49 protein-coding genes (1 of these 49 running past the window's edge) are annotated in these 57671 nt (G+C 70.6%); 25 read left to right on the plus strand and 24 right to left on the minus strand.

The annotated features are described in order from the left end of the window. The 4 genes from O7632_RS11540 to O7632_RS11555 form a co-directional block, all read right to left on the minus strand. A protein-coding gene (locus O7632_RS11540; protein ID WP_278113892.1) for an ABC transporter permease crosses the window boundary here: on the minus strand, positions 1-166 show its start. 701 nt of this gene lie to the left of the window's left edge; only the first 166 of its 867 coding nucleotides appear in the window; the start codon lies at positions 164-166; its stop codon lies off the left edge, out of view. A gap of 630 nt (positions 167-796) precedes the next feature. Then, entirely contained in the window at positions 797-1303 is a 507-nt protein-coding gene (locus tag O7632_RS11545; RefSeq protein WP_347403627.1) for a winged helix-turn-helix domain-containing protein, read from the minus strand. Positions 1304-1528: 225 nt separating this feature from the next. Further along, positions 1529-1942, minus strand: coding sequence for a rhodanese-like domain-containing protein (locus tag O7632_RS11550; protein WP_278113893.1), 414 nt, complete (start codon positions 1940-1942; stop codon positions 1529-1531). After that, the gene (locus O7632_RS11555; RefSeq protein WP_278113895.1) at positions 1939-2418 is read right to left on the minus strand and encodes a cysteine dioxygenase family protein; all 480 of its coding nucleotides are present in this window, start codon (positions 2416-2418) and stop codon (positions 1939-1941) included. Before O7632_RS11555 ends, O7632_RS11550 begins: the two co-directional genes overlap by 4 nt. A 538-nt stretch (positions 2419-2956) precedes the next feature. Between O7632_RS11555 and O7632_RS11560 the strand changes: the two genes are divergently transcribed. Beyond that, a complete protein-coding gene (locus O7632_RS11560; protein ID WP_278113897.1) occupies positions 2957-4225 on the plus strand; it encodes an SfnB family sulfur acquisition oxidoreductase in 1269 nt (422 codons plus the stop codon). A 16-nt stretch (positions 4226-4241) separates the two neighbouring features. Further along, positions 4242-4802, plus strand: a complete 561-nt coding sequence (gene ssuE, locus O7632_RS11565; protein ID WP_278113899.1) for an NADPH-dependent FMN reductase — start codon at positions 4242-4244, stop codon at positions 4800-4802. Positions 4803-4822: 20 nt separating this feature from the next. Here the strand turns inward: ssuE and O7632_RS11570 are convergent, their stop codons facing one another. The 12 genes from O7632_RS11570 to O7632_RS11625 all read right to left on the minus strand — a co-directional run bounded on the left by O7632_RS11570 (position 4823) and on the right by O7632_RS11625 (position 22915). Further along, the gene (locus O7632_RS11570; protein WP_278113901.1) at positions 4823-5626 is read right to left on the minus strand and encodes a sulfite exporter TauE/SafE family protein; all 804 of its coding nucleotides are present in this window, start codon (positions 5624-5626) and stop codon (positions 4823-4825) included. A 36-nt stretch (positions 5627-5662) separates the two neighbouring features. Beyond that, on the minus strand, positions 5663-6571 hold the full coding sequence (locus tag O7632_RS11575) for an ABC transporter permease (protein ID WP_278113903.1): 909 nt from the start codon (positions 6569-6571) through the stop codon (positions 5663-5665). Then, positions 6561-7355, minus strand: coding sequence for an ABC transporter ATP-binding protein (locus O7632_RS11580; protein ID WP_278113920.1), 795 nt, complete (start codon positions 7353-7355; stop codon positions 6561-6563). Before O7632_RS11580 ends, O7632_RS11575 begins: the two co-directional genes overlap by 11 nt. Beyond that, positions 7355-8425 (minus strand): ABC transporter substrate-binding protein, encoded by a 1071-nt coding sequence (locus tag O7632_RS11585; protein ID WP_278113922.1) that lies wholly within the window; start codon positions 8423-8425, stop codon positions 7355-7357. The genes O7632_RS11580 and O7632_RS11585 overlap by 1 nt, the downstream gene beginning before the upstream one ends. After that, positions 8422-8892, minus strand: a complete 471-nt coding sequence (locus tag O7632_RS11590; protein WP_278113924.1) for an Rrf2 family transcriptional regulator — start codon at positions 8890-8892, stop codon at positions 8422-8424. Before O7632_RS11590 ends, O7632_RS11585 begins: the two co-directional genes overlap by 4 nt. A 149-nt stretch (positions 8893-9041) precedes the next feature. Beyond that, positions 9042-20543, minus strand: a complete 11502-nt coding sequence (locus O7632_RS11595) for a non-ribosomal peptide synthetase (protein ID WP_278113926.1) — start codon at positions 20541-20543, stop codon at positions 9042-9044. Between the two features lie 95 nt (positions 20544-20638). Next, positions 20639-21112: a hypothetical protein gene (locus tag O7632_RS11600; protein ID WP_278113928.1), complete on the minus strand. Its 474-nt coding sequence runs from the start codon at positions 21110-21112 to the stop codon at positions 20639-20641. A 75-nt stretch (positions 21113-21187) separates the two neighbouring features. Continuing rightward, positions 21188-21310 (minus strand): hypothetical protein, encoded by a 123-nt coding sequence (locus tag O7632_RS11605; RefSeq protein WP_278113930.1) that lies wholly within the window; start codon positions 21308-21310, stop codon positions 21188-21190. Between the two features lie 82 nt (positions 21311-21392). Next, positions 21393-21917 (minus strand): DUF6036 family nucleotidyltransferase, encoded by a 525-nt coding sequence (locus O7632_RS11610; RefSeq protein WP_278113932.1) that lies wholly within the window; start codon positions 21915-21917, stop codon positions 21393-21395. Then, positions 21914-22318: a hypothetical protein gene (locus O7632_RS11615; protein WP_278113934.1), complete on the minus strand. Its 405-nt coding sequence runs from the start codon at positions 22316-22318 to the stop codon at positions 21914-21916. Before O7632_RS11615 ends, O7632_RS11610 begins: the two co-directional genes overlap by 4 nt. Before the next feature lie 34 nt (positions 22319-22352). Beyond that, complete coding sequence (locus tag O7632_RS11620) at positions 22353-22691, minus strand: hypothetical protein (RefSeq protein WP_278119985.1); 339 nt, start codon at positions 22689-22691, stop codon at positions 22353-22355. A 77-nt stretch (positions 22692-22768) separates the two neighbouring features. Then, entirely contained in the window at positions 22769-22915 is a 147-nt protein-coding gene (locus O7632_RS11625; protein WP_278113935.1) for a hypothetical protein, read from the minus strand. A gap of 103 nt (positions 22916-23018) precedes the next feature. Between O7632_RS11625 and O7632_RS11630 the strand changes: the two genes are divergently transcribed. The 6 genes from O7632_RS11630 (at position 23019) to O7632_RS11655 (ending at position 32782) form a co-directional block, all read left to right on the plus strand. Beyond that, positions 23019-23657: a hypothetical protein gene (locus tag O7632_RS11630; protein ID WP_278113937.1), complete on the plus strand. Its 639-nt coding sequence runs from the start codon at positions 23019-23021 to the stop codon at positions 23655-23657. Beyond that, positions 23654-24340 (plus strand): hypothetical protein, encoded by a 687-nt coding sequence (locus O7632_RS11635; protein WP_278113939.1) that lies wholly within the window; start codon positions 23654-23656, stop codon positions 24338-24340. Before O7632_RS11630 ends, O7632_RS11635 begins: the two co-directional genes overlap by 4 nt. A gap of 138 nt (positions 24341-24478) precedes the next feature. Continuing rightward, positions 24479-26053 carry a class I SAM-dependent DNA methyltransferase gene (locus tag O7632_RS11640; RefSeq protein WP_278113941.1) on the plus strand — a complete coding sequence of 525 codons (1575 nt, stop codon included), beginning with the start codon at positions 24479-24481 and terminating at the stop codon, positions 26051-26053. Next, positions 26050-27246 (plus strand): restriction endonuclease subunit S, encoded by a 1197-nt coding sequence (locus O7632_RS11645; RefSeq protein WP_278113943.1) that lies wholly within the window; start codon positions 26050-26052, stop codon positions 27244-27246. The genes O7632_RS11640 and O7632_RS11645 overlap by 4 nt, the downstream gene beginning before the upstream one ends. Continuing rightward, positions 27243-30674 carry a DEAD/DEAH box helicase family protein gene (locus O7632_RS11650; protein WP_278113945.1) on the plus strand — a complete coding sequence of 1144 codons (3432 nt, stop codon included), beginning with the start codon at positions 27243-27245 and terminating at the stop codon, positions 30672-30674. The genes O7632_RS11645 and O7632_RS11650 overlap by 4 nt, the downstream gene beginning before the upstream one ends. 161 nt (positions 30675-30835) lie before the next feature. After that, a complete protein-coding gene (locus O7632_RS11655) occupies positions 30836-32782 on the plus strand; it encodes an ATP-binding protein (protein WP_278113947.1) in 1947 nt (648 codons plus the stop codon). A 22-nt stretch (positions 32783-32804) separates the two neighbouring features. Here O7632_RS11655 and O7632_RS11660 read toward each other — a convergent pair whose 3' ends face one another. The 3 genes from O7632_RS11660 to O7632_RS11670 form a co-directional block, all read right to left on the minus strand. Beyond that, positions 32805-33347, minus strand: a complete 543-nt coding sequence (locus O7632_RS11660; RefSeq protein ID WP_278113949.1) for a GNAT family protein — start codon at positions 33345-33347, stop codon at positions 32805-32807. 123 nt (positions 33348-33470) lie between these two features. Beyond that, positions 33471-33719 carry a winged helix-turn-helix domain-containing protein gene (locus O7632_RS11665; protein WP_278113951.1) on the minus strand — a complete coding sequence of 83 codons (249 nt, stop codon included), beginning with the start codon at positions 33717-33719 and terminating at the stop codon, positions 33471-33473. Positions 33720-33740: 21 nt separating this feature from the next. Next, entirely contained in the window at positions 33741-34004 is a 264-nt protein-coding gene (locus tag O7632_RS11670) for a winged helix-turn-helix domain-containing protein (RefSeq protein ID WP_278113953.1), read from the minus strand. 239 nt (positions 34005-34243) lie between these two features. Here O7632_RS11670 and O7632_RS11675 point away from each other — a divergent pair, with 239 nt between their 5' ends. The 4 genes from O7632_RS11675 (at position 34244) to O7632_RS11690 (ending at position 36616) form a co-directional block, all read left to right on the plus strand. After that, entirely contained in the window at positions 34244-34489 is a 246-nt protein-coding gene (locus O7632_RS11675) for a hypothetical protein (RefSeq protein ID WP_278113955.1), read from the plus strand. After that, positions 34486-35214 carry a hypothetical protein gene (locus O7632_RS11680; RefSeq protein ID WP_278113957.1) on the plus strand — a complete coding sequence of 243 codons (729 nt, stop codon included), beginning with the start codon at positions 34486-34488 and terminating at the stop codon, positions 35212-35214. The genes O7632_RS11675 and O7632_RS11680 overlap by 4 nt, the downstream gene beginning before the upstream one ends. After that, positions 35211-35645 (plus strand): hypothetical protein, encoded by a 435-nt coding sequence (locus tag O7632_RS11685; protein ID WP_278113958.1) that lies wholly within the window; start codon positions 35211-35213, stop codon positions 35643-35645. Before O7632_RS11680 ends, O7632_RS11685 begins: the two co-directional genes overlap by 4 nt. A gap of 74 nt (positions 35646-35719) precedes the next feature. After that, positions 35720-36616 carry a maleylpyruvate isomerase family mycothiol-dependent enzyme gene (locus O7632_RS11690; RefSeq protein ID WP_278113960.1) on the plus strand — a complete coding sequence of 299 codons (897 nt, stop codon included), beginning with the start codon at positions 35720-35722 and terminating at the stop codon, positions 36614-36616. Between the two features lie 18 nt (positions 36617-36634). Here the strand turns inward: O7632_RS11690 and O7632_RS11695 are convergent, their stop codons facing one another. From O7632_RS11695 to O7632_RS11715, 5 genes are read right to left on the minus strand one after another with little or no spacing between them, the layout of a single operon-like run. After that, positions 36635-37615, minus strand: coding sequence for a zinc-binding dehydrogenase (locus O7632_RS11695; RefSeq protein WP_278113961.1), 981 nt, complete (start codon positions 37613-37615; stop codon positions 36635-36637). Next, positions 37615-37977 (minus strand): hypothetical protein, encoded by a 363-nt coding sequence (locus tag O7632_RS11700; RefSeq protein ID WP_278113962.1) that lies wholly within the window; start codon positions 37975-37977, stop codon positions 37615-37617. The genes O7632_RS11695 and O7632_RS11700 overlap by 1 nt, the downstream gene beginning before the upstream one ends. After that, positions 37974-38837 (minus strand): extradiol ring-cleavage dioxygenase, encoded by an 864-nt coding sequence (locus tag O7632_RS11705; RefSeq protein ID WP_278113964.1) that lies wholly within the window; start codon positions 38835-38837, stop codon positions 37974-37976. Before O7632_RS11705 ends, O7632_RS11700 begins: the two co-directional genes overlap by 4 nt. Before the next feature lie 24 nt (positions 38838-38861). Next, the gene (locus O7632_RS11710; RefSeq protein ID WP_278113966.1) at positions 38862-39677 is read right to left on the minus strand and encodes a citryl-CoA lyase; all 816 of its coding nucleotides are present in this window, start codon (positions 39675-39677) and stop codon (positions 38862-38864) included. Continuing rightward, positions 39662-40843, minus strand: coding sequence for a CaiB/BaiF CoA-transferase family protein (locus tag O7632_RS11715; RefSeq protein ID WP_278113968.1), 1182 nt, complete (start codon positions 40841-40843; stop codon positions 39662-39664). The genes O7632_RS11710 and O7632_RS11715 overlap by 16 nt, the downstream gene beginning before the upstream one ends. Positions 40844-41119: 276 nt before the next feature. On the opposite strand from O7632_RS11715, the gene O7632_RS11720 reads away from it, so the two are divergent. The 13 genes from O7632_RS11720 to O7632_RS11780 all read left to right on the plus strand — a co-directional run bounded on the left by O7632_RS11720 (position 41120) and on the right by O7632_RS11780 (position 57667). Continuing rightward, entirely contained in the window at positions 41120-42574 is a 1455-nt protein-coding gene (locus O7632_RS11720) for an amidohydrolase family protein (RefSeq protein ID WP_278113970.1), read from the plus strand. Positions 42575-42664: 90 nt separating this feature from the next. Continuing rightward, positions 42665-43582, plus strand: a complete 918-nt coding sequence (locus O7632_RS11725; RefSeq protein WP_278113973.1) for an IclR family transcriptional regulator C-terminal domain-containing protein — start codon at positions 42665-42667, stop codon at positions 43580-43582. A gap of 140 nt (positions 43583-43722) precedes the next feature. Further along, entirely contained in the window at positions 43723-45903 is a 2181-nt protein-coding gene (locus O7632_RS11730) for an acyltransferase family protein (protein ID WP_278113974.1), read from the plus strand. Between the two features lie 140 nt (positions 45904-46043). Next, entirely contained in the window at positions 46044-47543 is a 1500-nt protein-coding gene (locus O7632_RS11735; protein ID WP_278113976.1) for a hypothetical protein, read from the plus strand. A gap of 49 nt (positions 47544-47592) precedes the next feature. Further along, positions 47593-48321: a sugar phosphate nucleotidyltransferase gene (locus O7632_RS11740; protein ID WP_278119987.1), complete on the plus strand. Its 729-nt coding sequence runs from the start codon at positions 47593-47595 to the stop codon at positions 48319-48321. A 125-nt stretch (positions 48322-48446) separates the two neighbouring features. Continuing rightward, positions 48447-49748 (plus strand): nucleotide sugar dehydrogenase, encoded by a 1302-nt coding sequence (locus tag O7632_RS11745; RefSeq protein WP_278113978.1) that lies wholly within the window; start codon positions 48447-48449, stop codon positions 49746-49748. Continuing rightward, a complete protein-coding gene (locus O7632_RS11750) occupies positions 49748-50746 on the plus strand; it encodes an NAD-dependent epimerase/dehydratase family protein (RefSeq protein ID WP_278113979.1) in 999 nt (332 codons plus the stop codon). The genes O7632_RS11745 and O7632_RS11750 overlap by 1 nt, the downstream gene beginning before the upstream one ends. A gap of 72 nt (positions 50747-50818) precedes the next feature. Beyond that, complete coding sequence (locus O7632_RS11755) at positions 50819-51652, plus strand: FkbM family methyltransferase (protein WP_278113981.1); 834 nt, start codon at positions 50819-50821, stop codon at positions 51650-51652. Continuing rightward, on the plus strand, positions 51652-52671 hold the full coding sequence (locus tag O7632_RS11760) for a sulfotransferase (RefSeq protein WP_278113982.1): 1020 nt from the start codon (positions 51652-51654) through the stop codon (positions 52669-52671). Before O7632_RS11755 ends, O7632_RS11760 begins: the two co-directional genes overlap by 1 nt. Positions 52672-52720: 49 nt before the next feature. Further along, positions 52721-53983 (plus strand): glycosyltransferase, encoded by a 1263-nt coding sequence (locus tag O7632_RS11765; RefSeq protein ID WP_278113983.1) that lies wholly within the window; start codon positions 52721-52723, stop codon positions 53981-53983. Continuing rightward, the gene (locus O7632_RS11770; protein WP_278113985.1) at positions 53980-55176 is read left to right on the plus strand and encodes a glycosyltransferase family 4 protein; all 1197 of its coding nucleotides are present in this window, start codon (positions 53980-53982) and stop codon (positions 55174-55176) included. The genes O7632_RS11765 and O7632_RS11770 overlap by 4 nt, the downstream gene beginning before the upstream one ends. Further along, a complete protein-coding gene (locus O7632_RS11775) occupies positions 55173-56513 on the plus strand; it encodes an oligosaccharide flippase family protein (protein ID WP_278113987.1) in 1341 nt (446 codons plus the stop codon). The genes O7632_RS11770 and O7632_RS11775 overlap by 4 nt, the downstream gene beginning before the upstream one ends. 29 nt (positions 56514-56542) lie before the next feature. Further along, positions 56543-57667, plus strand: a complete 1125-nt coding sequence (locus O7632_RS11780) for an aminotransferase class V-fold PLP-dependent enzyme (RefSeq protein WP_278119989.1) — start codon at positions 56543-56545, stop codon at positions 57665-57667. Positions 57668-57671: the final 4 nt, after the last annotated feature.

Consider the following 57671-nt stretch of genomic DNA (forward strand, 5'->3'; position numbering starts at 1 on the left):
GCCAGAACGCCAGTACGGCGACCAGCCCGGTCAGCCGTCGTGCCGGGGTGAGGGTCCGCGCGGCCCGCCGCCACCGCGACGGTGCCGGTGGCGGCGATGGCGGTGCGGCGGAAGGGGACCGGGTGAACAGGGATGCTGGTCGTTGGTCGAGGACTCCAGCGGACATGGCGTCTCCTTCGCGGGCGGCGTCGGGGTAGGTGACGGCACCGCGCGGTGGGCTGCGGCGGGGGCGGTCGGCCGGCGGTCGGGCTGCGGGATCGGTGCCGAGAGCGCGCCGGGTGGTGCCGACAGGTCGACGGCCGCGGCTTGAGTGGTGCGTGGCACGCCGGTCGTCGTCGACCGGGCGTGTGCGGTGGTGGTGAGCGGTGCGCGGTGGCGTACGCGGCGCTGGGTCAGCGCGGCGCGGGGTGGTCAGCGGCAGTGGCCGCGCGCGCCGGTCCAGCCCCGGGCGCAACCCCGCGAGACCGCCAGCGCGGTCGCGTCGAGTCGGCTCTCCGTGCTGCTCATGCACCGAGCCTCAACCAAGCAAACCTATCTGTCAAGTAGGATATTGCTGGTCGGGACGCAGGTCACTGGACGTGCCGCGACGGAGGATGAGGTCTGTGTTCGACGAACTACCGACGTCAGGGCTGCCCGACGGGGGCGAACCGCTGACCGTGGGCTGCGGCGGAATGTTCGGCCCGTGCCTGCGTGACGGCGGATTGTTCGGCCCGTGCCTGCGTGACGGGCGAATGTTCGGCCCTGCCGACAGCGGGCCGGGTGCGGACCGTGCCGCACCCGGCCAACAGCCGAGCGGCTAGCCCCGGTCGATGTCGATGTTCACCCCGTCGGTGAGCCGGTAGCCTATTCCGTACACGGTCGTCACGAGCGCGACGTCGTCGCCGAACTTGGCCCGCAGCCGTCGGACGTGGACGTCGACCGTACGCAGCCCTGCGTGGGTGTGTCCCCACACGTGGTCGAGCAGTTGCAATCGGGTGAACACCCGCGCGGGATGCTCGGCCAGGAACAGCAACAGCTCGTACTCGAGGCGGCTGAGGTCCAGCGGCATACCGTCGAACGTGACCACCCGTGGCGCCGTTCGGATGCCGATCCGGCCCTGACCCGCAGCCGGAGCTGTCGCTGCCAGCTGGCGGCCGTTGGATTCCACCGTCGATGTCCAGGTGGTGGTGTCGGGCCAGCTGATCGACGTTTCGATGCCGGTGCCGGCGGCGAGATCCTGCAGCGCCCGCAGTAACCGGTCCTGCGCCTGACCACCGGCCAGCCGAAGCGAGATGGTGACCTGGACGTCGCTGCCTGCGTCCAGCGGGCCGGAGGGCACCGGTGGCGTCCGGCGGAGGATCCGGCCCCGCTTGTATGTCGGGCTGTTGGCGTGGGCAGCGGGGATGCGGGTCGGGGAAATGTGGGTGATGGATGCTGGCCCGGTGGTGCTGACGGCGGACATGATTCTCCTGCCTGTGCCGAGGTGGCGGTGGTGTGCCACACGGGATGTGGTTGATCGGGCGTCGATCCGGCCACGTTGCCGGGCCTGTCAGCGGTGCGGGTTGACCACCGGCAGCCCGGCGGCCTGCCAGGCGGCGAAACCGCCGGCCAGGTCGGTGGCCCTGGGCAGGCCGATGCCCTGAAGCGAGGCGGCTGCTAACGAGGAGGCGTACCCTTCCTGGCAGACGATGATCGGCCACAGTCGCGGGTCGTCGGCGATTGCGATCCGGGCAGCGCTGCGGGGGTCGAGCCGCCATTCCAGGACGTTGCGTTCGATCACGTACGCGTCTGGTATCTCGCCGAACTCCGCGCGCTGGGCGATCGGCCGGATGTCGACCAGGATGGCCTGCCCGTCGCGCTGGGCGTGGTGGGCGGTGACCGGGTCGACCCGGTCCAGCCGGTCACGGACCTGGTCGAGCAACCGGTCGATGCCGGGGCCGGGCTGCTCCGGCTGTCGGGTCACCACTGGGCACCGGCCCGGTCGACGGCGAGCACCTGCAGCCCGGCGTCGGTCAACTCGTACCGGGTCATCGTGCGTAGCGCCGGCCCGTAGACGTGGATGCTGATGGCCGGCTGCCCGGTGCGGTTGGTGACCCGGTGGATGTGGCGTGGCCCGAACCGGTGCCCGGAGCCGGCGGCGACGTCGCGGGTGGTGACCACCGGACCGGGGTGGTTCAGCGTCCGTCTGGTGACCACCTCCTCGGTCAGGCGTCCGGAGAGGACATAGAGCGCTCCGGCGGAGCCGCCGTGATCGTGCAGCTCGGTTGCCTGGCCGGGCAGCCAGGTCAGCAGCCACGCCTCGCTGTCGGGCTCGGCGACGATCCGGTGGTACCACCGGGCGGTGAGGCTGAAGCGGGGCGCGACCGGCCAACTTTCCGGGTCGGCGGCTATCCGGGCGGCGGTCGCCAGGTGGTCGGTGCGGGTCTCGGTGGTGATCAAAGCTGCTCCTGGTAGTCGGCGCCGCCTGCTTGTCGTAGCGGCGAAGTCAAACCCTCTACTCCTATCTACACAATAGGAATTTGTACCCGGTGTCGGGCAGTAACGGGTTGATTCGCACGCGCTGGATCGGCGAGAGGGCGGGGCAATCGTGTCGTGGGTGCTCAACTGGCTGCGCTCGGCGCGAAACGGCCGAAGATCGATGTGACTACAGCTCAGCGAGGACAGCGCGCACTGGCGCAACGGACAAGATCGATCACCGGGCGGGAGGTCAGCGTGATGCCCTGGTGTGCCATGCCCTCATGCTGGCGCAGCGGACGCTGTCCATCCAAGCCCGTACCGAAATGTGGGAATCTGCGAGAGTTGGTCGTCCTGCGGTCTTGATTTCTCTATCGGAAGGTTAGGAACGTGCGGGCGCTTCCATCGATGCCCGGTCGCGGTGGGGCGGCGCTGATTGTGGCCGGCGCCACAACCTATATTGCCTACCGGCGTTATAGGTATAGTGGCGACACGCTGCTGAGCTGCCCGATCAGGAGATTCCATGTCCCGCATCACCAACGACGCACCACGAAGCAGCGAACTCCCCGCCGCTCGATCAGCGCCTGCCCACATCGGTCCGTCCGCCCTTCCCGACACCGCGCTCATCGGCGACGACGCCGAGGCGGTGTCGGTGGCCCGCGAACTCGCCGCCGAGTTCTCCGTCGGCGCGGCGCAGCGTGACGCGCAGCGCCGGCCACCGGTCGCCGAGCTCACCCGCCTCTCCGCCAGCGGTCTGCTCGGCATCACCGTCCCGGCGGCGTACGGGGGAGCGGACGTCAGCGCACAGACGTTCGCCGAGGTGGTGCGGCTGCTCGCCACCGGCGACCCGAACATCGCCCAGATCCCGGCGAGCCACTTCGTCTACGTCAACGTGCTTCGCCAGCAGGGCACCGAACAGCAGCAACGGTTCTTCTTCGCCGAGATCCTCGCCGGGCGACGCTTCGGCAACGCCCAGTCCGAGGCCGGCACCCGGCACGTCCAGGACTACCGCACCCGGCTCACCGCAGACGGCGACGGCTACCTGCTGACCGGAGTCAAGCACTACAGCACCGGAGCGCTGTACGCCGACTGGATCCCGGTCCTCGCCCGAGGCGACGACGAGCAGTTGTACGTCGCCTACGTGCCGGCAGGGGCACCCGGGTTGACTGTCCGCGACGACTGGAACGGCATGGGCCAGCGGACCACCGCCAGTGGCACCGTCGAACTCGACCGGGTGCGGGTGCCCGCCGACCGGGTCGTGCCACACCACCTGACCTTCACCGGTCCGCAACTGCACGGGGCGTACGCCCAGCTCATCCACACCGCCATCGACGCCGGGATCGCGCGTGCCGCGCTCGACGAGACCGGCGAGTTCGTTCGGACGAAGACCCGGCCGTGGGCCGAGAGCGGCGTCGACCGGGCAGCGGACGATCCGTTGCTCATCCAACGTTTCGGCGAACTGGCCGTACAGGTCAGGTCGGCCGAGGCGCTGCTCGCCGAGGCCGGCCGGGCGATCGACGCTGCCCGTGCCGAGCTCACCGACGACAGCGCCGCCGCCGCGTCGATCGCGGTAGCCGTCGCCAAGGCCGTCGCTGACAACGCCGCCATCGACGTGACCAGCGCCTTGTTCGAACTCGGCGGTACGCGGTCCAGCCTCGACCCGCTCAATCTGCACCGGCACTGGCGCAACGCCCGCACCCACACCCTCCACGACCCGGTCCGCTGGAAGTTGCAGCACATCGGACGGTACGACCTCAACGGCACCCGCCCACCCCGACACGGGCTGATCTGATCCGCCGAGGAGCACCATGTTCACCATCCTGACCATCTCCGGATCGCCCTCCGCCACCTCCCGTACCGCCGCCGTGCTGGACCTGGTGTCCGCCACGGTGACCGACGCCGGACACCAGGTACGGCTGCTGTCGGTACGTGACCTGCCCCCGGAAGCGCTGTTCGGGGCCGACCCGAACCATCCGGCGATCCGCGCGGCGGCCGCCCAGGTGGCCGCCGCCGACGGACTGGTGATCGCCACCCCGGTGTACAAAGCGGCGTACAGCGGTGTGCTGAAGTCACTGCTGGACCTGTTGCCGCAGTTCGCCCTCGCCGGCAAGGTGGTGCTGCCGCTGGCCACCGGCGGCACGCTCGCGCATGTGCTGGCGTTGGACTACGCACTGCGGCCGGTGCTGTCGTCGATGGGTGCCGACCACATCGTCGCCGGCTACTTCCTGCCTGAGCAGGCGCTGGGTCCGGTGGTCGCCGGCGGTGTGCGGGTCGAACCGGCGGCTCGGGCCCGTTTGGACGAGGTCGTCGACGGCTTTCTCGCCGCCTTGGACCGCCGAGGGCCGCTGCCGATCCTGCTCGCCTCCTGACGAACGTCGTCGCGCGCGCTTCACCCGGCCAGCCGCAGCGCGCCGAGGACGACCAGCGCCGCCAGGCCGGTCCGTAGCAGCCGGTCCGGCACCCGGGGTGCGAACCGTACGGCCAGCCATGACCCGACCAGTCCGCCGGCACCGAGCGCCAGCCCGATCGGCCAGTGCGGTGTCTGCACCCGGGTTGCCCCGGCGAGGTCGGCGACGGCGTACGTGGCCAGCCCGGTGACCGACACCGTCAACGTGGTGAGCAGTGCCGCCCCGGCGACCCGGCTGGTCGGCCAGCCGGTGACCAGCAGCGCCGCCGGGGCGGCCAGCACCGCCCCGCCGAGGCCGTAGAAGCCGCCGAGCGCGCCGCTGGCCAGCCCGGTGACCACCAGCACGGTGGTCACCACCATGCTGGCGGTCACCGCCGGCCCGGCCAGTTGCCGGGCCGACCGGGCACCGCGTGGCCGGGGCAGCAGCAGGCTCGCCCCGACGGCGACCAGCAGCCCGGCGACCAGGTATCGGAAGATCGGCGAGTCGCCGAGCCAGAAGACGTTCGCCAGCGCGCCGGCCACGGCCGCCGGTGCGGCGGTGCCGGCCAGCAGCAGCGCCAGTCGCCGGTCCAGGCTGTGCTGGCGGACGTGCCGGGCGATCCCGGCCGGTGTGGAGACGATGTTGAACAGCAGGTTGGTGGCGCTCGCCACGGTCGGCGGCAACCCGAACGCGGTGAGCAGTACCGGAAGTAGCAGCAGCCCGCCGGAGACTCCGGTCGGGGTGCCCAGGGCCGCCGCCAGCGCTCCGGCGCCGACGGCGGCCGTCAGGATCCACGGATCGGTCATGGGCGGTCGCTGATCAAGGTCCGGGTCAGGACTGGGTCAGGACTGGGTCAGGCCCCAACGACGCCGCAGCGCGTTGTCGACCGCGTTGAAGGCGATGTCCACCAGGATGCCGATCACCAGGATCACGATGATCCAGGCGAGCAGCCGTGGTGCGTTGTTGAACTCGCGGGCACCCTGCATCAGTGAACCGATCGACCCCTGACCGGCCACGATGACCAGCAGCTCGCCGGCCATCAGGCTGCGCCAGGCGAACGCCCAGCCCTGCTTGAGCCCGGACACGAACGACGGCAGCGAGGCGGGCAGGATCAGATGCCGGTAGAGCACCAGACCACGCATGCCCAGGGTCTTGCCGACCCGCAGCCAGGTCCGGGGCACGTAGTCGATGCCGCTGATCAGACCGTTGGCCACCGAGGGCGCGGCGCCGAGTACCACCACGAACAGGATGGTCGTCTCGCTGATCTGGAACAGCAGGATCGCGAACGGGAACCAGACGATCGAGGGCATCGTCTGCAGCCCGGTGATCAGTGAACCGATCGCCGCCCGCAGCGGCGCGAACCGGGCGACGGCGATGCCCACCACGGTGCCGATAGCCACCGCCACCGCGAAGCCGACCAGCGCCCGTTGCAGCGTGATGCCCACCGCCCGGGTGAAGTCGGGTGTGGACATCAACCGGGTCAGGTCCTGCAGCACCGTGGCCGGGGCCGGAAGCGCGTACGGTGGCCGCCAGCCAGACAGGAAGACCAGCTGCCAGGCGGCCAGCACGAGCGCGATCGCCAGTAGCTTCGGCCACATCGACCGCCACAGTCCACCGGCCAACTCCACCGGCCGGCCACGTCGCCGGGCCGGGCCGAGTTCCAGTTGGTCGAGCCCGCGCACCTGGGCCCCGCTGTTGTCGCCGGTCGTGGACGTCGTCTCGTCGAGGGCGGTACGGGTCTCAGCGGGCATGCCGGGACACCTCCGTCCGCAGCCGGTCGGTGATCGCGGCGGACAGGCTCGCCACCTCGGGCGAATCGATCCGTCGGGGTCGGGCCTGGTCCACCGGGAACTCCTCGATGATCCGGCCGGGTCGGCTGCTGAGCAGGATCACCCGGTCGCCGAGTCGGACGGCCTCCCGGACGTTGTGGGTCACGAACAGCACGGTGAGATTCCGTTCCCGCCAGATTCGCTCCAGCTCGTCGTGCAGCACGTCGCGGGTCATCGCGTCGAGCGCGCCGAACGGTTCGTCCATCAGCAACACGTCGGCGTCCTGGGCGAGGGCCCGGGCGAGCGCGACCCGTTGTCGCATCCCGCCGGAGAGTTCGTGTGGTCGCTTGTGCCCGAACCCACCGAGCCGGACCGTGTCCAGCAGGGCGGCGGCCCGTTCCCGTCGCTCCCGGCGGCCGACACCGCGTAGCCGCAACGCGATCTCGACGTTGCGGGCCACTGTCAACCAGGGGAACAGGGCGGATTCCTGGAACATCATCGCCACCCGGTGATCACTGGTGTCGATGGTGCCGGCGGTGATCTCGTCGAGGCCGGCGACCAGCGACAACAGGGTGCTCTTGCCGCATCCGGAGGCGCCGAGCAGGCAGACGAACTCGCCCTGGTCGACGGTCAACGACACTCCGTCGAGGGCCAGCAGCGCCGAAGCGCCGCGCCCGTAGATCTTGCGTACGTCGTCGAGCCGGACGGCCGCGTCGCTGCGGCCGTCCGGTCGTTCGACGGCAGTCGCCACGTCGGCACTGCTCATCAGCCTGCGGCCTCTCCGTCGACCGTCGGCTTGCCGGCGGCGGTAAGCAGGTCGTTGAGCAGGTCGAGCTGGTAGATGCCGGTGAGGTCGACCGGGTCGAGCAGGCCGGCGTCCTGGGCGTGCTCGGCGCTGCCGTACAGCGACGACGCGATCGGGTCGACGGTGAAGGTGAGGTTGTCCATCGAGGCGGCGAGGATCTCGTCGGTCAGCCGGTTGCCGGTGAGCGCTTCGAGGTGGTCGTTGGCGGTGGTCGCGGCCGCCTCGGGCTCGGTCGCCAGATAGTCCAGCGCCGCGAGATGGCCCCTCAGCAGGTCGCGTACGACGTCCGGGTCGGCCGCCAGGAACTCCTTGCTGACGATCAGGTGGGTGGTGACGAACTCGCCGCCGGGCCATTCGTCGCGTTCGTCGACGAGCACCGTGGCGCCGTGTTCGATGATCAGCCGGCTCAGGTGGGGTTCGGGCAGCCAGGCGCCGTCGATCGCGCCGCTGGTGTACGCGGCGACGACCTCCGAGTTCGCGGTCGGCACCACGGAGACGTCGCCGCCGCCGGAGGTGTCCGTGGCGTACCCCTGCTCCTTGAGCCAGTGCCGCAGCGCGACGTCCTGGGTGTTGCCCAGCTGCGGGGTGGCGATCTTCTTGCCCCGCAGGTCCGCCACTGAGGTGATCTCCGGCTTGACCACCAGTGCGGCACCGCCACTGGTGACTCCGGAGATGATCTGCAGCGCTTCGCCTTGTGACTGGGCCCAGCCGGTGATCGCCGGGTTGGGGCCGATGTAGGTGGCGTCGATCGCACCGGAGAACAGCGCCTCGATCGCCGACGGGCCGGCGTTGAAGGTGGTGGTCTCCAGTGTCACGTCGCCGAGGTTCTCCGCGAAGATGCCGTTCTCCACCCCGACCAGGGCGGGTGCGTGGGTGATGTTGGGGAAGTAGCCGAGCCGCAGGGTGGTGGCCTGGTCGCCGCCGCTGGCGTCCTGTGCCGGCCCATCGTCCCCGCCGCACGCCGCCAGCGTGGCGCCGGCTAGCAGCGCGATGGCCGTGGTGGTGGCCAGCTGTCGGATGCGTGAGCTCATCGTCGTCCTCCGAGAGGTTGTCTATTAATTTGATCGACTTTTGGTTTTATAGGCGGGGTGCCGCGAGTGCCTTGGGACAGCAGATCGGCCAGACTGATGTCGTCGACGACTCCCTCGATCGCCTCGTTGACGGCGATCCAGACCTCCCGCAGGCCCGTCGCGGCACCGGCGTAGGTCGCCGCCGTCGCGGGCAGTCCGCGGACCGTGGTGAGGCTGCCGGTCAGCGCCCGCAGCACCTCGCCGACGGTGATCTCGGTCGCCGGCCGGGTGAGCTGGTAGCCGCCCAGACCGCCGCGGTGGCTGTGCAGCAGGCCGGTTCGGCGCAGGTCGAGCAGTATTCCTTGGAGGAAGCTCATCGGCAGGCCCTGCTGTTCGGCCAGGGTCGATGCTTTCACCAGGTTGCTCGGTTCGGCGGCGATCGAGAGCATCGCCCGGAGTGCGTAGTCGCTGCGTGCGGAGACGAACATCGGAGTCCTTCCGTCGACGTTGGCCCGCTAACCCCATGTGTCCTATCGGACTGATAGGAATAATCGAGCAGGCGTCCATACGCGGTCAATCGGTGTTCAAATAGTGAGACGTGGTCGCCTTTCGGCTTTGTCGGGCCCCGGCCGGCGGCTCAGCGCGCCGGTACCGGCAGCCGCCCGGCGACCAGGCCCGCGACGGCCGTACCAGCCAGGTGCAGTGGCGCCGCGACGATCCCCGCCGCCCGCGCCGCCGACCAGTACGCCGCCGCCAGTTCCGTCCCCACCAGACCGTGCACCAGCGGCAGGTCCGGTCGAGCCGCCTGCAGCAACGACTCCACCTGGCAAGACGCCACCGCGTCCGGCAGCCCGCCCCGGGCGGCGTACCCGGCCACCGCCACCGGCGGCAACCCGGCCGGCAGCAGCCGGCGCACCGTACCGCAGGAGAGCAGGCCACCACCGACCACCAGCACGTCGCCGTCGCGGCGCATCCGGTCCAGCGCCGCGTCCGGGTCGACGCAGTACGGGAACGAGTCGTCGACCAGCACCGTACCCGGCCGCAGCCGGCCGACGTCGACGATCTCCGACGAGGCGCTCACCGCCGCCACGATCGTCGCCGCCGCGTACACCTCCGGCGCGGCGGTCGATGCCGCACCGCCAGCGGAGATCGAGTCGGCCCAGACCAGCTCGCCACGGAACCCCAACCGGCGGATCCGATCCGGATAGTCGGCCAGCCGCCGCCGGCTCGCCGGCAGGTCCGCCAACACGATCCGGGGCGGGTGCGGCCCACCATGGCGCAGCAACAACTCCACCGCAGACCGGCCGATCGACCCCAGACCGACGACGGCCAACGGACCGGCGGTCAGGTCACGGCCGGCGGCCGTCAGCGCGGCGAGCGTGGTCAGCACCACCGAGGTGGCGGTGGCCGCGTGCCCGGTCGTCACCCGTACCGCCGGGTCGACCCGCCGGACCACGTCGAAGCCGTAGCCGGTGACCGACGGCAGCATGCCGGCCAACGACACGCACCGGGCACCCGCCCGCGTCGCCAACCGGACCGCGTCGGCGGTCGTCGACGCCAGGCCGGGGCCGAGTTCGTCGGCGAACACCGGCAGGCAGACGAACCCGGACCGGCCGAGCGGGGTGACCAGCTCCTCCAACAACCGGGGTGCCCCGGTCGGAAACAGCAGCTCGCGGAGGTGCTCTCGGGGCAGTTCGGCCGCCGGCATGCCGGCCAGCGCCGCCAGCTGCGCCGGTGCCGGCAGGTAGCCGACGATCGCCGCGTCCAGCACGGCGGCCACCGTTGCGGCCACCGTCGCGGCCCGGCCGGTCGCGGTCGCGTCGGCGATCCGGCCGGCGTCCGTTCGGCCGGTGCCGCCAGCTGCGGCGACCAGGTCGGCTCCGATCGCGGTGACGAAGTCGGCGAAGCGGTCGGTGTCCATCGCCGCCGGCGCGGCTCGTACGGCGACGCGCAGCCCGTCACCCACCGGCCGGACGGTGAGCAGGACATCGGTGCCGACCGGCGGCGGCTCCAGCTCGCTGTCGGTCTCGTCCGGCTCGATGGTCAACTCGCCGGTGGCCGCCGGCCCGAGCCCGGTGAAGTCCAACGAGCTGAAGATGAACTGGGCACCGAGCAGCGCGGACGCCCCGGTCAGCAGCGCGGACGCCCCGGAAGCGTCGGCGGACGCCCCGCCGTCGGTGCCGGCCCGCGCACTGTCGGATCCGTACCGGCGGGTGGCGGCGACCTCGGCGGCCACCCGCGCCAGGTCGTCGCCGAACGTCTCGGCGTCGGTGAGTCGCAGCGGCAGCAGCACCGCGCACGGGCCGAACAGTCGGTGCAGATCCGGCAACGGGTGGTCGCGGCCGGTCACGGTCAGCCCGATCACCAGGTCACCCTGGCCGGTCAGCCGGGCCAACCCTCGGCGGTACGCGGTGAGAATCGGCGCGTACCCGGTGGTGCCCGCCGCCGCGGCCAGCCGGCGCAGCCCGGCGGTGACCGTACCGTCCAGGGTGAACCCACCCGTGCGGGCCCGGTCGTGCCCGGCGGCAACGCCACCCGCACCCCCACCGCCACCCGTGTCGGCGGCGACGGGAACACGCAGCGTCGGCGGCCGGTACGGCGACCCGAACCGCTCCCGCCACCAGCGTCGCGCCTCCGGATCGGGCATCCGCCGGTGCAGCCAGTCGACGTAGTCGCGAAACGTGGTCCGGGGCGGCGGTGCCGTGTCGACCGCCGGATGCGCGTGCAATGACAGCAGTTCCCGCCCGAGCAGCGCGGCGCTGTAGCCGTCGCCGATCAGATGGTGCGCGTGCACCACCAGGACGTGCTCGTCGGGAGCGAGCGTCAGCACCAGCAACCGCAGTAACGGCCAGGCCCACGGCTCCACCGACCGCTGCCGTTCCCGGGCCACGATCTCGGCGACCTGACCGGCCGAGGCGACGGATTCGAACCGCACGGGCAGCCGCAGCGTCGCCGGCAACTCCTGCTGCACCGGCGGCCGTGCCCCGGCGGGGAACACCGTACGCAGCATCGGATGCCGCGCCACGACGATGTCGACGGCCCGCTGGAACCGCTGCCGGTCCAGCCGACCCGACAGCCGCAGCCGGGCCAGCCAGGTCGAACTGCTGCCCGGCGCGGCCGCCTCGGCGAGCAGGAAGCCGCGCTGCGCCGGGGACAGTGGGTACGGCCGTGGATCGTAGGGGGCGTCGACCGGTGCCGGGACTGCCGCCGCCGGTGCCGGCGTCGCTTCGACTTCCGGTGTTGCGTCGACCTCCGGCGCTGCGATGTCGAGCGCCGCCGACAGCCCGGCCAGGGTCCGGTGGTCGTAGATCACTGCCGGGCCGGGCGCGGCCGGGAACTGCTCCCGCAGCCGGGCGAAGACCTCGATCGCCACGATCGAGTCGCCGCCGAGGGCGAAGAAGTCGTCGTCGCGGCCGACGGCCGGCACCCCGAGCACCGCCTGCCACACCTGCGCCACCTGCCGCTCGGTGTCGGTGAGCGGCGGCTCCGCGCCCGCCTCCGGGAGCCGCCGCCGTCCACCGTCCGCCGGCACTTCATCCTCAGTAGATGGTGGCTCTTCGTCGAGCAGCCCGGCCAGCAGACGCCGGTCCACTTTGCCGGTGGCGGTCAGCGGCAGCGCCCGTACCGGTCGGATCCGGGCCGGCACCCACTGCGGCGGCAGCCGGTCCGCGAGATGCCGGCGCAGCGCGGCGGCCGTCGCCACCGGGTCGTCCGCAGCGTCCCCGGTCGGTTGCACGAACGCGACCAGCCGGGGGTACGGCGTCGCCTGGTACAGCACCGCCGCACCGCCGACCGCCGGATGGCCGCTCAACGCCGCTTCGATCTCCGCCGGCTCGATCCGGTGGCCGTGCAGCTTCACCTGGTCGTCGAGCCGACCGAGGAACTCCAGGTCACCGGTGGGTCCGACGCGGACCCGGTCGCCGCTGCGATACCAGCGCCGGCCGTCGCGCTGGACGAACGCCGCTGCGGTCTGCTCCGGATCGTCCAGGTAGCCGCTGGTCAACCCGGGCCCGGCGATCTGCAGCTCGCCGGGCTCACCCGGCGGGCAGGGCCGCCCGTCGGCGTCGACGACGGCCAGGGCCGCGCCGGCCACCGGCCGGCCGATCGGCACCCGCCGCAGGCCGTCGGCGGGCCGTCGGTCGATCATGAACCAGGCGGCGTTGATGGTCGCCTCGGTCGGCCCGTACAGGTTGGTGATCCGGTGTCCGGGGCCGAACAGGTCGAACCAGCTCCGTACCTGCCCGGGGGGCAGGGCCTCGCCGCCGACGTGGATCCAGCGCAGCGCCGACAGGTCCGGTCGCCCACCCGAGGCGGTACGCCGCCGCGCCGCCGCCAACAGCTGGCTCCACAAGGTCGGCACCGAACTCCACACCGTGATCCGGTCCTGTTCGACCCGGCGCAGCACCTCGTCGGGGTCGCGCAGCAGTCGCTGCTCCAGGATGACGGTCGTCGCCCCGACCAGCAGCGGTGCCAGTAGCTGCCGGACCGAGGCGTCGAAGCACCACGACGAGGTCTGCGCCAGCCGGTCACCACTGTGGTAGCCGAACGTGTCGACCGCCCACCGCAGGTAGTTCGCCATCGACCGGTGACTGACCGGCACACCTTTGGGTCGGCCGGTCGACCCGGAGGTGAAAATGACGTACGCCGTACCGTCCGGGTCGGGAACCGCCGCGTCGGGCGCCGCCGGCTCGTCGGTGGTCTCGGCGGCGATGATCGGGCCTAGGTCGACCGTCACCAGCCCGTTCGGCCCGTCCGGCGCGTCGACCAGCGCCGTGGACTCCGCGTCGTGCAGCAGCACCCGTGCGCCGCCGCGCCGTAGCTGGTCGCGGTGGCGGGCCGCCGGGTGGGTGACATCGAGCGGCACCCAGCCGGCCCCGGCGCGCAGCACCCCGACGACGGCGGCGACGCCAGCCGGGCCCCGCGCGGCGAGCAACCCGACCAGGTCACCGGCGCGTACGCCGTGGTGGCGCAACGCGGCGGCCACCCGGTCGGCGGCGGCGTCCAACTGTCGGTACGTCATCCGTACCGCGCCGGACTCGACCGCGACGGCGTCGGCGTGTCGGCGGCACACCTGCCCCATCATCTCCACGATGGACGGTTTCGCAATGGCGGCCGGCTCGGCCGACGCGGGCGCGGCGAGTTCGGCCAGCACAGCCAGTTCGGCCAGTTCGGCGAGGAAATCGGCGGCCATCCCGGCGACCGTGGCCCGGTCCAGCGCCGCCACCGGATGGTTCCAGGCGAACCGTAACCGCTCGCCGTCCTGCCAGCAGAGCAGCCCCAGCCGGGTGCCGGCCGACGCGGTGCCGGCGGCCACCGGTACCGGAAGGTCGGCGTCGGACCTGATCGGGAAACGGGCGAAGCTGAAACCGGCCGGGCTCGCGGTGACCGGCCGGCCGCCGCCGCCGCCGACGTCGACGTCGTGGACGCCAGCCGGGTCGTCGGGTCGCGGCGTCGCCCGCGCCAGGTCGACCGCGTCGACCGTGCCGTGCCGCTGCGCGACCAGCCAGGCGGCCAAGACCCGGTGCGCGAGGTCGACCGCCGGTTCGGCCGGGTCGACGTGGACCGTCACCGGCAGGGTGTCGGCGAACGGTCCGACGACCCGGTCGACGCCGGGCAGCCGGGCGTCACGGCCGGCGCGGGCCACCGCCACGGTGACGGTGCGCTGCCCGCTCGTGCGGGCCAGGCACCGGGCGTACCCGGCGAGCAGCAGGTGGAACAGCGACACCTGCGCGGCGGCGGCCACCTGGGTCAACGCGGCCACCGTCGGCGGGTCCACGCTGACCTGATAGGCGGCGTACGGGGGTGTGGGCGGTGCGGCCGGGTCACGCCACGGCAGCCGCAGCCCGGCCGGCCACGACGCCAGGGTCTCCCGCCAGAAGGCCAGGTCCTCCGCAGACGCCGGGGCGGCGACGGCCAGGTGGTCGCGGAACGTCGTCGGCACCGGCGGCAACTGCGGTACGCGGCCGGCGGCCAGCGCCCCGTACACCTGCCACAGTTCCTCGCTGAGCACACTGAGGCTGGCACCGTCCCCGGCGGCGTGGTGCAGCACCAGCAGCAGCTGGGCGTCGGCGGGACCGGTGCGGATCAGAGCGGCGCGCAGCGGCGGCCGGCAGGTCAAATCGATCGGCTCGTTGCACAGCCGTTCCGTCAGCGCGTCGACGTCACCGGCATCGTCGCTGTCGTCGTGGACGGCGTCGTCGTGGATCTCGTACCAGTCGGCGAGCGGCGTCGGCGGGCCGATCAGCTGGCGGGGCGGCGTCACGCCGTCGCCGTCGGTCCACCGCATCCGCAGCATCGGGTGCCGGTGCGTCAGCTGATCAAGGGCTTGGCCGAGCAGCTCGGCGTCGAGCGGCCCGCCGACGGCGTGCCGGACGAACCCGTACGCGGCCACCTGCGGGTAGAGCCGGTGCAGGGTGTGGAACGCCCGCTGCACCCCGGACAACGCGAACAGGTCCGCGTCGCCGTCGGCCGGCGGCGTAACCGCAGACGGCTGCGGTGGCGGACCCGGATCCGCGAGCCGGTCGACGAGCGCCGCGATGGTGCCGTGCTCGAACAGCAGCATGGTCGGCAGCGGCTGGCCGAGTTCGCCTTCGAGGGTCTTGACCAGGTCGATGGCGGTGAGCGAGTCCAGGCCGAGGGAGAGAAACGACGTGTCGTCGTCGATCCGTGCCGGATCGCAGTCCAGCGCGTCGGCGAGCAGCCGCCGCAGCACCTGCCTGATCTCGTCGGGAGTGTGCGTCGGCCGACCCACGCCACCGGCCGGTGCGGTCCTCGCGTTTCCTGGTGCGACGGCCGCCAAAGGCGCGCTCGCGGCGGCCGTCGGAGCCACGGACGCGGTGGTCAGCCGGGCGACGACCAGGTGGGCGGCAGGTCGGCGCAGTGCAGACCGCAGCGCCGGCAGGGCGTCGTCGAACGGCAACGCCGGCAGGCCCCGGGCGGCCAGTCGCGCCGCTAGCCCCGCATCGGCGGCCATCCCCGCGTCGGCCAGGGCGGAGAACCCGACGGTACGCAGCGGCCGGCCGGCGGCCCGCTCGACAGCGGCGTACGTGTCCAGGAAGGCGTTGGCGGCGGCGTAGTCACCGACCGCCCCGGCGAGTCCGGGCAGCAGCGCGCTGACCGAGGTGAACGCCACCACGTTCGCCGGGCGTCGGCCGTACCGGCGCAGTGCCCGGACCAGCAGGTGACCGCCGCGTACCTTCGGGGCCAGCACGGCCCGCAGCTGCGCCACGGACCGCGATCGCAGCGGGCCCGGCCGGACCACGCCGGCGGCGTGGAACACCCCGGCTAGGTCGGGCAGCCCGGCGATCAACGCGTCGACGTCGGCGGGGTCGGTGATGTCACAGCGGCGGTAGTCGACCTGCGCGCCGAGGTCCCGCAGCCGGTCGACCAGCCCGTCCGGCGCGGCGGCGGCGCGGCCGGCCAGCACGATCCGGCGGTGTCCGCGCCCGGCCAGGTCCGCGGCGAGTGCGCCGCCGACGCCGCCGGTGCCACCGACAATCAGCTGTACGCCGTCCGCGTCGACCTGGTCCGTCGGGTCCTCAACGGTCGGTTCGGCCGCGACGAGTCGCCGGCCCAGCCGCTGCCCGGCCCGCCACGCCACCAGCCGCGACTCCGCCAGGTCTGGCTGCGCCCCGACAGCCGCCAGTTCGGCGACCAGCGCGTCGATTCGGGCCGGTACGTCGTCGGCCGCTGACAAGTCCATTCCGGACACCATGCTGTCGGGCTGTTCGTCGGCGAGCGCCGCCGCCAGCCCGGTGACCAGGCTCTGCACCGGGTCCGGCCGTTCACCGGCCGCCCCGGTGCAGACCGCGTCGCAGGTGACGACCAGCAGCCGGAACCCGCGTTCGGGCAGCGCGGCGACCAGCCCGGTCACGCCGTGCAGCGTGGCGTCGACGGCCGCGTCGAGCCCGGCCACGCCGCCGTCGATGTCGAATGGGTCGCCGCCGGCCAGATAGACGACGAGCTCGGCGTCACCGATCCCGGTGGCACGCTCGATCCCGGCGGCGGCCAGCCGGTCGTGCAGCCCGTCGGGCAGCGGGCGGCCGAGCACCGCACCAGGACCGGTCAGGTGCACCGAGGCGGGGGCCCGGCCGGCCGGCACCGGCAGCGGCGACCAGCTCACCTGGTGGACCAGCTCGTCCCTTGTGGTCTCGGGCAGCCAGTGTCGACGCCGCTGGTACGGGTACGTCGGCACGGCGACCCGCCGACGACCACCGGATGGTCGGACCCGGTCCACCGTGACCCCACGCTGCCACAACGCCCCGACCAGCCTGGTCAGCCCACCAGTGTCGCCGTCCGGCGGCAACGACAGCACCTCGACCTGGTCGGCCGCCTCCGGTGACGCGTCGCGTACCGCCCGGGTCAGCTGGCGCGCGTCGGTGCCGAGCAGCACGTCGTAGCCCTGGTCGAGCAGTGCCCGCAGCTGGTCGGCGTCGTCGCCGATGACGGCGTCGGGCACCACCCCCCAGTCGGCCAGCCGCCGGCGGACGGCCACTGTCGGCCCGGTACCGCCGTCGGTTGACGTGACCACAGCGGTACGCGGCCGGCGTACCACCTCGGTGACCAGGCCGGACGCGGCGGCGGCCAACGCGGCGGCCAGCCCGGCGGTGCTGTCGGCGACGACGGCGACCCGGTGCGGCCGATCGTCGCGGGCGGTGTTCACAGTGGCGCAGACGTCGCCGGGATCCAGCTCCGGACTCGCGTCGAGATGGGCGGCGAGATCCCGCAGCGACTGCCGCAACGCGGCCTCGGTCGCCGCCGAACAGGTCACCAGGTACGGCCTGGCGCTGGCCGCCTCGGCGGTCTGCTCCGCTGCCGGGGCGGCCCGCTGCGCTGCTGGTGCCGGGGCGGCTTCCTGCAGGATCACGTGCGCGTTGGTGCCGCCGAACCCGAACGCGTCGACCCCGGCGGTCAGCGGAGCGTCGTCGTCGGCCCGGTCCCAGTCGGTTACCTTGGTGACCACCTCGAACCCGGCGGCGGCCAGGTCCAGCCGGGGCGACGGGGTGTCGACGTGCAGCGACGGCGGCAGCTGGCGGTGCCGCAGCGCCAGGATCACCTTGACCAGGGCCGGCATCCCGGCGGCGTTGAGCAGGTGACCGAGGTTCGACTTGACCGAGCCGAGCAGCCGGGACCGGCCGTCCGGGCGGGGCGGGAAGGCGTACGCCAGCGACCGAATCTCCACCGGGTCGCCGAGTTCCGTACCCGTCCCGTGCGCCTCCACGTAGGACACCATGGCCGGGGCGACGACGCTGTCCCGGTACGCCTGGGCGATCACCTCCCGTTGGCGCAGCGGGTTCGGGGCCAGCAGACTCAACGACCGGCCGTCGTTGTTGACGGCGGTCCCGCGTACCAGGGCAAGCAGCTCGTCCCCGGCGGCGCGGGCGTCGTCGGCGCGGGCCAGGACCAGCGCGGCCCCGCCCTCGCCGGGCACGAACCCGTCGGCGTCGGCGGCGAAGACCCGGCACCGGCCGGTGGCCGACAGCGCCCCGGCGGCGTCGAGCAGCCGGTGCCCGGTCGGCGTCAGGTTGAGGTTGACCCCGCCGACCACCGCCAGGTCGCATTCGCGATCCCGCAGGCTGCGCACCGCCATGTGCAGCGCGACCAGCGCCGACGAGCAGGCGGTGTCGACCGCGATCGCCGGCCCGGTCAGGTCGAGGGCCTGCGCGACGCGGGCCGGGATCAGGTTGCGCAGGTTGCCGACCAGCGCGGCCGGGTGCATGCCTGCGTCGGGCCGGGTACGCAGCAGTTCGGTGTAGCCGCTTTCGCCGACCGCCGCGAACACCCCGACCCGGCGGCCGTGCCGGCGTGGCCCGGCGTACCCGGCGCGTTCCAGCGCCTCGTGCGCCAACTCCAGGAAGATCCGGGCGTGCGGGTCGGTGAGGTCGGCGTCGGTGTCGGACATGCCGAAGAAGCCGGCGTCGAAGCCGGCCGGGTCGTCGAGGAACGCCCCCCAGCGGGCGGTGTCGGTGTCGCCGTCCGGCTGCCACCGTTGCGGCGGGACCTCGCCGACACTGTCGCGGCCGGCGAGCAGCTGCCGCCAGAACTCGTCCGGGCTGTCCGCACCGGGGAACCGGCAGGCCAACCCGACGACCGCCACCCCGTCCGTCGGACGGGTCGCCACCTCGGCGGTTGGCCCGTCAGCCACTCCGCCCGCCGGCTGGGCCAGCTCTGCATTTCCCTTCACCGGGGTGAGCAGATGGTCGGCCAGTGCCGCCACCGTCGCCCGTTCCCGCAGCTCGGCCGGGTCGAGTTCGCGGCCGAACGCGTCCTCCAGTCCGGCCAGCACCTCCATCGCCTGCAGCGACGAACCGCCCAGCGTGCTGAACCGGTCGTGGACGCCGATCTGGTCGGCGGGCCGGCGCAGCACCCGCGCCCACACCGCCCGTACGACCCGCTCCACCTCGGCGCGGCTCCCGCCGCCGGCCACCGTGCTCATCGTCGGTGCGATCGTCGGCGTCGGCGGAGTCGCTGCCGCCCACCGCTGTTCGACGGCGGCGAAGTCACCGGCGGCGTACCGCTGGCGCAGCCGGGGCCGGCGCAGCTTGCCGCTGGTGGTGCGGGGGAACGCCCCGGCCGGCACCGGCAGCACCCGTACCTGGTCGTGGCCGGTCGCCGCCACGATCCGGGCCGCCACCCGCGCCAGCACCGCAGCGGCGTCGGCCAGCGGCGCTGTGGCGTTGGCCCACTGCACGAACACCACGATCCGCTCGGCACCACGGTCGTGGTCGGTGCAGCCGATCACCGCGACCCGCCCCGCCGGCAGCCCGGCCGTGCCGGCGACGACCTCCTCCAAGTCGGCGGCGTGGAAGGTACGGCCGTTGACGAAGACGACGTCCTTGGCCCGGCCGGTCACGCAGAGCCGGCCGTCGCGCAAGAACCCCAGATCACCGGTACGCAGCCAGCCGTCGACGAACACCTCGGCGGTGGCCGCCGGGTCACCGTGGTAGCCGGCGGCCACGTTCGGGCCGCGTACCTCGATCCGGCCGACCCGGCCGTGACCGGCGGCGCGGCCGGTGTCGTCGACGATGCGCACCTGGCAGCCGGGCACCGGCGGACCGACGTCCATGAACTCCACCGCGTCCGCGTCGCCCTCGGCGGCCGGTCGCACCGTGCCGGCCGCGAGGGCCGCCCGGTCCAGCCGTACCGGTACGGCGGTTTCGCCCAGCGGCGGGACGGTGACGGCGAGGGTCGCCTCGGCCAGCCCGTACACCGGTTGCAGGGCGGCCGGGTCGAGCCCGGCGGGCCGGGTCCGCTCGACGAACGCCCGCCACACCACCGGCGAGATCGGCTCCGCGCCGACCATCATCAGCCGTACGGCGCTCAGGTCCAGCCCGGCCAGGGCGTCGGCCGGCACCCGCCGCACGGCCAGCGCCAAGGCGAAGTTGGCCGCCGACAGCAGCGTGGCCCGGTGCCGATGCGCGGCGCTGAACCACAGCAGCGGCCGTTTCGCGAACGTCAGCGGACCGATCCGCACCTGCCGCAGCCGGGCCGCCAGCGGCGCCAGGTGGGTGCCGATCAGCCCCATGTCGTGGAAGTACGGCATCCAGCTGACCGAGACGTCGTCGGCGGTCAGAGCGGCGGCCTGGCCGATTTGTCGGAGGTTGGCCAGCACGTTGCGGTGCCGCAGCTCGACGCCGCGCGGGGTGCCGGTGCTGCCGGAGGAGAACTGCAGGAACGCGGGTCCGTCGGGGTCGGGTGTCGGCAGCCGGTGCCGGGTCGGCCCTGTGCGTAGGCCGGCGATGTGCAGCGCCGGTGCGTCGGCCGTCTGCGCGACCGAGGCGCAGGCGTCGTCGACGATCACCGGTACGCCGCCGAGCAGGTCACGTACGCCGGCCACCCGGGTCGGTTCCGCCGGCAGCGGTACGGGCACCAGCCCGGCCGCCAACGCGCCCCAGAACATCGGCTGGAAGTCGTCGCCGGCATCCGCCAGCAGGATCATCGGGGTGCCGGCCGCGATCCCGGCGTCCCGCAGCCCACCGGCGACCCGCAGTGCCTCGTCACGCAGCTGCCGGTGGGTGACGACGCGTTCGGCACCGTCCCCGCGTACGTGCGTGATCGTCTGGTCGGGGGCGGCATCGGCGGCTCCGATCAGCACATCGAGCAGGTGTTTCTCGCCGTTCGGCCCGTCCGTGATCAGCACGGCCAGACCCTAGCCGAGCCGGCCAACACCCCAGCTGGTCCGGCCAGCCGGAACGCGGCGGATCCCGGGTGCCGGATGTGCGCCGCCGCCGCGCGTCAGCCGTGTGCGAGCCAGCGGGTCACTTCGTCGGTGAGGATCACCTCGTACGGCAGTGCACGCAGGTCGTCGGCGCTCACGTCCAGACCACGGGAGCGTGCGAGGTCAGCCAACCACGACCAGGGGTGCTCCTCGGCGAACTCTTCGTCGTCGGAAAGCACGACCGTCAACACGGACCGGGTGACGCTTTCCCGGGCCTCGTCGACGGGGTCGGCATCTGCAGGCGTGTCGCCCGCCGACCGGCGGCCGAGTGTGAAGCCACGGTCCTGGTGCAGCAACACTCGCCGACCGTCGTCGAGCATGACGAACTCGCCGACGGAGAAGCCCTGCGTGTCGGCCGCATCGGCCCGCTGGGGCCGGAGATCGCAGATGGCGCCGACGCCGACGACACGGCCGGGCCCGACCGGCGGCAGGTCCACGTGGTCGTCGACGGCCCTCGGGTACGCCTGCCAACCGCTTCCCGCTCCGCTCACTTGTCGTGCCTCCTGACGCTGTTGGCTCGCCTCCCGCGATTTTCGTTCACTGGTTCCAAAGATCACTGGCCGAAATCACACCAGCCTACTGTCGTTGTGTTCGAGCAGTTCACCCTCGCATTCGCGGACGGCGTCGGCGGCTCCGATCAGCACATCGAGAAGGTATTTCTCGCCGTTCGGACCGTCCGTGATCGGCACGGCCGGACCCTAGCCGAGCCGGTCGACACCTCACCTGGTCTGGTCGGCCGGAACGCGGTGGGCTGGCCGGTAGTGGTCGTCGCTACTGTTCGGCTGGATCCGGGAACAGCTCCTCAAGCATGAATTGAACCTTGGGGGCGATCGGTCGTCCTGGATACACGGACTCGACCAGGTCAAGTCCTTGCGCCGTTGTAGTGAACCCGCAAAGCCGATACAAGATGGCTATGTCGTCAATGTCCTGTTCTCTTGCTGCCAGGAGTTTCATGGCGAGGAGATACTCAGGTGAGGCGACGTCGACGCGAAGGGAGTCGTTTTCGAACACCTGGCGTGCTTGTGGATCCGATCCAGGGAGGAACCCTTTGACGGCATCGTTGAGCCAGTCGTCGGGAAGATCGTTTCTGGCTGCCACAGCAGCGGCCGCCAGGTGCACTCCGGTCTTCGGGGCGAAGATGGCATCGATGTCCCGGGTCGCCCGGCGAGCGTCGTAGGCGAGAGCCATCGCCGCACCACCGACCAGGAAGACCTCCGCGCGGATGCCCTGGTTGCGCAGCTCTGTGGAGAGCTCGTTGAACAGATGCAGAATCTGGCTGCGATCGAGAAGGCTCATACTCGCACTAACGCCGATTCTGTGATGAACACACCGCGCTTGCGGAATGCCAGTGGTGACTCGACGATTGCGGTGGCATGCCAGGACTTAAGTCCCGATACGAACCACCAGGGCTTTGCGTACCGCTTCTGGTCGAAGGCCCAGGCCGGTGGCCGCCAGCCATCCCGGCGGGCGAGATGTTCGGCCAATCCAGCGAGAGCGGCGTCTACCCGAACGTCGCCAGTTTCGGGTGGCGCCGTTGCGAACAGCGTCGCTCCAGCGGCAAAACCATCCGTGGACAGTGCTCGCTGGTAGTCGTCAAGGAGCTGAAGGAGACAGCGGAAGGCATGCTGAGGACCGCCGCCGCTTGCCAGCTCGGCGGCGGCATTGCGGGCGGCATCTGCTGCGGTCCAGAGCGTCACACTCAGAGCTTACGACGCCGCGCTGCACGCCGCCTCAGGGCGCGGGACTTCGTCGAGGAGCATGACGTGGCGAAGTGCTACGGGTCCAGCTGCGGTCGAAACGCAGGGCGGCGAGCCTGGTGACGGTCTCCGGCGGGAAGTCGGGCCAGGTGCGCAGGGTCTCGTGGCGTCGGTTCAGCCGGCGGTCGAGGAAGCGTTGGGTACGGACGAGCCCGTCGGTCGCCTCGGCCGGCGTCAACGCGCCATCTCTGGCCGCTGCGGCGTACTCGTCGAGGTCGAGCACTCGGTAGGGATGGTCGGGCGGTCCGACGATGACATCGATCCATAGGTCGTCGACGACGATCTCGGTGTCGGTGCCTGACACCCGTACCAGGTCGCAGTACCACCACCCCTGCTGCGCCGCGGGAAGCTCACCGGCTGGTTGATCTGGAACCCGTCATCGAGCAGGACTTAGCTGCGCTGCTCGTGGTGCCGTCCGTTGAGCTGGAAGCCCCAGTCGTAGACGACGACGTCGTCGAGTCGCCGTCCCGCTGCGCGTATCTCGCCGTTGCGCACCACCGTGACCGGCGCCAGTCCGTCGATGCTCATGTCGTCCATGTGTGGCATCCTGACGCAGGAAGCTTGCCATCCGGTACGCCGTTTTCTCGGCCGCCAGACGCTGGCGCACATCGGCTTGGCTGCGGCTGGGAGACTGGGCGGTATGTCGACTGTGATCGTCCCCGCCGGGTTAAGCATGGGTCCGCGCTACCGCTACGTGCGCCCGCCCGACCCGACGCCGGAGTGCTACGAGGTGCATCTCGGTGACGATCTCGTCGAGTTGACCGAGACCGAGGCTGCGGTGTGGGCGGCGGCGTTCCTCTACCCGGACCGGCACGCCAAGCTGTTGGTCGACCGGGAGTCGCTGGTACGCATGCTGGAGACCGCGCCGAAGCCGGAGCCGCAGGCCGCCCGGTACGTCGACGACCTGATCGGTCGGGGTCTGCTGGTCGAGTTCGACCCGGCCGGCGACCTGCGGCCGGTGTTCAGCCGGCACAAGCTGCTGCCGCTGGCCCAGGGCCTCGGCTCCACCCCGGACGCCCCCCACCAGCACCGCATCGGCATCGCCGACCAACCCCTCGTCGCCCTACCAGCCGAAATTTACGGTCTCTGGTCCTTTGCCTGTCTACACCCGAACCTGTGGGACGCCTGCGTCGACTTCGCCGACGAGTCGGAGGAAGCAGCCGAAGGTGAGGAGACGCTCGGTCTCAACCCGGAGGACATCGCTCGTGACTTTGCGGCCAACTTGCCGATGCTGATCGCAACAACCTGTGCCTTTCTCGACCCCATCGTCGCAGCATGAGAAGCAGCCGGCAGGTACGGCGAAGGGTAAAGACCGAGCAGCCGTTTTCGCGCCAGCTGGGGCATGAGGTTGCCAAGGAAGGTAGCGGGACACTGGTCCAGCAGCTCGGTGCTGGGCTGGGTGCGCTGCTCGGGCTCGCCGCAGCGAGATGGGGGCTTCCGCCCGCGCCGGTCGCCATCGCGGGTGCCATCCTCGGCCACGCCATCGGTGCGGTTGGCAAGGGATTCGTCAACACGGTGTTGGATCGGCGACGCGAGGCGCGAGCAGGCGATCGCGATGATCCGGGCGGCTCCGGTGGTGGCGGTGGAGCAAGACCGTTGAGCAGCGTCCGCCGCCGCTATCCCGGCCACCGGAGCCGGGGCGGCGGCGACCGTACGATCACCATCGGCGGTCCGGCCAGCCGGGGCGGCGGCGGTGGGGGCGGCAGAGGCACCGCCTCCTACCTTCAACAGCTGCGTCGGCTGCTGGACGAGATTGAGACGCAGCAGGTGAAGCTGGCGAACGTCGCGAACGCGATGCGGGGGAGTCAGCTCGGCGTGGCACAATTGCTCGCCGGTGGGCGACCGGACCGTACGCAGGAGATCTACACCTGGTCGGAGCTGTCCCGCGCCAACGTCGAGGAAGCCGCCGTCCTGACTCACCAAGCAGTCAAGAGCCTGAAGGCGTACCTCTCGAACCTGTAGGTTGATCATGTTGTGACCTGCGCCGGTTCATCCGGTTGGTCATGAAGTTTAACGCGACCATCTGTGTCGTGCTGCGACAGTCTTAAGTGTTCTACCCGGCGACCCAGTTGTGTGCCATGTGGACGTATCCGAACCTAAGTGGTTCCCCCGTCCACCACCACCCTGGGACGCAACTCCGTGATCACTGGTGAACTGAAGAGCAAGATCGACCGCATCTGGGATTCCTTCTGGTCGGGCGGTATCTCCAACCCCCTCGAAGTGATCGAGCAGATCACGTATCTGCTGTTCATCCGCCGTCTCGACGAGTTGCAGACGCTCGCCGACAACCGGGCGCAGCGCCTCGGCCCTGACGGGGTCCGCCACATCTACCCCGATGGCGACGACCCGCTCGGCGTGCCATACAGCGAGCTGCGCTGGCAGCGCTTCAAGAGTGTCGACCCGCGGAAGATGTACGAGATCGTCGGCGAGCACGTCTTCCCGTTTCTGCGCACCCTGGGTGGCGACGGGTCGGCGTACTCGCGGCACATGAAGGACGCCCGCTTCACCATCCCGAACCCGGCGCTGCTCGGCCGGGTCGTCGACATGATCGACGACATCCCGATGGATGACCGGGACACCAAGGGCGACCTGTACGAATACATGCTCAGCAAGATCGCGACGGCTGGGCACAACGGTCAGTTCCGGACGCCCCGGCACATCATCAACCTGATGGTCGAGATGGTCGAGCCCGGCCCGAAGGATCGCATCTGCGACCCAGCCTGCGGCACCGCCGGCTTCCTGGTCGGCGCGGTCAAGTACATCCGCCGGCGGCACCCGGCCGCGCTGCACGACCCGGTGCTACGGGACCACTTCCACCAGGACATGTTCCACGGCTTCGACTTCGACAACACGATGCTGCGGGTCGGCAGCATGAACATGCTGCTGCACGGGGTGGAGGACCCGGCCATCGACTACCGGGACTCGCTCGGTGACGACGTCAGCGACGAGACCGAGGCGTACTCGGTGATCCTGGCCAATCCGCCTTTCGCCGGCAGCCTCGACTACGAGCGCACCTCGCGGATCCTGCAGCAGACAGTCAAGACGAAGAAGACCGAGCTGCTGTTCCTGGCGCTGTTCCTGCGGCTGCTGCGCAACGGCGGCCAGGCGGCGGTGGTCGTGCCCGACGGGGTGCTCTTCGGCTCCAGCAAGGCGCACAAGGAGTTGCGCCGCATGCTGGTCGAGGACCAGAAGCTCGACGCGGTGGTCAAGCTGCCCGGTGGGGTCTTCAAGCCGTACGCCGGGGTCTCGACCGCGATCCTGTTCTTCACCAAGACCAACAGCGGCGGTACGGGCAAAGTCTGGTTCTACGAGGTGAAGGCCGACGGCTGGAGCCTCGACGACAAGCGCGGCCCGCTGCTGCCGGAGGCGAAGCTCGGCCCGGTGCCGGCCGAGGCGCTGACCGCCGAGGAGCACGCCAAGAACAATCTGCCGGACGTGCTGGCCCGCTGGAAGCAGCGCGACGGCGCGGAGCGGGAGCGGGCGCGCACCGAGCAGTCCTTCTGCGTGCCGAAGGACGACATCGTCGCCCAGGACTACGACCTGAGCCTCAACCGCTACAAGGAGATCGTGCACGAGGAGGTCGAGCACCGGCCGCCAGCCGAGATCATCGCCGAACTCGAACGCCTCGAATCCGAGATCCAGCAGGGCCTCGCCGACCTCAAGGGGCTGCTGTGACGGCGGCAACCACGGTACGACTCGGTGAGGTCGCGTCCATCAACCCCAAGCTGCCCCAGCGGCCTGCTCCGGATGATGCTGTGTCCTTCGTGCCCATGTCAGCCGTGGACCAGGAGACGGGTGTCGTTTCCGGCTCCGAGACGCGGCCTTTCGGTGAGGTGAGCAAGGGCTATACGACATTTCTCGACGGCGACATCCTGGTCGGCAAAATCACCCCATGCTTTGAGAACGGCAAGATTGGGCACGCCAGGCTCAAGAACAAGGTTGGGGTTGGATCGACCGAGTTCCATGTCGTGCGCCCCCATCCTGGGCGTGCCGATGCGCGTTACCTACTGCACATGTTGCGGCAGCCGTGGATCCGCGTTGCCGGTGAGCGCAGGATGACCGGCAGTGCCGGTCAGCGTCGTGTTCCCCAAGAGTTCGTGGCAGATCTCAAAGTCCACCTTCCGCTGTTAGAGGAGCAGCGGCGGATCGCGGACGTGCTGGACCGCGTCGACACCCTACGCGCGTGGCGTCAACAAGCTGTTGCGGAGCTGGATGCCTTGGCGTCATCGGTCTTCACCGAACTTCTCGCCGAGGTTCTCAACTCTTCTGGTTGTACCTCGCGAAACCTTGGTGATGTTGCGGATATTGCTTCAGGGATAACCAAGGGTCGAAAGGCCCCGGCTGGTAGTGTCAGGGAGGTTCCCTACCTGGCGGTGGCCAACGTCCAGGACCGACGGCTTGATCTCAGCGGGGTCAAGTACATTGAGGCTACTGATGGCGAGGTTGAGCGCTACCGCCTGCGGATGGACGATTTGGTGCTGACTGAGGGCGGAGATCCGGACAAGTTGGGTCGTGGCTCTTTGTGGCGCTGTGAGTTTCCGGAAGCTATTCATCAGAACCATATCTTTCGCGTACGCATAGACGATGCGGGTCGCGTTCATCCGGTCTATCTTAACTGGTTGATCTCCTCAGCCTACGGCAAGCGCTACTTTCTTCGGTCTGCCAAGCAGACCACGGGGATTGCCTCCATCAACATGTCACAGCTCCGACGATTTCCTGTCGCCGTTCCCGATTATGATGTGCAGAAGAAGTTTGCTGAACAGGTCGACGGGATCGAGAGATCGAAGGCTGTGCAGCGGAGGGCGTTGGGGGAGTTGGATGCGTTGTTCGCGTCGTTGCAGCATCGGGCGTTTCGGGGGGAGCTGTGACGGCAGCCAGCAACTTCGCGTTCCTGCGGGCTGAGTGGCCCGACCTGTTCGACGAGGCGCAGCGCGTCGAGCAACACACGTACGCGGATCCGCGTACCGCCTGTTTCTATGCTCGGCGCTGCCTGGAAAGCCTGGTCAAGTGGCTCTACCGGGTCGATGGCTCGCTGCGGAAGCCGTACAAGCGTCAGCTCGGTGCCCAGGTCGCCGAGCCGACCATGAAGAAGCTGGTCGGTGAGGACCTGCACGCCAAGATGGAGGTCATCCGGCTGCAGGGCAATACGGCGGTGCACGAGAGCCGCCGGGTCAGTGAGCGGGACGCGCTCCTGGTCTGCCAGGAGCTGTTCCACCTGATGTACTGGCTGGCCCGCACCTACACCCGCGACCAGGCCGCCGTGCCGTCGAGCACCCTCGTCTTCGACGAAGCGCTGCTGCCGAGGCCGGCGGTGCGCCAAGCCAAGACCCGTGCCGAGTTGCGCGCCCTCGCCGAGCAGTTCGCCGCGCAGGAGGAGCGCGAGGAGCGCGAAACCGCCGCCGAGCTCGACGGTGACCTCGACGAGCGGATCAAGCAACTCCGTGAGCAGGTTGCCGCCGCCAAGGCGCGTAACAGCAAGCTGCCGGACACCCACGACTACAACGAGCAGCAGACCCGGGACCTGTTCATCGACCTGCTGCTGCACGAGGCAGGCTGGGCGCTGGATCAGGCACGGGACACCGAGTTCCAGGTCAGCGGCATGCCGAACCAGACCGGTATCGGCTACGTCGACTACGTCCTGTGGGGTGACGACGATCGGCCGCTGGCGATCGTCGAGGCCAAGAGCGCCCGCCGGCACGCCATCGACGGCCAGAACCAGGCCCGACTGTACGCCGACGCGCTGGAGCAGATGTACGGCCGGCGGCCGGTGATCTTCTACACCAACGGCTACGAGATCTGGCTCTGGGACGACGTCAGGTACCCGTACCGCAAGGTCCAGGGTTTCTACACCAAGGATCAGCTTGAGCTGCTGATCCAGCGTCGGTCGACCCGGCAGCGGCTGGCCGACACGTCGATCGACCGGGGGATCGTCAACCGGCACTACCAGGAGCGGGCGATCCGCCGGATCGCCGACACGTTCGAGGTCGACGGCCAGCGTAAGGCGCTGGTGGTGATGGCCACCGGGGCCGGCAAGACCCGCACCACGATCGCCCTGGTCGACCTGCTGCAGCGGGCCAACTGGGTCAAGCGGGTGCTGTTCCTCGCCGACCGGTTGGCGCTGGTGCAGCAGGCGACGAACGCCTTCAAGACGCACCTGCCGGACACGGTGACGGTGAACCTGTCGCAGGACCGCAACCGCACCGACGGCCGCGTCTACGTCGCCACGTACCCGACGATGATGGGCCTGATCAACGAGGTCGACGAGGGCAGCGGCCGGCGGTTCGGGCCGGGCTACTTCGACCTGGTGATCATCGACGAGGCGCACCGGTCGGTCTACCAGAAGTACGGCGCCATCTTCGACTACTTCGACTCGCTGCTGGTCGGGCTGACCGCCACGCCGAAGGACGAGGTCGACCGCAACACGTACCGCCTGTTCAACCTGGAGAACGGCGTGCCGACCGACGTGTACGGCCTGCAGGACGCGATCCGCGAAGGCTACCTGGTCCCGCCGCGCGCCGTCTCGGTCGAGATCCGGTATCCGCGGCACGGCATCCGCTACGACGACCTTCCCGAGCACGAGAAGGAGGAGTGGGACGCCCTGGAGTGGGGCGAGGAGGAGGCCCCGGACCGGGTCGACGCGCAGGCTGTCAACCAGTGGCTGTTCAACGCGGACACCGTCGACAAGGTCCTCGAACTGCTGATGACCCGGGGGCAGCGGGTGGCTGGCGGTGACCGGATCGGCAAAACCATCATCTTCGCCAAGAACACCCGGCACGCCGAGTTCATCGCCGACCGGTTCAACGCCAGCTACCCGCAGCTGCTCGGCCAGTTCGCCCGGGTCGTGCTGCACAAGGACCGGTACGCGCAAACTCTCATCGACTCCTTCGGCACCCCCCACAAGGAGCCGCACATCGCCATCTCAGTGGACATGATGGACACCGGCATCGACGTGCCGGAGGTCGTCAACCTGGTCTTCTTTAAGCAGGTCAGGTCCAAGACGAAGTTCTGGCAGATGATCGGCCGAGGCACCCGGCTGTGCACCGACCTGTTCGGCCCCGGCCAGCACAAGAAAGACTTCCTGGTCTTCGACTTCTGCGAGAACTTCGAGTACTTCGGCCACTCGGCTACCCGTACCGAGGGGTCCACGGCCGCGTCGCTCAGCGAGCGGATCTTCAAGGCGAAGGTCGAGCTGATCAGCCAGCTCGACCAGCGACTACCCGCCGGGACGGTCATCGACGGCGACGGCACCCGCAGCGAATCCGGCCTGCGCTGGGACGTCGCCAACGAGTTGCGTGGCCTGGTCGCCGGCATGCGGCTGGAGAACTTCCTGGTCCGCCCACACCGGCAGGCAGTCGAGCGGTACGCCGACCCGGCGAGCTGGCAGCGGCTCACCCCGGCGGCGTCGGAAGAGATCAGCCACGAGCTGGCCGGGCTGCCCAGCACGGTACGCCCGACCGGTGACGAGGAAGCCAAACGGTTTGACCTGATGATCCTGCGGCTGCAACTCGCCCGGCTCGGCGCCGGTGGCCGCTTCGACCGGACCAAAGCCGACGTGCAGGCGATCGCCGCCGCGTTGCTGGAACAGACCAACATCCCGGCGATCCGCGCCGAGGTGGAGCTGCTCGACCAGGTCGCCGCCGAGGAGTGGTGGCGCGACGTCACCCTGCCGATGCTGGAAGGGCTACGACGGCGGGTCCGGTCGCTGGTCAAATTGGTCGAGAAGTCCAAGCGGGCGATCGTCTACACCGACTTCGAGGACCAGATCAACGACATGACCGAGGTACGGCTGACCGGTCTCGACGTCGGCACCGATTTCGAGCGGTTCCGGGAAAAGGTCCGGGTGCATCTGCGGACCCACGAGGACCATGTGGCGTTGCAGAAGCTGCGCCGTAACCGGCAGCTGTCGCCGACCGACCTTGCCGAGCTGGAACGGATGCTGGTCGACTGCGGCGGCAGTGAGCAGGAGATCGCCCAGGCCCGGCGGCGGGCGAACGGCCTCGGGCTGTTCCTGCGCTCCCTGGTCGGGCTGGACCGGCAGGCGGCGACCGAGGTGTTCGACGAGTTCACCGCCGGCCGCAACCTGGACGCCCGCCAGCTCGACTTCATCAACACGATGATCGACCACCTGACCCAGAACGGGGTCATGGAGCCGAGCCGACTCTACGAGTCGCCGTTCACCGAGAAGGCACCGGCCGGGCCGGACTCGGTCTTCCCCTCGGCGGATGTCGACCAGCTGGTCAGCATCCTGCGTACCGTCACGGCGCGGGCGGCCGAGCCGGCAGCCGACGTCGCCTGACTCGGGGCCAGAGTCACCGGAGGCATTGGACTTGCCTGTGCCTACCCGAGTGCCGCCTTGAACCAGTAGATCGAGGGTGTTTGACTGAGCGCATGGCAACCAGACCGGTCGAGATGAGCGAACGCATCCTCACGGACTCCAGGCGGGCTCCAGTCAAAGCCTTGGCGGAGGCGATCTGGAACGCTCTCGACGTCGGTGCCGACCACGTCAAGATCGATTTCGAGTTCGACGCGCTCGGAGCGATCCACACGATCATCGTCACAGATGACGGTGAGGGAATGAACCGGGAACGTGCGACCAAGGGGTTCGGAGAGTACGGGGACTCCTGGAAGCGGCGCATTGATGCGCGCACCCACAATGGTCGCAGTGTGCATGGCCAGCGCGGGCAGGGGCGGTATGACCTCCTTGGTCTCGGGTTGTCTGCCCGTTGGGAGTCGGTTGCTGAGCAGGTCGATGGAACCATCGCGGCTATTCAGGTCGATCTCGCGGGAACTAGTCCCCGAAACTATGAGATCAGCGAACCGGTGCCCTGCTCCGGACCTACTGGGACGATTCTGCGGATCGCGAACGTCACTCCCGCAGCAGATAAAGAACTGAACCGGCCAGATCTTGCCGACCTCTTGGCTGCTGAATTTGCTCTCTATTTGCGGCAATATCCGAAAGTTGAGATCGAGATTCGCGGTGTCAGCGTCGACCCGTCGTCAAGTCATTTCCCGCCAGTGGATGTGCTTGTCGATGTTGAGGGCTTGACTCAGCCGGCAACGGTTACATTCATCGAGTGGAACCGCAAAGTGAAGGGTACCCAGCGCATCTACCTGTGCGACGCAAATGGGGCGGCGCTACTCGACGTTTCTGCGGACCTCCGAGCGCGTGACATACCCTTCACTGGTCACATCTGCTGGGACGGCTTCAAGGGTCCGGGCACCAGCGCGAGCCTCGCGATTCTGGGCGGCGAAGACTTGGGCGCGCAGGTGTTCGAGGCTGGCCGACAGGCGATCGCCGAGCAGATAGAACAGCGCGCCCGCGAGCGTCAGATGCAGGTCGTTGACGATTGGAAGTCGGAGCAGTCATATCCGTATAAATCGGAGCCTGTGACTGCATCCGAGCGGGTAATCCAGAAGACCTTCGATATCATGGCGACCGCCGCAACCCCATTGCTTACAAAGATGAATGTCGAGCAGCGACGATTCAGTATGCGAATGCTACGTGTCGCGGTCGAGACCGATCCGTCGGCCGTCCATAAGATCATGCGTGAAGTCCTGCGGTTGCCCGAAGAGCGTGCGGAGGAAATGGCTGCGCTGTTTGAGCGAACCACGCTCGAAAGCATCATTACCACCACACACAGTGTCCTGGATCGCCTCGACTTCATTTCTGGCCTCCGCTCCATGGTCTTCGATCACGAGTCGAAGAAGGCCACTACTGAGCGGCGCCAACTACACAAGATCCTCGAACGCGAGGCTTGGATATTTGGCGATGAATGGACGCTGATGGCAAGTGATGAGGCGCTGCGGCGTGTTCTCGTCAAGCACATGAAATTGCTCGGCGAGGATGTTGCCTACGGCGATGTAATGCCTCAATCCCAAGAGGACGGGCAGCTGTTGATCCCGGATCTCGTAATGTCGGGCAGTGCCTCCTCCTACTCCAAGAGTCGCGAGTATTTGGTTGTTGAACTCAAACGCCCATTGGTTACTCTCGGCAAGGACGAGCTTGACCAAATCGAAGCCTACGCTATAGCGATCACCGATGATGACCAGTTCAGCCAGCCCGGGATATCCTGGGATTTCTGGTTGATCGGCAACGACTATGATTCATACGTCAAGCGGAAGCTCGACACACCCGGCAATCCTCGGGGTTGCGCTCTGGTAGCGCCGAAGTTCCGGGTCCACGTTCGCACGTGGGCCGAGGTGTTGGCTGATGCTGAGCACAGACATCGGTACATCCAGCAATCGCTCGCCAGCAACTCCGACGAGGATGCTGGGCTGAGTTATCTCAACCGGGTGCACCAGCAGTTGCTGCCGAGCGTCATGAAGCTGGGCACAGCCGGAACGAGCTCCACGACGCCCAAGCAGCGACGATCGGCCGACACGCCAGCCGAACCTCTCGCATAGGGTTGTCCGCGAGGCACTGGATTCAGCCGGCTGGTGGTGCTGGGATGACCATCCGGTCGCGGCGCAGCTGCAGCGCCGGGTGGCGAGATGGGGCGAAGCCCATCGACTGGTACAGGTTGCCGCTGCCCGCCGTGGCGTTCAGGTCGACGACGCTGACCGTGGTGTCGGCGGCGAACCAGTCCAGCAGCGCCCGCAGGCAGTCGCGGGCGTAGCCGTGGCCACGATGGGCCGGCTCGGTGCACACGTTGAACAGGTGCCCGCGCAGTCCGCCTGGGTTGCCGGGGGAGGGGGCGTGCCGGTCGCACAGGCCGACGGCGCTGCTGACGATGCCGTGCTCCGGGTCGTCGACCACGAACGCCGCGAACATCTCCGGGTCGCCGAGCGACCGGGTGAACCAGTCGAGAGCCGCCGACCGCCACTGCGCCGACTCGTCGCCGACCGGTGCGCCCATGTCGCGCAGCATGACCACTCGGAGCCGCACCAGGGCGGGCGCGTCGGCCTTGGTCGCGCGGCGGACCAGTGGCCGGGCCGGCAGCTGCGTCGATGGTTGCGGTGGATCTTGCATCGGCGCAGCCTATCGCCGGCCGGAGCCGGGCGATCGGGGTGCCGGGTGGGTGGCGGCGGTACGGCGTGCAAGATCAATGTGAGTGCCATTGTTGTCAAAGTCGCGAAGTGACACCCATAGCGCTCACATTGATCTTGGCCCCACGGTGCCGCCCGACTGCTCGGCGACGAACGCGCCCACCCCGGGTATGCCTTGGACCATGCCCTCCGCCTGCAGAGCGAGGATGGCTTGGCGGACGACCGACGTGGCGACCCGATGACGTTCCCGCAACTGCTCGGTGGGCGGCAGCCGATCGCCGGGACGCAGTTGACCGGACTCGACCTGCGCCCGGATGTCGTCCGCCACCTGCTGCCACTGCGGCCCTGTCGTCACTGGCACTCCGGCGCGTTGGTACTACGAGCCGGCGGATTCGTCGCGGTCGGCGACGAACACCCCAAGCCCGTGTACGCCCTCAACTACGCCCTGCATCTGCAACACGAGGATGGCGCGGCGGACCACTGTGGTCGACACGTTGTGCTGCTCGCGTAGCTGCGCCGTTGACGGTATCTGATCCCCCGGACCCAGCTCGCCGGATTCGATCTGCGAGCGGAGGTGATCAACGAGCTGTTCCCACTTGGGCTTGACGGGCATTTTGGACTCCCAGGTCTGCCCCGCCATTGGATCACAGCCCAGCTATGTACGACAAGACACAGCTACTACAGCAAAGCTCTGTGCGACCAGATGTACAAAGTTGGCTCCGGTGTCTTGCTTGGTGCGTCCGGGTGTGCAAAGCTCCCATTGACCGGTTCTCAGGTCTGCAAACCCGGAGCTGGTTTCCCGCAAGGAGCCTGGTCAGCCGGCCGCCCCGCCGGCTGACCAGGTGCGCCCTCTCCACCCTGAATGGGAGGCACCGACCGGTGACATCCGACCCCCCACCTGCCCCGAACCTGACCGCCACCGTCAACCAGAGGCCAGCGAACTACTACACGGTTTATGCGCGGAATGCAGTGATAGCGGCGCGACAGACCGTCGCGGCGCACACCACCTCGGCGTACAACGGGTGTTGTCTGGGCTGCGGACGGCCCGGCCCCTGCGCCGACCTGGCCGCCGCCGAAGCAACCCTGGCCCGCTACCACCGGCTGCCGTTCCGGAGGCCGGCATGACCGACACCGACGCGCCAGTGCGGAAAGACGACCCCGCCGACGGGCAGGCGTTGCAGGTGGCCGCCGACACGATCGACGTGCTGCGAGCCGTCGCCCTGGCGATGGAAACCGCCGTCACGCACGCCGACGAGCAGCTCGACAGCGGCCTGCATCCGGACGCCCGGCTGGCCACCGACCGCTACCAGACCGCGCTGCACGAGGCGTGGCAGGCGTACGGCGAGGTCCTCGACGCCGTCGTCGCCGGCCGTCCGCAGCTGCCGGGTGGTCGGCCGGTCGCGGTCGCGTCCATCCTGTACGGCCTGCGGACCGCCCGCCACCACGCCGCGCACGCCGCCGCCCAGCTGCCCGACCTGCGACACCGACTGGCGTACGCCGCCGACCGGCTGCACCGCAGCGACCACCCGCCGGCCCGGGCGACCGCCGATCGGCTGACCGCCGCACTCGGTCGGCTGCGCGATATCGAAATCAGCCTCGACCTCGGCAGCGGTGCGCTCGACCGCTACCTCGACGCCCTCGACACCGGCGTCGATCCGCCAGCCGCGCGAACCGCCCGGCTGGCCACGATCCGGCCGATGGCCAGCCCGAACGGTGACGCCGTCACCATCGGCACCCGGATGGCGGCGACGGTGGTCGCCGCCAACCGTCGGCACCTGCGGTTCCGGACCCGCTGGCAGGTGTTCCGCCAAGCGCTGTGGGACAACGTGAAGCGGGAGATCCGCCCGTGACGACAACCGAGCCACTGGCGGCGCTGACCTATCTGATGGCCGGGCAGGTGAGTGCCCACGACCGGCGGGTCCAGCGGTTCACCGAGGCCGAGCGGCAGCACTATCTTGACCTGCTCAGCGGCCTGTTCGTGCTCTGCGTCGACCGGCGGTTCCGCCGCGCCGACGGCCACGGCGCGGTGATCCGGTTCGTGGCCAGTGTCCGGGAACGGTTTGACCCCGACCGCACCCTGATCGACCCGACGGTCGCGGAGAACCTGCTGTTCGCCGCGCTCGGCGGTCACGATACGCTGCCGGCCACCGCCGAGAACGTCACCGTGCAGACGCTGCTCACCGTTGCCCTGGTCAGCGACGAGCAGCCCAGCCCGGCCGGCTACGACGCGCTGCTGTGTCAGGTCGACACCATGATCGCCACGGTGCCGCCCACCGACTAGGCATCCACCTCGACGATTGTTCCTTGATGGACTGACCGCATACGCTTGTCCGCAATCGACTTCGAGGACGGCCGATGACAGCGAACAGCCCGCCATCCACCATGCTGCTGCGGACAGCCGGTGGGTGTGATCTGCAGCCGGCGCGGCTGCTCGACGCCGTCGCCGACCAGCGGCGGCTGCTCCTCGACGACCTGCGCGGGTTCGGGCCGCAGGAGTGGTCCGCGTCGACCCGCTGCCCCGGCTGGTCCGTGCACGACACCGTACGGCACATGTCCGACGTCACCCGCGCGATCGCCGCCGACCCCGGCGACCGCACCCTCGACATGTCGGCCGGGTTCGACCCACGGATCACCCCGAACCGGTGGCTCGCGGCGTCTGCCGGTGAGCCACCCGCCGCCACCGTCGACCGGCTCGCCGCGACGACGGACGAGGTCCTTGCCGTGGCGCGGGGCCGGCTGGCCCGTGACGAACGGTTCGACGTCGCCCTGCCGTTCGGGCCGATGGACTGGACTGTGCTGGTGCTGCACGTCCTGTGGGACTCGTGGCTGCACGAACGGGACATCTTCCTGGCCCTCGGCGTCAACCGCCCGACCAGCTACGCGGAGCCGACCAGCTACGCGGAGCCGACCAGCTACGCGGAGCCGACCAGCACCGCGGAGCCGACCAGCTACGCCACCGCGTACGGACTGCTCATCGCTGCGGCCGTGGCACGGCGGTTCGGCGATCGGGTCAGCCACCGTCTCGCGCTCGGCGGCACCGGTGGTGGCATCTTCGAGCTGGATACCGACGACGCGGTGACGCTCACCGTCACGTCGACGCCGGCGGCCGGCCCACCCGCCGCCGAGGTGACCGACGCGTTGGCCGGGCGTGGCTCGGCCGCTGTGCTCGACGCCGTACCCGGCGGGGCGCGGACCGCCCTGACCCACCTGGCCACCTTCTTCACCACCCCGGTCGAGGAGACCGCAGTCTGATGGAGCACACGGTAGTACCTACGGGGTGATGACGATCCTGGCGCCGGCCGACCCGTCGGCCTGGGCCTGCCAGGCGGCGGCCACCTCGTCGAGTGGCCGTACCTGGTGGTCGACGGTCAGCCGGCCGGCGTGCGCGTGTCCGGCGATCGCGGCCAGCGCCGCCGCCCGTTGCGGTGCGGTCAGCTCGTTGTTGCTGTAGCCAAGTACGCGCAGCGCCCCGCCGCGCAGCGTGGCCGACTCGATCGGGGCGGTCGCCCCGGCCGAACCGCCCAGGTTGACCAGCCGGCCACCGGGCCGCAGCACCCGTAGCGCCGCTGCCGCCGGTACCCCGAACAGCGGGTCGAGGACCAGGTCGACCGGTCCGCCGGCGGCTTCCCGCAGCCGATCGGCGAGCCCCGGTACGTCGTCGTCGGCGCGTAGCGGCACCACCTCGTCGGCACCGAGGGCCCGCAGCCGATCGGCGGCGGCGGTCGACCGGGCGGCGGCGGTGACCCGGCGGGCCCCGACCAGCCGGGCGAGCTGCACCCCGACCTGCCCGACGGTGCCGCTGGCCCCGAGGACCAGTACGTCCTCCCCGGCGCGCAGCCCGCCGCGCAGGGTCAGCGCCGACCAGGCGGCGATCGCCGAGTAGCCGAGGGCGGCGATCAGCCGGTGGTCCACCCCGTCGGGCAGCGGCACCAGGTCGGCGACGGCCACGACGGCGTACTCGGCGAGGCCGCCGTCGCCCGGTGCCATGCCGGCGCGGGTCGGGAACCACACCCCGGAGCCGTCGGCGAGGGTGCCGACGCCCTGCACCCCTGGTACGTACGGCAGGGCCGGCGCGCCCAGGTAGGAGCTGCCGGAGGCGCAGAGCAGGTCCAGCGGGGTGATCGGCGCGGCGCTGACCCGGACCAGCACCTGCGCGGCTGCCGGCGTCGGCCGGGGCCGACGCTGCACGGTCGGCGGTCGCCCGTACCCGGTGAGCACGGCGGCGGACGTCGACTCCGACGCGGTGGACATCAGGTGGCGATGTCCGGGTACGGCAACGCGAAGTGGGCCAGCCGCAGCCCGTACTGTTTCTGATAGGCCAGCGGCTCGTCGTGGTCGCGTTCGAACATGGCGATGAACAGGGTCAACGTCAGGAACGGGTGTGCGCCCAGCTCGAACAGCCGCACGTGGTCGTGGGTGGCCAGCGCGTCGCGTTCGTCGTCGGTGAAGCGCAGCCAGGTGCTGGCCTCACCGGTGTGGCAGTTCAGGACGGAGTTCGCCCGTTCCGCCTCCCACCAGGTGACGAATTCCCGTGGCTCGGACCGGTAGCGCTCGACGAGCTCCGGGTCCCGGTCGACGGTGTAGAGGAACTTGTCCACAAGGTACTTGCTCATGCCGGCGCTCCGTTCGGGTACCAGGTGAAGTAGGCCTCCATGGTGTGGAACAGGTCGAGGGTGTCGACGTGGTGTGCCTTCGCGCCGGCTCCGGCGACTCCCATCATGAGCATGAAGTCCATGAAGCCGTGGGTGGCGTTGCCGGGGGAGTGCAGGCTGTCCAGGGTGACTTCGGCGAGGCAGCCGTCCAGGTCACCGTTGGCGATCCACTCCACCGCCCGCTGGTCGAACTCCGGGTCCGGGCCGTGCGGGCCGAACTGGCGCGGCCCGCCCAGCTCCAGCGACAGGTGCCCGGTGCCGATGATCGCGACCCGCAGGTGACTCGGCCACGACGCGACGATGTCCCGGATCGCCTCGCCGAGCTGTACGAAGCGTTTCGGCTGCGGCAGCGGCGGGGCGAAGATGTTGGTGTAGATCGGCACGATCGGCAGGTCGGCCTCGGGCCGCAGGGTGATGATCGGGCAGGTGATGCTGTGGTCGATCCGCAGCTCGTTGCTGAACGCCAGGTCGAAGCCGGCGTCCAGGCCGGCCCGCAGCAGGTGCCCGGACAGGTCCTCCTGGCCTTTGAGCAGCATCCGGGGCAGGCCGAACTCGCGTTCCTCGTTGTACCAGTTGGCGTCGTAGAACGGGGCCTTGCCGACCAGGAACTGCGGCATGTTGTCCAGCCACAGCTGGTGGAAGTGGTCGGAGCCGACCATCACCAGCACGTCCGGGTCGGCCTTGGTGAGGGTCTCCCGGAACGCGAGGATCTTGCGCTGCCACTCGTCGGCGAAGGGTGGCCGGTCCTCCCCGGTGGCGGTGGTGGCCCGGTAGTAGAACGGGTGGTGTGTGGAGGCGATGACCGCGACGATGCTGGCCATGGCCGCTCCTTCCAAGAGTGGGGATCAGGAGGTGGCAGGGGGGACGTAGCGGGCGTTGCGGTCGACGGTGCGGTAGATCTCCATGCCCAGCGGGTTGCGGCGTTCCTCGGCGAGGTGGCCGAGCAGGCCGGCGGTGCGGGCCAGCAGGGCGAAGCCGCGCAGCAGGTCGACCGGCAGGTCCAGGTCGGCCAGCGCGGCGCCGCAGACCCCGGCGCCGTTGAGCGGCAGGGCGCGGCCGAGCACCTGCGGGTGGACTCTGCCGATCGCTTCGAACAGCCGCAGGTGCGGTCCGCGCAGACCTTCGTCGTCCGCGATGCGGATCAACACCGGGGTACGCGGGTCGATGTCCTTGTGGACGGGGTGCCCGAGGCCGGGCAGCAGCCGTTTGGCGGCGCGGGCGTCGCGTACCGCCGCGAGGGCGACCTCGTCCCAGCCGGCGTCGTCGTCGGGGTGGGTGTCGAGCCCGGCGAGGACGTCGGCGAGGAACCGGCCGCAGTCCTCGGTGACGCCGAGGAAGCGGGAGCCGCCGCCGAGCAGGCCGGCGGCGATGGCGCCCTGCAGCGACTCGGGGGCGCTGAGGTACGTCAGTCGGGCGGCGATCGCGGTCGGGGTGAAGCCGTGGTCGGCCAGCGCGACGAGGACCGCTTCGAGGACCCGTACCTGTCCGGGGGTGGGTCGGTGGCCGGCGACCAGCCAGTACGCCAGCTCACCGAAGCCGACCTTGCCCATCAGGTCCTCGGCGAGGTCCTGGCCGAGCAGCCGGATCGTGGTCCGGTCGGAGGTGCCGATCGAGGTCGGGAAGTTTAGCCCCGGATCCTGCTTGTTCAGCTGGTCAGCCATGCGCGGATCTCCTCACCGTGTTCGTCGAGTGCGGGCGGCGGCGCGTCGTAGCGTGCCGGGGTCTGCGACAGGGTGATCGGGTGCCGGATGCCGGGTACGGCGGTGTCGCCGTCGCCGACGGTGACCACCGGGTCGAGGCCGAGTCGTTGCGCGAGCGCCACCCCGCCGTCGATGGTGTTGATCGGCGCGCACGGCACTCCGGCGGCGAGCAGGACCTCGAACCATTCGTCGCGGGTACGTGTCATCAGCTGCTCGACCAGCAGCGGGCGTAGTGCCTCGCGGTTGGCGGTGCGGTCCTGGTTGCGGCCGAACCGGGGGTCGTCGACCAGCTCCGGTACGCCGAGCACCTCGCACAGTTTGCGGAACTGCCCGTCGTTGCCGGCGATGACGATGAGTTCGCCGTCGGCGACCGGCAGCGGCTCGTACGGGAACAGGCTCGGGTGGGCGTTGCCCATCCGGAACGGCACGACGCCGCCGGCGACGTACCCGCTGCTGTGGTTGACCAGCCCGGACAGTGCCGACGACAGCAGGTTGACCTCGACGTGCTGGCCGGCGCCGGTCGTGTCGCGGTGGTGCAGGGCGGCGAGGATGCCGATGCTGGCGTGCAGCCCGGACATGACGTCGAAGACGCTGATCCCGGCCCGGTACGGCGACCCGTCGGCGTCGCCGGTGAGGCTCATCAGCCCGGAGACGGCCTGGACCATCAGGTCGTAGCCGGGGTAGGCGGCGCCGGCGCCGGTGCCGAAGCCGCTGATCGACGCGTAGATGATCTTGGCGTTGCGTTCGGCGACGCTGTCGTAGTCCAGGCCGAAGCGGCGCAGCCCACCGGGCTTGAAGTTCTCGATCAGCACGTCGGCGCGGTCGGCGAGCCGGCGGGCGATGTCGAGGTCGTCGGGGTCCTTGAGGTCCAGGGCGATGGACCGCTTGTTGCGGTTGATCCCCAGGTAGTAGGTGGAGACGCCGTCGCGGGCCGGCGGCATCCAGGTGCGGGTGTCGTCGCCGCCCGGCCCCTCGACCTTGATCACCTCGGCGCCGAGGTCGGCGAGCAGCATGGTGGCGTACGGGCCGGCGAGGATCCGGGAGAAGTCGGCGACCAGGAGTCCGTGCAGCGGCCCGGTGCCGCCGGCTGGTCGCGCGTCGGCAGCCGGTGCGTGGTGCTCGGTCATATCTGGTCGCCTCCCTCGTGCCCGTACGGACCAAGTGACCGTACAGCGGACGATCGTCCGAGAATGCGAGTCTCGGTTGGTCGGCCCCAGTGTGTCAACCCGTGGCGGCGGTCTCTCAGCAAACCTCCTGCTCCAGATCGTTAACGCTAGGCTGAAACAATTTAGAAATCTTCTCTTGACGTCGCTCGTGATCCGGAACACACTGGCTGGGATCGTGATTGACCGTCTAGCGGACAGTGGTCCGACAACCTGTGAAGCGGGATGGGAGAAGCGCCGATGAGCACAGACGCGCAGCAGACGGCGGGCCGGCCGGTGGTGTTCCGCAACGGTCTGGTGCTGACCATGGACGACAGCCACACGGTGCTGCCCCGCGCCGACGTGCTGATCGTCGGCGACCGGATCGCCGAGGTCGGCGAGGCGCTCGCCGTACCCGAGGGGACGCTGGAGATCGACGCGGCCGGCGGCATCGTCATGCCCGGCATGATCGACACCCACCGGCACATGTGGCAGACCGCGATGCGCGGATACGGTGCCGACTGGACACTCACCCAGTATTTCGTCTGGTACTACCTCGAATCCGGCAAACTGTTCCGCCCGGAGGACGTGTACGCCGGCAACCTGCTCGCCGCGACCGAGGCCATCGACGCCGGGGTCACCACCACCGTCGACTGGTCACACGGGTTGCAGACCCCGCAGCACGCCGACGCCGCCGTCGACGCCCTCGAAGCCGTCCCCGGCCGGTTCGTCCTGGCTTACGGCAACCTGCAGCAGGGCCCGTGGGAGTGGGCGACCAGCCCCGGCTTCCGCGACTTCGTCACCCGCCGCGTCCACGGCAAGGGCGACATGCTCGGCTTCCAGATGGCCTTCGACGTCACCGGTGATCCGACCTTCCCGGAGAAGGCCGCCTTCGAGGTGGCCCGGGAACTCGGCGTGCCGGTGACCACCCACGCCGGGGTCTGGGGCGCGACCAACGACGACGGCATCCGGCTGATGCACGAGAACGGCTTCATGACCGAGGAAACCGTCTACGTGCACGCCGCCACCCTCAACCGCGACTCGTACAACCGGATCGCCGCCACCGGCGGCTCGGTCTCGGTCTCCACCGAGAGCGAGCAGAGCGCCGGCCAGGGCTACCCGCCCACCTGGCAGCTGCGCCAGCACGACATCCCGGTGTCGCTGTCGATGGACACCAGCGTCTGGTGGAGCGGCGACCTGTTCTCCGCGATGCGCTCCACGCTCAGCGCCGACCGCTCCCGCGAACACCTCGAAGCGCACGGGCGACAGGAGACCGTCACCCACTGCCACCTGCGGGCCGAGCAGGTCGTCGACTGGGCCACCCGGGGCGGGGCGCGGGCATTGGGCATGGACAGCCTGGTCGGCGCGCTCACCGCCGGTCGCAAGGCCGACGTGGTGCTGATCAAAAACGACGCCTCGCCGGTGATGTTCCCGGTCATCCACCCGTACGGGCACGTCGCCTTCCAGGCCCAACGCGGCGACGTGCACAGCGTGGTGATCGACGGCCGGCTGGTCAAGCACGACCACCGCCTGGTCGACGTCGATCTGGCCGCCGCCCGCGCCGCCGTCGCGCGCACCATCGAGCACCTCATCGAGCGGATGGGCGCCGATGCCTGGGCCAAGGGCATGAACCCGGACATCCCGGAGACCAAGGTGCTGGACAACCCGTACACCTACACCCAGTGGGACGCCGGCAGCGCCCAATGGAAGCATTGACCTTCTGGACAACCCCCGGCGGACACCCGTCCGCCGGGGCCGTCCCCGGCCGGGTGCCACCCGCCGGGTCACCGGCAGCGGAGGGTCGCCATGGCGCGGGAAGCCGGACGTGAGGCCGGACGTGAAGGCGGACGTGAAGGCGGACGTGAAGGCGGACGTGAAGGCGGACGTGAAGGCGGACGCGAAGCCGGTGCCGACTTCATCGAGGCGCTGGCCCGAGGGCTGGACGTGCTGCGCTGCTTCCGGCCCGGCCGGCCCACGATGACGCTGAGCGAGATCGCCGCCGCCACCGGGCTGGCCCGCCCGACCGTACGGCGGATCCTGCTCACCCTCGACGAGCTGGGGTACGTGCGCAGCGCTGCCGACCGGGGCTTCGCGCTCACCCCGCGCGTGCTCGAACTCGGCATGGCGTACGTCAACGCGTTGAGCATCTGGGACGTGGCCCGGCCGCACATGCGACGCCTGGTCGAGCAGACCGGCGAGTCGACGTCGATGGCGCAGCTCGACGGCAGCGACATCGTCTACGTGACCCGGGTCGCCGTACCGAAGATCGTCACCCTGGCGGTGACCATCGGCACCCGGTTCCCGGCGGTGGCCACCTCGATGGGCAAGGTGCTGCTGGCCGCGCTCGACGACGACGAGCTGACCGCCGTACTGGCCCATCCGGGACGCTCCGGCATCACCCCGCGCTGGCAGCCGGAGCGGGCCGAGCTCGACCGGGTGCTGCGCGAGGTCCGGGCCCGTGGCTGGGCCGCCGCCGACCAGGACCTGGCCGCCGGGATCCGGTCGGTCGCCACCGGGGTACGCGACGGCGACGGTCGGGTTGTCGCGGCGGTGAACGTGACCGTGCACGCTGCCGAGACCTCGATGGAGAAGCTGCTCGGCGAGCATCTTCCCCGGCTGCTCAGCACCGCCGCCGACATCGGTCACGACTGGGCGCGGCTGGACGCCGTCCCGATGGAGACCGTACGGCAGCCGCAGCCGCAGCCGCAGCCGGCCGGGCGGTGACGATCCCGGCCCTGGTCGGCGTCGCGGTGCGTGACCTCGGCGTTGAGGCGGCTAAATCCGGCAAATATCGCGCTTGGCACCAAAAGCACTGATAGAACTGTCCGTACCTGTCAGGGTGCGGAGAGTGGGTGCGGAGCGGAATGACCAGTGCCGAGCTGGCCACTAGGGACGTCCGGGAGCACCCGACCGGTTCGGCCCGGCCTGCCGCCACCGACGGCCGGACGCACGGCACGTTTCGCCGCGACATCGAGGGACTGCGGGCCGTCGCCGTACTACTCGTCGTCCTCTATCACGCGGGAGTCCCGCTGTTCGGCGGCGGCTACGTCGGCGTCGACGTCTTCTACGTCATCTCCGGGTTCGTGGTCACGACGGTGCTGCTCCGCGAGTACGCCACCCACGGGACGATCTCCATCGTCGGCTTCTACGCCCGACGGGCTCGGCGGCTGCTGCCCGCCGCCGTCCTGGTGCTGCTCGCCACCCTGGCCGCCGCCTGGTGGTGGCTGCCGCTGCAGGTGCAGTGGATCGCCACCCAGGCGATCGCGAGCGCCGCGTACTGCGTGAACTTCCTGCTGGCCCGCAACAGCGTCGACTACCTGGACACGATGCGCCGGGAGTCGCCGCTGGAACACTACTGGTCGCTGGCGGTCGAGGAGCAGTTCTATCTGTGCTGGCCGCTGCTGCTGCTCGCGCTGCTCGGCCTACCTCGACTGCTGCGGTGGCGGTCGACCCGGTCCCGGCCCGGCGGGTCCTGGTGGCGTCCGGGTGACCTGCGGCCGACGCTGGTCATCGTGGCCGGTGTCGCCGTGCTGTCCTTCGCGCTCTGTGTCTGGCTGACCGCCACGTCCCCGGGGTACGCGTACTTCGGCTCACCGGCCCGGGCCTGGCAGTTGCTGGCCGGCGTGCTGATCGCGCTCGCGGCCGGGGCCATGACCCGGATCCCGGCCCGACTGGCCGCCGGCATGACCTGGGCCGGGTTGGCCGCCGTGGCGACGGCGGCCCTGCTGTTCGACAGCACGACACCGTTTCCCGGCTATCCGGCGCTGCTGCCGGTCGCCGGTGCGGCGCTGGTGATCGCCGCCGGCTGCGCGCCGCACACCGGCGGAGCCGGTGGCCTGCTCGCCCTGCGTCCGCTGCGGTGGATCGGGCGGCTGTCGTACTCGTGGTACCTGTGGCACTGGCCGTTCCTGGTGATCGGTGCCGCGTTGCTCGGCGGCCGGACCACGATCTGGCAGAACCTGGGCCTGGCCGGCGGTGCGCTGGTCGCCGCCGCCGGCACGTACCTGCTGGTCGAGGCCCCGTTGCGGCACCGCCGCCGGGTAGCGCGGCCGTGGCGGACCGTCGGCCTGGCGGCCGCGGCGTCCGCCGTCGTCGTCGCGGTCGCGGTACCGGCGCTGGCGACGAAACCGTCGCTCGTCGGGCCGGGCCGGCCGGTCGACACCGCCGCGCTGCTGGCCGCCTCGACCGACGTCGATCAGGACCTGGCCCGGTTGGTCGCCGCCAGTGCCGAGTCCGGCCCGGTGCCGGCCAACCTGACCCCGCCGCTGCCCGAGGTGACCACCGACATCCCGGCCGTGTTCCACGACGGCTGCGTGGTCCTGCGGATCACCGACACCGGCACCGACCACCCCTGCCGGTACGGCGACCCGTCGGCGGCCCGGACGGTGGTGCTGTTCGGTGACTCGCACGCGGGCAGCTGGTTCCCTGCGGTGCGCCGACTGGCCGACGAACGCGGCTGGCGACTGATCGTCATGGTCAAGGGGTTCTGCAGCGCCGCCTCGGTGCGATTCCACCTCGACTCGGTCAACCGACCGTACGACGAGTGCGTCCGATGGCGCGAGCAGGCCCTGCGCCGGATCGGCGAGCTGCGGCCGGCGATGGTGATCACCTCGTCGACCAACTACACCTTCGGGGACCCGGTCGGGGCCCACCCCGACCGTGACCAGGTCTGGACCGACGGCTGGGTCGAGACCGTCGCCCGGATCAGGTCCACCGGCAGCGACGTGGTGTTGATCGGTGACGTTCCCTGGCTGCCGCCGACCGTGGTCGACTGCCTCGCGCTGCACCTGGGCGACGCGCGGACCTGTCACGGTGCGGTGGCCGACGTGGTGCTGGAGCCGCGTCGGCGGCAGATGATCGCCGACGCGACCCGCCGGCAGGGTGCCCTGGTCGTCGACCCGACCCCGTGGTTCTGTACGTCCACGGTCTGTCCGGCGGTCGTCGGCAACGTGGTCACGTTGCGCGACGGCAACCACATCTCGGCCACCTACTCGCGGTTGCTGTGGCGGGCGTTGGACGAGCGGATCGGTGCGTTGGGCGCCTAGTGGACATCGTGAGCAGCTCCCGACAGGGCGCCGGTACGGGACCGGGGGTACCGGGTCCCGTACCGGCGCCTCGGACCGATCGGCGACCCGTGCGGGCGCACCGTCCACCACGGACGCCGTTGGCGAGCTGGCTGCTGGCGGTGACTCTGATTCCGGCGACCAGCACCGTGCTGGCCGCCGTGGATCCCCGGCTGCGGCACTGGTTCCTGATCCCGGTCACGGTCTGCGGGGTGCTGATCGGGGTCGACGCCGTCGAGTGGCTGCGACGCCGGCGAGACGTTTTCGACCCGCAGGCGATTCTCGGCCTGTTCGGCGTTCATTTCTACTATGTGGCGCCGGTGCTGCACGTACTGCTGGACTACTGGCCGGCGCTGCTGTACCCGTCGGCGTCCGGGTGGCGGCCGGCGTTGGGCGCGATGGCGCTGGTGAACATGGCCGGGCTGGCCGTCTACCGGCTGGTGGTGTCGCTGCCCCGTCGGGGCCATCGGGTGGCCCGGCCGGCGCGGTGGAGTCCGGCGCGGTTCCATGCGGCCGCCGGGGCCGCGGTGATGATCGGCGTCGCGGCGTTCGCGATCGAGGTCCTCCTCCTCGGCGGGCCAAGTGGCTTCCTCTCGGCCATGACGCAGGACCGTTCGGCGCTGACCGGGATGGGCTGGCTGCTGCTGATCAGCGAGTCGTTCCCGCTGTTGGCGTTCTGCCTGATCATGGTGCGGTGGCGGCACCTGCTCCGTCGCCGGGTCGACCTGGTGGTGTTGCTGCTGGTCGCGCTGGTCGCCGTCCAGTTCCTGGTGGGTGGTCTGCGGGGCAGCCGGTCGGCGGTGTTGTGGCCGCTGGTGCTCGGGCTGGTGCTGGTGCATCTGCTGGTGGTGCCGATCACCAGGAAGGCGTTCGTCGCGTCGGCGGCGGCTGTCGTCGTCTTCGTGTACGCCTACGGCCTCTACAAGGGTGCCGGGGTGGAGGTCGTCGACATCGCCAAGGGCACCCGTACCATCGAGGAGGTCTCCGCCGAGACCGGCCGTGACCTGCCGACCGTGCTGCTGTCCGATCTGGGACGGGCGGACATCCAGGCGTTGCTGCTGGACCGGCACCGCGCGGGGATCACCGACGGCAGTTTCGGCAGCACCTACGTGGCCGCGCCGTTGTCGCTGGTGCCGGGCCCGTGGGGTGCCGAATGGTTCCGGAGCAAGACGGCGGTCGGCACGGACGCGTTGTACGGGCACGGGACGTACGCCTCCGGTGTGAGCTCCCAGCGGGTCTTCGGCGTCACCGGCGAGGCGATACTCAACTTCGGACCGGTCGGCGGCCTGGTGTCGTTCCTGCTGCTCGGTTTGTTCCTCCGGTTCGCCACCCGCTACTACGCGCGGGCGAAGCAGCACGACGCCCTCACGGCCAAGCTGCTCTGTCTGCCGCTGTGCGCGATCACCATCATTCTGGTCACCGCTGACCTGGACAACATCCTGGCGTTCTATCTCGGTGAGGTACTGCCGCTGGCGCTCGTGGTGCTCGGCGCGCGGGCGCTCACGCCGCCGGCCCGTTCGTTGCCGGTCGGCCCGTTGCCGGCCCGTTCGTTGCCACTCGGTCTGTTGCCGGACGGACCAGCGACAATCCCGAATACCGACAATCCGTGTCTAATACCTTGATAGCCTCAAATCAGCGCAATCCTTGTAGGAGGTGCATCGGGTGGACGACATGCATGTCGTGATCATGGCTGGGGGCAAAGGGGTACGGCTGCGTCCGTACACCACTGCGCTGCCCAAGCCGCTGGTGCCGATCGGCGAGCACTACGCGATCCTCGACGTGGTCCTGCACCAGCTGGCCGCCTGCGAGTTTCGGACCGTGACCATCGCGATCAACCACCACGGCGCACTGATCCGGGCGTTCGTCGGCGACGGCACCCGGTTCGGCCTGCGCGTGGACTACGCCGAGGAACGGACCCCGCTGTCCACCGTCGGACCACTGTTCGGGCTGCGTGACCGGCTGCCCGAGCGCTTCCTGGTGATGAACGGCGACATCCTGACCAACCTCGACTATGCCGACCTGCTGCGTGCCCACACCGACTCGGGTGCCCCGGTGACCGTGGCGACCTTCCGCCGCAAGGTCAAGGTCGACTTCGGCGTGCTCGCGGTCGAGGGGGACAAGGTCGTCGAGTTCAAGGAAAAGCCCACTTTGGACTACCGGGTCAGCATGGGTGTCTACGGGCTCACCCGACAGACGATCGCCGGATATCCCAGCGGCATCGAGTTCGGGTTCGACCAACTCATGCTCGACCTGATCGCGCGGGGCGACCCGCCCGCCGCCTACGACTTCGACGGCTACTGGCTGGACATCGGCCGACCCGAGGACTACGACGAGGCGAACCGCAGCTTCGAGACGTTGAAACCGATCCTGCTGCCGGCAGCGCTGCGCGAGCCCGCGTGAGCGCGCGACCGGGCACGCCGGATCTCGGATCGGGGCAGCCGGATCTCGAACAAGACCGGCCGGATCTCGAACAAGACCGGCCGGATCTCGTACCGGACCGGCCGGACCTCCAACAAGGAGCGACAATGGTCAATCGAATTGGCATCGTGGGAATGGGCTACGTCGGGCTGACCCTGGCGGCCGGCCTGGCCCGCAACGGATTCGAGGTGCACGGCGTCGACAGCGAGCCGCGGGTCCGCGAAGCCCTGTCCGCCGGACGGGTCCACCTGTACGAACCCGGCCTCGCCGAAGTGCTGCGCGACACCCTCGGCCGGACGCTGTTCGTCCACCCGACGCTTCCACCGGGCCTCGACGCGGCCGTCATCTGCGTGTCCACCCCGGTCCGCGACGACACCCGGCAGCCGGACCTGACCAACATCGCGGCCGCCGCGACCCAGATCGCCCGGCACTGCGGACCGGAAACCCTGGTCGTGGTCCGCAGCACCGTACCGGTCGGCACCAGCCGGCGGATCGTCCTGCCGGCGCTGATCGAAGCCTGGGGCAGGGCCCGGCTGGTGATGGCACCCGAACGCACCATCCAGGGGCAGGCGTTGCGCGAACTCACCGAACTACCGCAGGTGGTCGGCGGTCTCGACGACGACAGCCGACGCGCCGGGGAAGCGCTGTTCGGCCGGCTCGCCCGGCAGGTCGTCCCCGTCTCCAGCCTGGAGACCGCCGAACTGGTGAAGCTGGCCAACAACTGCCACACCGACCTGATCTACGCGTACGGCAACGAGATCGCCCTGCTCGCCGGGGCGCACGGCGTGGACCCGCTGGAGGTCGTCCGGGCCGCCAACCACGACTACCCCCGACCCGACCTGGCCCGCCCCGGCTTCGTCGGCGGAAGCTGCCTGTCCAAGGACCCGTACCTGTTCGCCGCCAGCGCACCGGCGCACACCCCGTCCCTCGTCGCCGCCGCCCGGCAGCGCAACGAGCAGTTGCCGACGCAGGTGGCGGAGACCGTCGTCGGGCGGCTGCGGCAGCTGCGTGGCGCGACCGCCGGGGCGACCCTGGCCGTACTCGGCTGGGCGTACAAGGGCTGGCCACCCACCGACGACATGCGCGGTGCGGCGGTGGTCACGATGATGCCGGCGTTCGACCGGGCCGGGCTGCGGGTGCTGGGCCACGACCCGCTGGTGGCCGACGAGGTGATCCGAGCCCACGGTGGTGAGCCGGTCAGCCTCGACAAGGCGTTCAGCGAGGCCGACGCGGTCCTGCTGCTCAACGATCACCCCGACTACCGGGGGCTGCCGGTGGGGACGCTGCTGCCCGGCACCAGGGTCCGGTTCGTCTATGACTCGTGGCGGATCCTCGACGAGGAGTCGGTACGGGCGGCCGGGGCGCACTACGAGAGCCTGGGCTACCGAGCGAGCCGGGAGCTGGTGTGATGCGCGCGCTGGTCCTCGGCGGTGCCGGGTTCATCGGCCTGCACCTGGTGCGCCGGCTGGTCGCCGACGGCCACTCGGTCACCATCGTCGACGACTTCTCCCGGGGCCGTGACGACGCCGACCTCGCCCGGGTCTGCGCCGACCCGGCGGTCGAGGTGGTCGCCGGTGACCTCACCAGGGCCGCGACCTGGGCTGCGTTGCCCCGCCACTGGGACCAGGTCTACCTGCTGGCCGCCGTCGTCGGGGTGCGCAACGTCGAGGCCGACCCGGCTCGGGTGGTCCGGATCAACGCGCTCGTCGCGTTGCACCTGATGGACTGGATCGGCGCCGCCGACCGGGTCTTCTTCAGCTCCACCAGCGAGGTGTACGCCGGCGCGGTCGACGCCGGGGTGGCCGCCGTACCGACCGGGGAGGACGTCCCGGCGATGGTGGCCGACGTGACGGCACCCCGGTTCGCGTACGCCACCAGCAAACTGCTGGGCGAGGCCGCCGTGCTGCACGGGTCCCGGGCGGTCGGCGCGCACGCCGTGGTCGGCCGGTTCCACAACGTATACGGGCCCCGGATGGGCGCCGACCATGTCGTCCCGGAGATGTCCCTGCGGGCGCTGCGCGGCGAGGACCCGTTCCGGGTGCCGGGCGCCGACCAGTACCGCGCCTTCTGCTACGTCAACGACGCCGTCGAGGCAGTGGTCCGGCTGATGGCCACCCCGGAGGCCGCCGGCCGGATCGTGCACGTCGGCGACGACACCGAGCAGACCAACATCGCCGACCTGGCGAAGCTGGTGCTGCGTACCGCCGGCAGCCACGCGAGCCTGCGGCCCGAACCGGCACCCGCCGGCTCGGTGCGTCGGCGCTGTCCGGACCTGGGCCTGCTGCGCCGGCTCACCGGCTACCAGCCGGCGGTCGCTCTGGAGGAGGGCGTCGGGCGGACCTTCGCCTGGTACCGCGACCACGACCGACCGACCGTCTCTGAAGGGAAGGTGCCGCCATGTGGGTGAGTCCGCACCGGACCGAAGGGGAGGTGCCGCCATGTGGGTGAGTCCGCACCGGACCGAAGGGGAGGTGCTGCCATGGCGGTGAGTCTGCGTCGCAGGATCCTCGACGCGGTCGACGACCGGGTCGACCCCCGGATCATCGCCGGGCTCGGCGGGATCGTGTTGTCGCTGCGGGCCCGCTCGCGGTGCGTCGTGCGGTACGAGGACGACACCTGGATCCACCGGTACCGGGGCGGGACGGTGGTCAACACCGAGCTGGGCGGGCTGTCCGCCGAGCGTGAGGACGAGGTGGTCCGGGATACCTTCCTGTACGGCTACCAGCCACGTCCCGGGGACACTGTCGTCGACATCGGGGCCGGTGTCGGTACCGAGGTCCGGTTGTTCTCCCGGATGGTCGGTGACCTGGGCCGGGTGCTCAGCATCGAGGCGCATCCGCGCACGTTCCGCTGCCTACGTCGTACCGTCGAGCTGAACCGGCTGTCCAACGTGACGCTGCTGGAATGCGCGGTGGTCGACGAGGCCGCGACGGTCCGCATCGACGAGGACGCACTCGGCCACATCCGCAACGGGATCAGCCAGGACGGCACCGGCGGGATCGAGGTCGCCGGTCGCCGGCTGGACGAGATCCTGCGTGGCTGCGGAGTCGACCGGGTCGACCTGCTCAAGATGAACATCGAGGGCGCCGAGCTGAGCGTGCTGGAGGGGTCCCGCGACGTGCTCGACGTCGTCGACAATCTCGTCGTCTCCTGCCACGACTTCAAGGCCGAGGGCCCGGCCGACGCCTGGATGCGGACGTTCGTCCCGGTCCAGGCGCTGCTGCACGATGCCGGATACACGATCACCACCCGGCCGGCCGACCCCCGGCCGTGGATCCCGTACTACGTGTACGCCTCCCGAGGCAGGCGCTGATGCGACTGTTCTACATCGGCGGCATCGGCCGCAGCGGCAGCACCCTGCTCGAACGGGTGCTCAACGAACTGCCCGGCGTGTGCGGGCTGGGCGAGGTCGCGCAGGTCTGGGACAACGGGGTACGGGACAACCGGCTGTGCGGCTGCGGTGTCCCGTTCCGCAGCTGTCCGCTGTGGAGCAGGATCGGCGAGTACGCGTTCGGCGGGTGGGACAACGTCGACCTCGACCGGATCTCGTGGCTGCGCGACACCGTTGGCCGTACCCGGCACGTGGGGTCGCTGGCCGCGCCGTGGCTCGGTCACCGGCGTCGGTCCCGGGTGCGCGAGTACGTCGACTACCACGCGCGCGTCTACACCGCCGCCGCGGTGGTGACCGGGGCGCGGGTCGTCGTCGACTCGTCCAAGGACACCGCGTTGGCGTACTGCCTGCGTTGGGCCGGACCGGCCGATCTGCGGATTCTGCATCTGGTGCGGGACCCGAGGGGCGTGGCGTACTCGTGGACGCGGCGGGTGCACGACCCGGAGTCCGGCACCGACGTCGCGGTCCCGATGTTTCCGGCGGCCCGGTGCGCGCTGACCTGGAGCGGGCACAACGCGGCGTACGACCTGTTGACCCGGCTTGGCCGGCGGCGCCGGGGGGCCGGCGCCGGACGGCTGGTGCACCGGATGCGGTACGAGGAGTTCCTCGCCGACCCGCAGGCGGCGGTCGTCACGTTGAGCCGACTCGCCGGCCTGCCGGCGACCGGGGTCGACCTGTCCTACCTGTCCGAAGGGGAGGCGGAGCTGAGCGAGTTGCACAGCGTCTCCGGCAACCGGATGCGGTTCACCACCGGGCGTACGACGCTTCGGGTCGACGACGCGTGGCGTACGGCGCTGCCGGTCGCCGCCCGCAGGACCGTCACCGGGTTGTGCGCGCCACTGCTGCGCCGGTACGGCTACCACCGCCCGCTGCCGGTCCTGTCCGTGCCGTCGCGGACCGATGCTGCCGAATCGCGGCTCCCACAACGGCAAAAAGTATAGATTGAGCATTAACCACCTTAATGTTCTATTAGCTGCCTGAGGAGGGCCGATGCGCGTGGTGGTGACCATCGAGGCGCGGTTCACCCGCACCCCGGACGGCGCGATCTGGACCCAGACCGGCCAGGACCACCAGTTCTGGAGCGGGTATCTGACCGCCTTCGACCAGGTCCGGGCCGTCGCCCGGGTACGCGACGTGGCCGAGCCGGCCGCCGAGGCGAAACGGGTCGACGGACCCGACGTCGAGGTCTGGCCGGTGCCGTACTACCTCGGGCCCTACCGTTACCTGGCCCACCGGGCGGCGATCGGCCGGGCGGTCCGGGCGTCCGCCGGCCCGCGAGACGCGGTGATCCTGCGCGCACCGTCACCGATCGGCACGATCCTCGCCGCCGTCCGCGACCGCCTCCGGTTGCCGTACGCGATGGAGGTCGTCGGCGATCCGTCCGACCTGTTCGCCCCCGGCGTGGTGGACCACCCGCTGCGGCCCGTCCTGCGGCGGCTGTACGTCGACCGGCTGCGCCGGCAATGCCGGTCCGCCGTCGGTGCCGCCTACGTCACCGACCGGTTCCTGCAGTCCCGATACCCGACCGCGCCGGGCGCGGTGAACGTCGCGGTCTCCGACGTCGACCTCGCCCCGGTGGCGTACGTCGACACCGCCCGACCCGCCGCACCAACCCGCCGTCCCACCACGCTGATCTCCGTCGGCTCGCTGGAGCAGCGGTACAAGGGCATCGACACCGTCATCGCCGCGCTCGCCGCCCTGACGGCCACCAGCCGGGCGGTCCGGCTGGTGCACATCGGCGACGGCCGCTACCGGTCCGAGCTGGTCGACCTGGCCCGCCGGTACGGCGTCGCCGACCGGGTGGTCTTCACCGGCGCGCTGCCCGGCGGCGACGCCGTCCGCCGCGAACTCGACGCCGCCGACCTGTTCGTCATGCCGTCGCGCACCGAGGGGATGCCCCGCGCGTTGATCGAGGCGATGGCGCGGGCCCTGCCCGCGATCGGTTCCACCGTGGGCGGCATTCCCGAACTGCTGCCGCCCGGCTCGCTCGTCCCGCCGGACGATCCCGGCCGCTGGGCCGACGCGATCGCGGCGCTACTGGACCAGCCGGAGCGGATGGCGGCGGACTCGGCCCGCAACCTCAGCCGGGCCCGGGACTTCTCGGCCGACCTGCTGACCGCCCGACGCAACGCCTACTACCGGGCCGTCGCCGAGGCGACCGCCGAACGTACCGGCCAGCCGACTCGGAAGCGGACCGGACCGGGCACCGGCCAGCGCGGCCGGGCCGGCGCGGCAACGAGGAGTCTCGCGTGATCCAGCCAGCCGCCCCGGCCACGGCGGGGTCCTCCGCGACCGACTCCGACCCGTCGGCATCGTACGGACCGGTGCACGTGGTGCACGTCATCGGCACCCTGGACCGGGGCGGCGCGGAGACGCTCTCCCTCGACATGTGCCGGGCGATCCCGGCCGACGAGGTCCGACAGACCTTCGTCACCATGGGCGGACGGGAAGGTAGCCTCGCGCCACGGTTCCGGGCCGCCGGCGCCGACGTCGTCGAAGTCCCGCAACGCCCGGCCGTCACCTTCCCGTGGCGGCTGCGGCGCTGCCTACGCCAGCGACGGGTCGACGTCGTCGTGTCGCACATCAGCCTGTTCAGCGCGGTCGTGCTGACGGTGGCCGCCGCGACGGGCGTGCCGGTACGCATCGCCCGGATGTGGAGCGAGGGGGACGGGCGCCGCGACACCGTCGCCCGTCGGCTGCTGCGCGCCGTCCTGCGCCGCCTACTGCGCCTGGTCGCCACCGACATCGTCGCGGTCAGCGACGCGGCGATGGCGTACGCCGGCCGTCGCGTCGGCATGGCCGGTTGCCGGATCCTCTACAACAGCGTCGACGCGACCCGGGTCGCCGGTGGGGACCGGGCGGCGGCGCGACAGCGGTGGGGCATATCCCCCGACGACGTGGTCATCGGCTACATCGGCCGGGCTTCCCCGGAAAAGAACCGGCCGTTCCTGGTCGACGTCCACCGTGCGGTCCGGGCCCGGACCGAATCGCCGGCTGTCCGGCTGCTCATCGTCGGCCCGTCCGGCGTCGACGACGTGGTGTCGGCCCACCCGGACGTGCCGGACGATCCGACGGTCATCCTCGGCGGGGAAGTGGACGAGATCGCCTCGGTACTCGCCGCCGCCGACGTCTTCGTCCTGCCCTCCCACTGGGAAGGGCTGCCCGGCGTGGTGCTCGAAGCGCTCGCCGCCGGCCTGCCGGTCGTCGCCACCAACCTGCCCTGCCTGCGCGAGGCGTCCCGGTACGTCGACGGACTCACCCTCGTCGACCTCTCCGCCGGACCGCACCGGTGGGCCGAGGAGGTGACCCGCGCCGCCCGCAGCACTCCCGCCGACCGCGACCGGATCCAGGGGAGCTTCGTGACCTCCCCGTTCCAGACCCGGCACGCCGCCGCGCAGTGGCGGTCGCTGTGGCGGGCCGAGAGCCGGCGGGCCGAGACCCGGTGATCCGTGACCCGGTGGCCCGCGACCGGCGGTCCACCCTGGCCCTGCTGACCGGCTCCAGCGCCGTCCAGATGAGCAGCAACATGGCGGCGGCGCTGCTGGCCGCCAGCGTGCTCGGCCCGCACGGACGCGGGCTGATGGTGCTCGGTGTCTCCACCGCCGGCATCGTGCCGCTGCTCGCCGGACTCGGCACCGGACCGCAGCTGCGTTCGGCGTTGCCAGCGGCCGGCGGCACCCGACGACGCGATCTGGTGGCCAGCTACACCTGGTGGTCGGCGGCGGCGACAGCCGGCGCCGCCGTACTCGCCGTCGCGGTGTCGACGATGTCCGCGCCGCTGATCGACCCGGCGCTCGCCGACCCCCGCTACCTGCTCGCGCTGGCCCTGCTGACCTGCGGGTACGTCGCCCACACCCAACTACCCGACGGCTGGTACGCGGCCGGTCTGTTCCGGGCCGGCAGTCTCTGGGCGATGGCGACCACGCTTGGCGGCGGGCTCGGCCTGCTCGTCGCGGTCCTCGTCGCACCCGACGTCTGGTCGTTGCTGCTCGGCCAGGGAGCCGGCATGCTCGCGGCGACGACCGCCCAGGTCGTCGCGCTACGGGACGCCGGGCTGCTCTGCTTCCAGGCCCCGACCCGAGGCCAACTGTCGCGGCTGCTCGGTCAGGGCTGCCGTGCACTCGGCCTCACCCTCGGACTGGCGTTGGCGCTGCGACTGGACCGCTACGTCCTCGGCGCGCTCACCGGTGCGGCGGCGGTCGGCGTCTACTCGGTGGCGTCCACCCTCGGCCAGGTACCGAGAATGGTGCCGAACGCCATCGGTCAGCTCGTCAACCGGGACGCCGCGATCGCGTCCGGCCCGTTGCGTCCGGCGCGCACGGTCGCCGTGACCGCGGTCGCGGTGACCGCCGTCGGCGCGGTGACCGGGCTGGTTGGCTGGCTGGTGATCATCCCGTTGCTCGGTGCCGAGTTCGCCGACGCCGGACCGCTGCTGGCGGTGCTGCTGGTCGCCGAGATCGCGTTCGTGCCGTACGCGGTGGCCAGCCGGGCACTGCTCGGCGCCGGCCGGATGGGCGCGGTCGGTCTGTTCGGCCTGGCCTGGAGCGCCGTCGCGTTGGCGCTGTTCCTGCTGGCCGTACAGCTGTGGGGCGCGGTCGGCGCGGCGGTCACCTGCGTGACGCTGTACGCCGGGATCTCAGCGTCGTCCTGGCTGTTGCTGATCCGCCGGATCAGCCCTGACCAGGGACCGGACGGACCCCTGTCCGAGGCCTCCGTCGACGCCCGCCAGGGAGGAGTCGACGACCCGCGATCTCAGCCGGCCACCCCGCTCAGCAGAGTGTGACCTACCCACCCAGTGATGGAGTGATGTCGATGCTTCCCTACGGGCGTCCCTGTCTGGACGAGTCCGACGCCGAAGCGGTCGCGGCCGCCGTACGGACCGAGTGGCTGACCGCCGGACCGACCGTACGCCGGTTCGAGACCGAACTCGGCGCCTACCTCGGTGGGGTCGGCTGCGTCAGTGTCAGCTCCGGCACCGCCGCGCTGCACACCGCGTACGCGGCCGCCGGCCTGCGCCCCGGCGACGAGGTGATCACCACGCCGCTGACCTTCGTGGCGACGGCGGCCACCGCCGCGCTGCACGGCGCGCGGGTGGTCTTCGCCGACGTGGAGGACGCGACGGGCAACCTGGACCCGGCCGCCGTACAAGCGGCGGTGACCTCGCGGACCCGGGTGGTGACCGCCGTCGACTACGCCGGTCATCCCGCCGAGTACGGTCAGCTGCGCAAGGTGGCGGCTGATGCCGGCGCGCTGCTGATCGACGACGCGGCGCACGCGATCGGGTCGACGTACCGGGGCGTGCCGGTCGGCGGGCTCGCCGACCTGACCACCTTTTCGTTCTTCCCGACCAAGAACCTCACCACCGGTGAGGGCGGCGCGGTGACCGGCACCGACCCGGACCTGCTGGACCGGGTACGCCGGTTCGCCAGCCACGGCATGGTGCGCGACCCGCGGCGGCTGCGCGATCGCGACGAGGGCGGCTGGCACCAGGAGGTGCACAGCTTCGGCCTCAACTACCGACTCTCCGACGTGCTGTGCGGGCTCGGGCTCAACCAGCTCGCCCGGCTGCCCCGGTTCAAGGCCGACCGCGCCCGGCTGGCCGCCCGCTACCACGAACTGCTCGCCGACCTGCCGGGTCTGCGACTGCCCGAGCGGCGGCCCTGGGTCGACCCGGTCTGGCATCTCTACCCGGTACGCGTACTCGACGGCCGGCGACGCGAGGTCTACGACCGGATGCGGGCGGCGGGCATCGGCGTACAGGTCAACTACCTGCCGGTCTACCGGCATCCGGTCTTCGCCGACCTCGGCTACCGGCGAGGGGAGTGCCCGACGGCGGAGGCCTACTACGCCGAGGAGCTGTCCCTGCCGATCCACCCGGACCTAGGCGAGCCCGATCAGGATCGGGTCGTCGACGCGCTCCGGGTGATCCTGGGCTGACCGG

The organism is Solwaraspora sp. WMMD406, assembly GCF_029626025.1.
Classification (GTDB): Bacteria; Actinomycetota; Actinomycetes; order Mycobacteriales; family Micromonosporaceae; genus Micromonospora_E.

Excerpts from the sequence above, each read along its gene's own strand:
- O7632_RS11630 (WP_278113937.1), top strand. The coding sequence starts at position 23,019 with ATGTCGACTGTGATCGTCCCCGCCGGGTTAAGCATGGGTCCGCGCTAC.
- O7632_RS11635 (WP_278113939.1), top strand. The coding sequence starts at position 23,654 with ATGAGAAGCAGCCGGCAGGTACGGCGAAGGGTAAAGACCGAGCAGCCG.
- O7632_RS11695 (WP_278113961.1), bottom strand. The coding sequence starts at position 37,615 with ATGTCCACCGCGTCGGAGTCGACGTCCGCCGCCGTGCTCACCGGGTAC.
- O7632_RS11730 (WP_278113974.1), top strand. The coding sequence starts at position 43,723 with ATGACCAGTGCCGAGCTGGCCACTAGGGACGTCCGGGAGCACCCGACC.
- O7632_RS11760 (WP_278113982.1), top strand. The coding sequence starts at position 51,652 with ATGCGACTGTTCTACATCGGCGGCATCGGCCGCAGCGGCAGCACCCTG.
- O7632_RS11765 (WP_278113983.1), top strand. The coding sequence starts at position 52,721 with ATGCGCGTGGTGGTGACCATCGAGGCGCGGTTCACCCGCACCCCGGAC.
- O7632_RS11585 (WP_278113922.1), bottom strand. The coding sequence starts at position 8,425 with ATGAGCTCACGCATCCGACAGCTGGCCACCACCACGGCCATCGCGCTG.
- O7632_RS11690 (WP_278113960.1), top strand. The coding sequence starts at position 35,720 with ATGACAGCGAACAGCCCGCCATCCACCATGCTGCTGCGGACAGCCGGT.
- O7632_RS11610 (WP_278113932.1), bottom strand. The coding sequence starts at position 21,917 with ATGAGCCTTCTCGATCGCAGCCAGATTCTGCATCTGTTCAACGAGCTC.
- O7632_RS11780 (WP_278119989.1), top strand. The coding sequence starts at position 56,543 with ATGCTTCCCTACGGGCGTCCCTGTCTGGACGAGTCCGACGCCGAAGCG.
- O7632_RS11755 (WP_278113981.1), top strand. The coding sequence starts at position 50,819 with ATGGCGGTGAGTCTGCGTCGCAGGATCCTCGACGCGGTCGACGACCGG.
- O7632_RS11680 (WP_278113957.1), top strand. The coding sequence starts at position 34,486 with ATGACCGACACCGACGCGCCAGTGCGGAAAGACGACCCCGCCGACGGG.
- O7632_RS11700 (WP_278113962.1), bottom strand. The coding sequence starts at position 37,977 with ATGAGCAAGTACCTTGTGGACAAGTTCCTCTACACCGTCGACCGGGAC.
- O7632_RS11725 (WP_278113973.1), top strand. The coding sequence starts at position 42,665 with ATGGCGCGGGAAGCCGGACGTGAGGCCGGACGTGAAGGCGGACGTGAA.
- O7632_RS11705 (WP_278113964.1), bottom strand. The coding sequence starts at position 38,837 with ATGGCCAGCATCGTCGCGGTCATCGCCTCCACACACCACCCGTTCTAC.
- O7632_RS11710 (WP_278113966.1), bottom strand. The coding sequence starts at position 39,677 with ATGGCTGACCAGCTGAACAAGCAGGATCCGGGGCTAAACTTCCCGACC.
- O7632_RS11660 (WP_278113949.1), bottom strand. The coding sequence starts at position 33,347 with ATGCAAGATCCACCGCAACCATCGACGCAGCTGCCGGCCCGGCCACTG.
- O7632_RS11560 (WP_278113897.1), top strand. The coding sequence starts at position 2,957 with ATGTCCCGCATCACCAACGACGCACCACGAAGCAGCGAACTCCCCGCC.
- O7632_RS11715 (WP_278113968.1), bottom strand. The coding sequence starts at position 40,843 with ATGACCGAGCACCACGCACCGGCTGCCGACGCGCGACCAGCCGGCGGC.
- O7632_RS11750 (WP_278113979.1), top strand. The coding sequence starts at position 49,748 with ATGCGCGCGCTGGTCCTCGGCGGTGCCGGGTTCATCGGCCTGCACCTG.
- O7632_RS11670 (WP_278113953.1), bottom strand. The coding sequence starts at position 34,004 with ATGGCGGGGCAGACCTGGGAGTCCAAAATGCCCGTCAAGCCCAAGTGG.
- O7632_RS11570 (WP_278113901.1), bottom strand. The coding sequence starts at position 5,626 with ATGACCGATCCGTGGATCCTGACGGCCGCCGTCGGCGCCGGAGCGCTG.
- O7632_RS11740 (WP_278119987.1), top strand. The coding sequence starts at position 47,593 with ATGCATGTCGTGATCATGGCTGGGGGCAAAGGGGTACGGCTGCGTCCG.
- O7632_RS11720 (WP_278113970.1), top strand. The coding sequence starts at position 41,120 with ATGAGCACAGACGCGCAGCAGACGGCGGGCCGGCCGGTGGTGTTCCGC.
- O7632_RS11575 (WP_278113903.1), bottom strand. The coding sequence starts at position 6,571 with ATGCCCGCTGAGACCCGTACCGCCCTCGACGAGACGACGTCCACGACC.
- O7632_RS11745 (WP_278113978.1), top strand. The coding sequence starts at position 48,447 with ATGGTCAATCGAATTGGCATCGTGGGAATGGGCTACGTCGGGCTGACC.
- ssuE (WP_278113899.1), top strand. The coding sequence starts at position 4,242 with ATGTTCACCATCCTGACCATCTCCGGATCGCCCTCCGCCACCTCCCGT.
- O7632_RS11580 (WP_278113920.1), bottom strand. The coding sequence starts at position 7,355 with ATGAGCAGTGCCGACGTGGCGACTGCCGTCGAACGACCGGACGGCCGC.
- O7632_RS11590 (WP_278113924.1), bottom strand. The coding sequence starts at position 8,892 with ATGTTCGTCTCCGCACGCAGCGACTACGCACTCCGGGCGATGCTCTCG.
- O7632_RS11625 (WP_278113935.1), bottom strand. The coding sequence starts at position 22,915 with ATGGACGACATGAGCATCGACGGACTGGCGCCGGTCACGGTGGTGCGC.